This window comes from Sphingomonas sp. Leaf32, from assembly GCF_001421765.1.
GTDB lineage: Bacteria > Pseudomonadota > Alphaproteobacteria > Sphingomonadales > Sphingomonadaceae > Sphingomonas.
Genome location: NZ_LMLA01000007.1, coordinates 342,198 through 397,629 on the forward strand (window position 1 = coordinate 342,198; position 55,432 = coordinate 397,629).

The 55,432-nt window shown below is 68.5% G+C and carries 57 protein-coding genes, 1 tRNA gene and 2 pseudogenes (2 of these 60 only partly in view); 19 read left to right on the forward strand and 41 right to left on the reverse strand.

Features of this window, described 5'->3' with window-relative positions; translation table 11 throughout:
• The 9 genes from ASE83_RS09320 to ASE83_RS09355 form a co-directional block, all read right to left on the reverse strand.
• Positions 1–195 carry the 5' end (the start) of an SURF1 family protein gene (locus tag ASE83_RS09320; protein WP_055788613.1) on the reverse strand. 414 nt of this gene lie to the left of the window's left edge, so the window shows 195 of its 609 coding nt (coding positions 1–195); the start codon lies at positions 193–195; its stop codon lies beyond the left edge, outside the window.
• Positions 192–575 (reverse strand): DUF983 domain-containing protein, encoded by a 384-nt coding sequence (locus ASE83_RS09325; protein WP_055789242.1) that lies wholly within the window; start codon positions 573–575, stop codon positions 192–194. Before ASE83_RS09325 ends, ASE83_RS09320 begins: the two co-directional genes overlap by 4 nt.
• A complete protein-coding gene (locus ASE83_RS09330; protein ID WP_055789245.1) occupies positions 575–1,489 on the reverse strand; it encodes a cytochrome c oxidase subunit 3 in 915 nt (304 codons plus the stop codon). The genes ASE83_RS09325 and ASE83_RS09330 overlap by 1 nt, the downstream gene beginning before the upstream one ends.
• 53 nt (positions 1,490–1,542) lie before the next feature.
• Entirely contained in the window at positions 1,543–2,076 is a 534-nt protein-coding gene (locus ASE83_RS09335) for a cytochrome c oxidase assembly protein (RefSeq protein WP_055788616.1), read from the reverse strand.
• On the reverse strand, positions 2,073–2,207 hold the full coding sequence (locus ASE83_RS19035; RefSeq protein WP_268794971.1) for a hypothetical protein: 135 nt from the start codon (positions 2,205–2,207) through the stop codon (positions 2,073–2,075). The genes ASE83_RS09335 and ASE83_RS19035 overlap by 4 nt, the downstream gene beginning before the upstream one ends.
• The gene (locus ASE83_RS09340) at positions 2,204–3,103 is read right to left on the reverse strand and encodes a heme o synthase (protein ID WP_055788618.1); all 900 of its coding nucleotides are present in this window, start codon (positions 3,101–3,103) and stop codon (positions 2,204–2,206) included. The genes ASE83_RS19035 and ASE83_RS09340 overlap by 4 nt, the downstream gene beginning before the upstream one ends.
• Positions 3,104–3,169: 66 nt before the next feature.
• A complete protein-coding gene (locus ASE83_RS09345) occupies positions 3,170–4,681 on the reverse strand; it encodes a hypothetical protein (RefSeq protein WP_055788621.1) in 1,512 nt (503 codons plus the stop codon).
• The gene (locus tag ASE83_RS09350) at positions 4,678–6,384 is read right to left on the reverse strand and encodes an Hsp70 family protein (protein WP_055788624.1); all 1,707 of its coding nucleotides are present in this window, start codon (positions 6,382–6,384) and stop codon (positions 4,678–4,680) included. Before ASE83_RS09350 ends, ASE83_RS09345 begins: the two co-directional genes overlap by 4 nt.
• Before the next feature lie 69 nt (positions 6,385–6,453).
• The gene (locus ASE83_RS09355; protein ID WP_055788625.1) at positions 6,454–8,850 is read right to left on the reverse strand and encodes a glycoside hydrolase family 127 protein; all 2,397 of its coding nucleotides are present in this window, start codon (positions 8,848–8,850) and stop codon (positions 6,454–6,456) included.
• A 181-nt stretch (positions 8,851–9,031) separates the two neighbouring features.
• On the opposite strand from ASE83_RS09355, the gene ASE83_RS09360 reads away from it, so the two are divergent.
• From ASE83_RS09360 to ASE83_RS09370, 3 genes are read left to right on the forward strand one after another with little or no spacing between them, the layout of a single operon-like run.
• Entirely contained in the window at positions 9,032–11,770 is a 2,739-nt protein-coding gene (locus tag ASE83_RS09360; RefSeq protein ID WP_055788628.1) for a TonB-dependent receptor, read from the forward strand.
• 33 nt (positions 11,771–11,803) lie between these two features.
• The gene (locus ASE83_RS09365; RefSeq protein ID WP_055788631.1) at positions 11,804–13,621 is read left to right on the forward strand and encodes a methyl-accepting chemotaxis protein; all 1,818 of its coding nucleotides are present in this window, start codon (positions 11,804–11,806) and stop codon (positions 13,619–13,621) included.
• A 5-nt stretch (positions 13,622–13,626) separates the two neighbouring features.
• Complete coding sequence (locus ASE83_RS09370) at positions 13,627–14,637, forward strand: DUF2332 domain-containing protein (protein ID WP_082443257.1); 1,011 nt, start codon at positions 13,627–13,629, stop codon at positions 14,635–14,637.
• 35 nt (positions 14,638–14,672) lie between these two features.
• Here the strand turns inward: ASE83_RS09370 and ASE83_RS09375 are convergent.
• Positions 14,673–14,746: transfer RNA gene (locus tag ASE83_RS09375), tRNA-Gln, on the reverse strand.
• A 165-nt stretch (positions 14,747–14,911) separates the two neighbouring features.
• Between ASE83_RS09375 and ASE83_RS09380 the strand changes: the two genes are divergently transcribed.
• Both ASE83_RS09380 and ASE83_RS09385 read left to right on the forward strand, forming a co-directional pair.
• Positions 14,912–15,952 (forward strand): Ppx/GppA phosphatase family protein, encoded by a 1,041-nt coding sequence (locus ASE83_RS09380; RefSeq protein ID WP_082443258.1) that lies wholly within the window; start codon positions 14,912–14,914, stop codon positions 15,950–15,952.
• The gene (locus tag ASE83_RS09385) at positions 15,949–16,674 is read left to right on the forward strand and encodes an RlmE family RNA methyltransferase (RefSeq protein ID WP_055788636.1); all 726 of its coding nucleotides are present in this window, start codon (positions 15,949–15,951) and stop codon (positions 16,672–16,674) included. Before ASE83_RS09380 ends, ASE83_RS09385 begins: the two co-directional genes overlap by 4 nt.
• Here the strand turns inward: ASE83_RS09385 and ASE83_RS09390 are convergent.
• Positions 16,664–17,725, reverse strand: coding sequence for an SDR family oxidoreductase (locus tag ASE83_RS09390; RefSeq protein WP_055788639.1), 1,062 nt, complete (start codon positions 17,723–17,725; stop codon positions 16,664–16,666). The genes ASE83_RS09385 and ASE83_RS09390 overlap by 11 nt on opposite strands.
• A gap of 99 nt (positions 17,726–17,824) precedes the next feature.
• On the opposite strand from ASE83_RS09390, the gene ASE83_RS09395 reads away from it, so the two are divergent.
• The gene (locus ASE83_RS09395) at positions 17,825–18,205 is read left to right on the forward strand and encodes a winged helix-turn-helix transcriptional regulator (RefSeq protein ID WP_055788641.1); all 381 of its coding nucleotides are present in this window, start codon (positions 17,825–17,827) and stop codon (positions 18,203–18,205) included.
• Positions 18,206–18,422: 217 nt separating this feature from the next.
• Here ASE83_RS09395 and rpoZ read toward each other — a convergent pair whose 3' ends face one another.
• Positions 18,423–18,767, reverse strand: a complete 345-nt coding sequence (rpoZ, locus tag ASE83_RS09400; protein ID WP_055758348.1) for a DNA-directed RNA polymerase subunit omega — start codon at positions 18,765–18,767, stop codon at positions 18,423–18,425.
• A 124-nt stretch (positions 18,768–18,891) separates the two neighbouring features.
• On the opposite strand from rpoZ, the gene ASE83_RS09405 reads away from it, so the two are divergent.
• The 3 genes from ASE83_RS09405 to ASE83_RS09415 are packed head-to-tail and all read left to right on the forward strand — an operon-like array spanning position 18,892 to position 20,795.
• Positions 18,892–20,040 carry a phospholipase D-like domain-containing protein gene (locus ASE83_RS09405; RefSeq protein ID WP_055788643.1) on the forward strand — a complete coding sequence of 383 codons (1,149 nt, stop codon included), beginning with the start codon at positions 18,892–18,894 and terminating at the stop codon, positions 20,038–20,040.
• A 43-nt stretch (positions 20,041–20,083) separates the two neighbouring features.
• A complete protein-coding gene (locus ASE83_RS09410; protein WP_055788645.1) occupies positions 20,084–20,428 on the forward strand; it encodes a hypothetical protein in 345 nt (114 codons plus the stop codon).
• A 31-nt stretch (positions 20,429–20,459) separates the two neighbouring features.
• On the forward strand, positions 20,460–20,795 hold the full coding sequence (locus tag ASE83_RS09415) for a hypothetical protein (protein ID WP_055788647.1): 336 nt from the start codon (positions 20,460–20,462) through the stop codon (positions 20,793–20,795).
• A 184-nt stretch (positions 20,796–20,979) separates the two neighbouring features.
• Here ASE83_RS09415 and ASE83_RS09420 read toward each other — a convergent pair whose 3' ends face one another.
• The gene (locus ASE83_RS09420) at positions 20,980–21,573 is read right to left on the reverse strand and encodes a TlpA family protein disulfide reductase (protein WP_235513195.1); all 594 of its coding nucleotides are present in this window, start codon (positions 21,571–21,573) and stop codon (positions 20,980–20,982) included.
• A gap of 16 nt (positions 21,574–21,589) precedes the next feature.
• Between ASE83_RS09420 and argH the strand changes: the two genes are divergently transcribed.
• The 5 genes from argH to ASE83_RS09445 all read left to right on the forward strand — a co-directional run bounded on the left by argH (position 21,590) and on the right by ASE83_RS09445 (position 26,316).
• Positions 21,590–22,951, forward strand: a complete 1,362-nt coding sequence (gene argH, locus ASE83_RS09425) for an argininosuccinate lyase (protein WP_055788651.1) — start codon at positions 21,590–21,592, stop codon at positions 22,949–22,951.
• A complete protein-coding gene (gene lptM, locus ASE83_RS09430) occupies positions 22,951–23,187 on the forward strand; it encodes an LPS translocon maturation chaperone LptM (RefSeq protein ID WP_055788653.1) in 237 nt (78 codons plus the stop codon). The genes argH and lptM overlap by 1 nt, the downstream gene beginning before the upstream one ends.
• 161 nt (positions 23,188–23,348) lie before the next feature.
• Positions 23,349–24,614, forward strand: coding sequence for a diaminopimelate decarboxylase (gene lysA / locus ASE83_RS09435; RefSeq protein ID WP_055788655.1), 1,266 nt, complete (start codon positions 23,349–23,351; stop codon positions 24,612–24,614).
• Positions 24,611–25,366: a precorrin-2 dehydrogenase/sirohydrochlorin ferrochelatase family protein gene (locus tag ASE83_RS09440; protein ID WP_055788659.1), complete on the forward strand. Its 756-nt coding sequence runs from the start codon at positions 24,611–24,613 to the stop codon at positions 25,364–25,366. Before lysA ends, ASE83_RS09440 begins: the two co-directional genes overlap by 4 nt.
• Positions 25,363–26,316, forward strand: a complete 954-nt coding sequence (locus ASE83_RS09445) for a zinc transporter ZntB (RefSeq protein WP_055788662.1) — start codon at positions 25,363–25,365, stop codon at positions 26,314–26,316. Before ASE83_RS09440 ends, ASE83_RS09445 begins: the two co-directional genes overlap by 4 nt.
• 21 nt (positions 26,317–26,337) lie before the next feature.
• Here the strand turns inward: ASE83_RS09445 and ASE83_RS09450 are convergent, their stop codons facing one another.
• The 20 genes from ASE83_RS09450 to ASE83_RS09545 form a co-directional block, all read right to left on the reverse strand.
• Positions 26,338–26,685, reverse strand: a complete 348-nt coding sequence (locus ASE83_RS09450; RefSeq protein ID WP_200921873.1) for a GIY-YIG nuclease family protein — start codon at positions 26,683–26,685, stop codon at positions 26,338–26,340.
• Positions 26,686–26,890: 205 nt separating this feature from the next.
• A complete protein-coding gene (locus ASE83_RS09455) occupies positions 26,891–27,424 on the reverse strand; it encodes an NADPH-dependent FMN reductase (RefSeq protein WP_055788664.1) in 534 nt (177 codons plus the stop codon).
• Positions 27,425–27,627: 203 nt separating this feature from the next.
• On the reverse strand, positions 27,628–28,029 hold the full coding sequence (gene fliS / locus ASE83_RS09460) for a flagellar export chaperone FliS (protein WP_055788667.1): 402 nt from the start codon (positions 28,027–28,029) through the stop codon (positions 27,628–27,630).
• A complete protein-coding gene (gene fliD, locus ASE83_RS09465; protein WP_055788670.1) occupies positions 28,029–29,537 on the reverse strand; it encodes a flagellar filament capping protein FliD in 1,509 nt (502 codons plus the stop codon). The genes fliS and fliD overlap by 1 nt, the downstream gene beginning before the upstream one ends.
• 51 nt (positions 29,538–29,588) lie before the next feature.
• Positions 29,589–30,716 (reverse strand): EscU/YscU/HrcU family type III secretion system export apparatus switch protein, encoded by a 1,128-nt coding sequence (locus tag ASE83_RS09470; protein WP_055788673.1) that lies wholly within the window; start codon positions 30,714–30,716, stop codon positions 29,589–29,591.
• Entirely contained in the window at positions 30,713–31,495 is a 783-nt protein-coding gene (gene fliR / locus ASE83_RS09475; protein ID WP_200921874.1) for a flagellar biosynthetic protein FliR, read from the reverse strand. Before fliR ends, ASE83_RS09470 begins: the two co-directional genes overlap by 4 nt.
• Positions 31,496–31,758: 263 nt before the next feature.
• Complete coding sequence (fliQ, locus tag ASE83_RS09480) at positions 31,759–32,031, reverse strand: flagellar biosynthesis protein FliQ (RefSeq protein ID WP_055788675.1); 273 nt, start codon at positions 32,029–32,031, stop codon at positions 31,759–31,761.
• Between the two features lie 4 nt (positions 32,032–32,035).
• On the reverse strand, positions 32,036–32,887 hold the full coding sequence (gene fliP / locus ASE83_RS09485) for a flagellar type III secretion system pore protein FliP (RefSeq protein WP_082443277.1): 852 nt from the start codon (positions 32,885–32,887) through the stop codon (positions 32,036–32,038).
• Between the two features lie 83 nt (positions 32,888–32,970).
• The gene (locus ASE83_RS09490; RefSeq protein ID WP_055758399.1) at positions 32,971–33,225 is read right to left on the reverse strand and encodes a FliO/MopB family protein; all 255 of its coding nucleotides are present in this window, start codon (positions 33,223–33,225) and stop codon (positions 32,971–32,973) included.
• Positions 33,225–33,521: a flagellar motor switch protein FliN gene (gene fliN / locus ASE83_RS09495; protein ID WP_055758402.1), complete on the reverse strand. Its 297-nt coding sequence runs from the start codon at positions 33,519–33,521 to the stop codon at positions 33,225–33,227. The genes ASE83_RS09490 and fliN overlap by 1 nt, the downstream gene beginning before the upstream one ends.
• Positions 33,518–34,471 (reverse strand): flagellar motor switch protein FliM, encoded by a 954-nt coding sequence (locus ASE83_RS09500; protein WP_055788678.1) that lies wholly within the window; start codon positions 34,469–34,471, stop codon positions 33,518–33,520. Before ASE83_RS09500 ends, fliN begins: the two co-directional genes overlap by 4 nt.
• 6 nt (positions 34,472–34,477) lie before the next feature.
• The gene (locus ASE83_RS09505; protein ID WP_055788681.1) at positions 34,478–35,152 is read right to left on the reverse strand and encodes a flagellar basal body-associated FliL family protein; all 675 of its coding nucleotides are present in this window, start codon (positions 35,150–35,152) and stop codon (positions 34,478–34,480) included.
• Between the two features lie 11 nt (positions 35,153–35,163).
• Positions 35,164–37,785 carry a flagellar hook-length control protein FliK gene (locus tag ASE83_RS09510; RefSeq protein WP_156352977.1) on the reverse strand — a complete coding sequence of 874 codons (2,622 nt, stop codon included), beginning with the start codon at positions 37,783–37,785 and terminating at the stop codon, positions 35,164–35,166.
• Positions 37,786–37,817: 32 nt separating this feature from the next.
• Complete coding sequence (locus ASE83_RS09515; protein WP_235513196.1) at positions 37,818–38,246, reverse strand: hypothetical protein; 429 nt, start codon at positions 38,244–38,246, stop codon at positions 37,818–37,820.
• Positions 38,239–39,567, reverse strand: coding sequence for a FliI/YscN family ATPase (locus ASE83_RS09520; protein WP_055788688.1), 1,329 nt, complete (start codon positions 39,565–39,567; stop codon positions 38,239–38,241). Before ASE83_RS09520 ends, ASE83_RS09515 begins: the two co-directional genes overlap by 8 nt.
• A complete protein-coding gene (locus tag ASE83_RS09525) occupies positions 39,567–40,328 on the reverse strand; it encodes a FliH/SctL family protein (RefSeq protein ID WP_055788691.1) in 762 nt (253 codons plus the stop codon). The genes ASE83_RS09520 and ASE83_RS09525 overlap by 1 nt, the downstream gene beginning before the upstream one ends.
• Positions 40,321–41,328 (reverse strand): flagellar motor switch protein FliG, encoded by a 1,008-nt coding sequence (gene fliG, locus ASE83_RS09530; RefSeq protein WP_055788694.1) that lies wholly within the window; start codon positions 41,326–41,328, stop codon positions 40,321–40,323. Before fliG ends, ASE83_RS09525 begins: the two co-directional genes overlap by 8 nt.
• Positions 41,325–43,016 (reverse strand): flagellar basal-body MS-ring/collar protein FliF, encoded by a 1,692-nt coding sequence (fliF, locus tag ASE83_RS09535; RefSeq protein WP_055788697.1) that lies wholly within the window; start codon positions 43,014–43,016, stop codon positions 41,325–41,327. Before fliF ends, fliG begins: the two co-directional genes overlap by 4 nt.
• A gap of 1 nt (position 43,017) precedes the next feature.
• Positions 43,018–43,383 carry a flagellar hook-basal body complex protein FliE gene (gene fliE, locus ASE83_RS09540; protein ID WP_055788698.1) on the reverse strand — a complete coding sequence of 122 codons (366 nt, stop codon included), beginning with the start codon at positions 43,381–43,383 and terminating at the stop codon, positions 43,018–43,020.
• The gene (locus ASE83_RS09545) at positions 43,380–44,675 is read right to left on the reverse strand and encodes a sigma 54-interacting transcriptional regulator (protein WP_055789258.1); all 1,296 of its coding nucleotides are present in this window, start codon (positions 44,673–44,675) and stop codon (positions 43,380–43,382) included. The genes fliE and ASE83_RS09545 overlap by 4 nt, the downstream gene beginning before the upstream one ends.
• 243 nt (positions 44,676–44,918) lie before the next feature.
• Here ASE83_RS09545 and ASE83_RS18945 point away from each other — a divergent pair.
• A pseudogene (locus tag ASE83_RS18945) lies at positions 44,919–45,326 on the forward strand (flagellin N-terminal helical domain-containing protein); the annotation flags it as partial.
• Positions 45,327–46,592: 1,266 nt separating this feature from the next.
• Positions 46,593–46,901 (forward strand): annotated as a pseudogene (locus ASE83_RS18950) (flagellin); the annotation flags it as partial.
• A gap of 603 nt (positions 46,902–47,504) precedes the next feature.
• Here ASE83_RS18950 and fliA read toward each other — a convergent pair.
• From fliA to ASE83_RS09590, 8 genes are all read right to left on the reverse strand, one after another.
• Positions 47,505–48,251, reverse strand: coding sequence for an RNA polymerase sigma factor FliA (gene fliA / locus ASE83_RS09555; RefSeq protein WP_055788706.1), 747 nt, complete (start codon positions 48,249–48,251; stop codon positions 47,505–47,507).
• Positions 48,248–50,344: a flagellar biosynthesis protein FlhA gene (gene flhA, locus ASE83_RS09560; protein ID WP_055789259.1), complete on the reverse strand. Its 2,097-nt coding sequence runs from the start codon at positions 50,342–50,344 to the stop codon at positions 48,248–48,250. The genes fliA and flhA overlap by 4 nt, the downstream gene beginning before the upstream one ends.
• Positions 50,344–51,267, reverse strand: coding sequence for a hypothetical protein (locus ASE83_RS09565; protein WP_055788709.1), 924 nt, complete (start codon positions 51,265–51,267; stop codon positions 50,344–50,346). Before ASE83_RS09565 ends, flhA begins: the two co-directional genes overlap by 1 nt.
• Positions 51,268–51,527: 260 nt before the next feature.
• Entirely contained in the window at positions 51,528–51,866 is a 339-nt protein-coding gene (locus ASE83_RS09570; RefSeq protein ID WP_055788713.1) for a hypothetical protein, read from the reverse strand.
• Positions 51,853–52,161 carry a flagellar biosynthesis anti-sigma factor FlgM gene (gene flgM, locus ASE83_RS09575; protein WP_055788716.1) on the reverse strand — a complete coding sequence of 103 codons (309 nt, stop codon included), beginning with the start codon at positions 52,159–52,161 and terminating at the stop codon, positions 51,853–51,855. Before flgM ends, ASE83_RS09570 begins: the two co-directional genes overlap by 14 nt.
• Before the next feature lie 91 nt (positions 52,162–52,252).
• The gene (locus ASE83_RS09580) at positions 52,253–52,786 is read right to left on the reverse strand and encodes a flagella basal body P-ring formation protein FlgA (RefSeq protein WP_055788719.1); all 534 of its coding nucleotides are present in this window, start codon (positions 52,784–52,786) and stop codon (positions 52,253–52,255) included.
• A complete protein-coding gene (locus tag ASE83_RS09585) occupies positions 52,783–53,331 on the reverse strand; it encodes a hypothetical protein (protein ID WP_055788720.1) in 549 nt (182 codons plus the stop codon). The genes ASE83_RS09580 and ASE83_RS09585 overlap by 4 nt, the downstream gene beginning before the upstream one ends.
• Positions 53,328–53,981: a motility protein A gene (locus ASE83_RS09590; RefSeq protein ID WP_055788723.1), complete on the reverse strand. Its 654-nt coding sequence runs from the start codon at positions 53,979–53,981 to the stop codon at positions 53,328–53,330. Before ASE83_RS09590 ends, ASE83_RS09585 begins: the two co-directional genes overlap by 4 nt.
• A 191-nt stretch (positions 53,982–54,172) precedes the next feature.
• Here ASE83_RS09590 and flgB point away from each other — a divergent pair, with 191 nt between their 5' ends.
• The 3 genes in view from flgB to ASE83_RS09605 are tightly spaced (at most 16 nt apart) and all read left to right on the forward strand, a layout consistent with a single transcriptional unit that may run on beyond the window.
• The gene (flgB, locus tag ASE83_RS09595) at positions 54,173–54,523 is read left to right on the forward strand and encodes a flagellar basal body rod protein FlgB (RefSeq protein ID WP_055758458.1); all 351 of its coding nucleotides are present in this window, start codon (positions 54,173–54,175) and stop codon (positions 54,521–54,523) included.
• Positions 54,524–54,539: 16 nt separating this feature from the next.
• Positions 54,540–54,935 (forward strand): flagellar basal body rod protein FlgC, encoded by a 396-nt coding sequence (gene flgC / locus ASE83_RS09600; RefSeq protein WP_055788726.1) that lies wholly within the window; start codon positions 54,540–54,542, stop codon positions 54,933–54,935.
• Positions 54,935–55,432: the 5' portion of a flagellar hook assembly protein FlgD gene (locus ASE83_RS09605; protein ID WP_055788730.1), read on the forward strand. It continues 180 nt past the right edge of the window; 498 of the gene's 678 nt are visible here — the first part of the coding sequence; the start codon lies at positions 54,935–54,937; its stop codon lies beyond the right edge, outside the window. Before flgC ends, ASE83_RS09605 begins: the two co-directional genes overlap by 1 nt.

The following is a 55,432-nucleotide window of genomic DNA, read 5'->3' on the forward strand; positions in this document are numbered from 1 at the left end:
GGTGACGCGCGCGAACAACAGGTCGTCGGTGATCCGCACCGGTAGCGGCTCGGCCGGGCGGTCGAGATTAGCGGTGGCGCGCGCGATCAGCGCGGCCTTTTCGACGCGGCGCTGGAGCTGCCAGACGCCCAGCGCCACCATGGCGGCAACGGCGAGCAGGACGATCAGCGTGGGAAGGACGGGCAGGCGCTTCATGGTCGGGGGTCGATTTTGCCTTCACGTGCGGCGTTACGATATTCGAGCGCCAGCAACATGCCCTTGGCCACGCGCAACGATCCGACCACGCCGCCGATGGTCAGCGGCACCCAAAGCAGGACATGGACCCACCACGGTGGCCCGACCTTCAGGTCGAGCCAGATGGCGAGGACGGTGACGATCCCGCCCAGGATCAGCGTCAGGAAGGCCGCCGGCCCGTCGCCGACATTGAACGCGGTGAAATCGAGTGAGCAGGCGCTACACCGATCGGCAAAGGCGACGGGGCCACGAAACAGCGTCGTCGCCCCGCAGCGCGGGCACAGGCCGCGTACGCCGCAATCGAAGGGCGCGGGACCGCCCGCGCCCGTCTGGTCAGGCATCAGCCGCCATGGATCGGCGCGCCCCAGCCGCCCCACACATAGATGACGACGAACAGGAACAGCCACACCACGTCGACGAAGTGCCAATACCATGCCGCCGCTTCGAAGCCGAAATGCTGTTTCGGCGTGAAGTCGCCCTTGTACGCGCGGATCAGGTTGACGGCGAGGAAGATGGTGCCGACCAGCACGTGGAAGCCGTGGAACCCGGTCGCCATGTAGAAGGCCGCACCATAGTTCAGCCCCTTGAACGGCATCGGCGCGTGCATGTATTCATAGGCCTGGATGCACGAGAACAGCGCGCCGAGCAGGACGGTCAGCCACAGCCCCTTCTTGACGCCGTCATTCTCGCCCACGCCGATCGCGCCCCACAGGCCCTTCAACGCACCGCCGCGCTGGTTGTGGATCAGCGCATGGTGCGCCCAGGTGACGGTCGTGCCCGACAGCAGCAGGATGAAAGTGTTGAGCAGCGGCAGTTCGAAGGCATTGAGCACTTCGAGGCCAGCGGGCGGCCACTGGGCCTTCACCGCCGTATCGCCCGCCTCGATCAGCGACGTGCCGCCGTCATGGCTCCACTGGACCGCCGCCGGGAACAGCGAGAAGTCGAACCACGACCAGAACCAGCCGACGAAGAACATCACTTCGGACGCGATAAACAGGATCATGCCATAGCGCAGGTGCAGCTGCACCACCGGGGTATGGTCGCCCGCTTTCGCCTCGCGGATGACGTCCGCCCACCAGAAGCCCATGCAGGACAGCGTGGCGATCAGCCCCGCGCCGAACACCAGGCCGCCCAGCGCCGCCTCGTTCATCCACATGATGCCGCCCGCCGCCAGCGCGAAGGCGGCCAGCGAGCTTGCCAGCGGCCAGATGCTGGGGGGAAGGATGTGAAAATCGTGGTTCTTCGCGCCTGCCATCATCCGTCCCTAACGTTCGTCGCGCCTATGCTGGCACGTGATTGCGCCCGACCCTAGCTGGTCGTCGCGGCCGAATCCACCGGGTAAAATGTATAGGACAGCGTGATCGCGCGAATGTCCTTCGCATCCGGATCGGCCAGCATCTTCGGATCGACGAAGAAGATGACCGGCATCCGCACCTTTTCGCCGGGTTGCAGCGTCTGCTGGGTGAAGCAGAAACACTGTATCTTCGTGAAATATTTGCCCGCCTGGGATGGCGTCACGTTGAAGGTCGCGGTGCCGGTCACCGGCCTCCCCGACACGTTCTTCGCGGTGAAGAACGCCATGTCGCGCGCGCCGATGTCGACGGTTTCCGATGCGCGTTCGGGCTTGAACTCCCATCCCAGCGCCGGGTTGGTATTGGTGTCGAAGCGCACCACGACCTTGTCGCCGATGCCGCCGGGCGCTTCCTGTCCGCGCTGGGTGGTGCCGTTGAAGCCGGTCACCTGACAGAACATGCGGTAGAGCGGAACACTGGCGAACCCGACCCCGGTCATGCCGACGACAGCGGCGGCGGAGAACAAGGCGGTGCGCAGGTTCCGGGTCATGCGCCCATCCCGGCCCGAATCTTGACGATGGTGATCGCGAACATCAGCAGGACGAAGGCGCCTAGCAGCCACGCCATCACCTTTGCCCGTTCCCGCTGGCGCGCGCGGATACGATCGTCGTGTTCGCTCATGCCATTACCCACCGGTCGGCGACCAGCGCACCGAACATTGCAAAGAGATACAGGATCGAAAAGGCGAACAGCCGCTTTTCGGGCTTCATCTTGTCGTCGACGCCGGTCGTGCGCGTCGCGACCTGCACCGCCAGCACGCCGAAGGTCGCGGTCAGCAGGCAGGCGGCGATGCCATAGATCGCACCGGTCAGCCCCAGCGGCCACGGCGCGACGGCGACGGCGGCCATCGGGATGGTGTACAGCCCGATCTGCGTCCGCGTCACCCGCTCGCCCGCCACCACCGGCAGCATCGGCACGCCGGCATTGGCGTAATCGGTCTTCACGAACAGCGCCAAGGCCCAGAAATGCGGCGGCGTCCACAGGAAGACGAGGCAGAACAACAGGAACGGCAGCAGCGCGATGTCGCCGGTCGCCGCCGCCCAGCCGATCAGCGGCGGAAACGCCCCCGCCGCGCCGCCGATGACGATGTTCTGCGGCGTGCGGCGCTTCAGCCACACGGTATAGACCAGCACGTAGAACAGGATGGAGACGGTCAGGATCGCGGCGGCAGCGATGTTCACCGCCAGCCCCATCAGCACGACCGAGAAGATCGCGAGGCCGACGCCGAAATGCAGCGCCGATTCGCGGTCCATCCGCCCGGCGGGCAGCGGGCGGCCCTGCGTCCGCTTCATCTTGGCGTCCAGATCAGCCTCATACCACTGGTTCAGCGCGCCCGCCGCTCCGGCACCCAGCGCGATGCACAGCACGGCGGTAAAGCCCAGCACCGGATGGATCGGCACCGGCGCGGCCAGCATCCCGCACAGCCCGGTAAAGACGACCAGCGTCATCACCCGGGGCTTGGTCAGGGCCAGAAAGTCGCGCCAGTCGGCGGGCAGGGTGATCGTCTGCGCGGTCATCGCCGCCCTATATCGGACTGTGGCGGCGGGGGAAAGTGCGGTGCCGCCGCCGATGCCGTCGCGCCGCTATTCCCGGGCGCCTTCACCGCCGACGACCTTTGGCTGCATGTCGCGCAGCAACGTCATGCCGGCCCGGCCCTGCGCCAGCGCGGATTGCCGGATCGCGATGCCCACCCGGCACACATCCTCGTGCGACCCCTTCCCCGACAGGGCATCGCGCAGCCGCCGTTCGGGCAGACGGGTACGGCGCAGCAGGTCGTCGATGATTGAACCGGGGATCGTGAACCGATTGCCCCGGCCGAGCGACGATCCATCGGACATCAGGATGACCCGGTCGATCAACGCCCGTTGTCGCTCGCGGGTCGCCCGGAACAGCATCGGGTTGTCCGACAGGAAGGTGAAGTCCCGGCAATCGATCGGGTTGCCGGCGGCAAAGTCCTGCTTCACGTCGATTTCGAACCGGGCGATGTCCCGCAACAACCCGTCGTCCGCCCCGGCCAGTCCGTGGGAAAGTCGGGTGCGTGACAGGTCCCCGATCATCTGCCGCGCACGCGTGTCGTCGCCGTCGCGGTTGATCGCTGCGGTCGTCGATCGGATCGCGGCCGCCAGGTCGGGGTTGCGCTGCGCGACCTGCCCCAGGTCGAGGTCGGTCAGTTGGCGCGCGATCTGGTTCGGATCGGCGACATAGGCGATCCGGGGCGGTGCGGCGGGCGCGCTCGGCGTGGTGTCCGGCGTGCCGCTGCCCGACAGCGCGATCCGCAGCACGGTGACGATGGCGAAGATCACCAGCCAGGTCTGCACGCCCGCCTTCGGGTTCGGAGCGTCGACGTCCGCCACCCGCGCCGGATCGAGCCAGGATTCGACCACCGGGAACCGGTCGCGGATCAACGCCAGTACTTCGCGCCGTGGCCCCTTGGGGTTCCAGAACGGCGTGCGCCGGTCACCGCTGCGGTTGAGTTCGCGCCACGGGCGATGCAGGCGGTGCTGGGGATCGTCGAGCAACGCGACGAGGCGCGTCGCCCCGATCCGCTCGACGATCGCCTGCGCATCGGCCGACAGCGCATAATCGTTGCGCCGGTCGATCCAGCCGAACGTGGCGGCGGCGGGTTCGAGCAGCGGGTCGGATCGCGGGATGCTCGCCGCCAGCGTTTCGGCGAACCAGCGCTCGGCACCGGCGGCGAAATCGACCTGCTCCAGCCGTGGATCGGCCAGCAGCGCGCGGCCATGCCGGTCGATCTCCGCCAGCTCACCGGGCGTCGGCGGCGCGTCGTGGCCGGGAAACAACAGGGTTTCGAGCGCGTGGAAATGCGCGTTCATCGCCTCGGCTACCGCGTCGTCTTGCGGCTCCGGTTCGGCCTCGACCGGCGGCAGGGGCAGCTCGTCCGCCGCGACCGGTTCGATCGCCACCGGATCGGCGGCCCGCGCCAGCGCGGCGTCGCGGGCATCGCGCAGCGCCTCGAACCCGTCCGGGTCGGCATCGACGTCCATCGCCTTCAGCCGCGCGGCATAGGCACGGCGGATCGTCCCGCGATCCGTCGTCGGATCGCAGTCGAGGACCGCCCAGATGCCGTGCCTCACAGGAAGCGCTCGCCTTCGATCTGGTCGAGCGCCGCGCCGAACGCGGCCCGCGCCTCGGCGATCATCCGCTCGTCCTGCGTCGCCAGCGCGCTTTCGAACTGGCCGAGCATGTGGCCGATCGCCGCGCGCGTATCGCCGAGGAACGATTCATAGGCCCGCCGCGCCCGCGCCAGCAGCGCGGCGTTGGCCGCGTCGTCGCGCGGATGGACCTTCAACGCGGCCAGCGCCGTGCGGCGTCGTTCCAGCTCGGCCGGGTCGGGCGCATCCTCGTCGTCGACGATCACCAGATTGCGCGTCATGCCGGTTTCCGGCACCGAAATATCCACCTCCAGCAGCCCCGAACTGTCATAGCTGAACCGGCAGTCGATCGAGATGGTGCCGGCGGCGCGGGGCGGGACCGCGACGCTGATCTCGCCCAGCTTGACGTTGCCCGACACCTCGCGCGCCTCGCCCTGATAGATGCCGAACTGCACCTTGCGCTGCTGGTCGGCGACTGTCGAAAAGGTCGAGATCCGGCTGATCGGCACCGCCGAATTGCGTTCGATGATCGGGGAAAACAGCCCGGTGCGAAAGCCGCCGCGCCCGTCCGGCTCGCTGGTATCGACACCCAGCGTGAAGGGGCAGACGTCGGTCAGCCGGATTTCGTCCAGTCCCGCATCGCGCGCCAGCAGCCCGGCCTGTACCGCCGCGCCCATCGCGACCGCATGGTCGGGATGCACCGTGGTCGCCGGAAAGCGGCCGAACATCCGGGTGACCGCGCGGCGCACGATCGGCATCCGCGTGGCACCCCCGACTAGCACCACGTCCGACAGGGTAGCGGCGGTGATGTTGCTGTCGCGCAACGACCGCAGGACCGGCTCGCGAATCCGCTGGAGCAGGCCGGTGGCGTGATCCTCGAACGCGGCGGCGGTGACGGGCACGGTCAGCGCCGCATCGTCCACCGTCACCAATAATTCGGCCGAATCGCCCTCGCTAAGCGCGCGGCGGCACCGCTCGGCCGCCTGTGCCAGCAGCGCCGCGGCGCGATCGGGCGGCAGCTTGGCCAGCACCCCATCGGGGTCGAGCGCGGGGCGGGTCAGGTCGATCAGGCAGTCGTTGAAGTCGTCGCCGCCCAGCCGGTTGTCGCCGGCGGACGCGCGCACCTCGATCACGCCGTCGAACATCTCGACGATCGACACGTCGAACGTGCCCCCGCCCAGGTCGAACACGAGGAACGGTTCGCGGTCGCCCCGGTCGGCGATGCCGAACGCCAGCGCGGCGGCGGTCGGTTCGTTGATGAGCCGCTGGATCGGCAACCCGGCCAGTTCGCCCGCCCGCCGGGTCGCCTTGCGCTGGCGATCGTTGAAATAGGCGGGGACGGTCACGACCGCACCGGTCACGGTTTCGCCGGTGAACGCCTCCGCATCGCGCTTCAGGCTGGCGAGGACCAGTGCCGACAGCGCCTCCGCATCGAAGTCGCGCATGGCGAGCCGGGCGGTTTCGCGGGTGCCGATGCGCCGCTTGAAACTGGTGACGGTGCGGTCGGGATGCGTCGCCATCCGGTCGCGCGCGGCACGCCCGACCAGCACCGCATCGTCGTCGCCGATGCTGATGGCGGACGGGGTCAGAACCTCGCCCAGCACGTTCGGCACCATGACTGGCCCGTCGTCGCGCCAGATCGCGCAGGCGCTGTTGGTCGTTCCCAAATCGATCCCGACGATCATCTGTCCGCCTCGGTGAAATACTTGCCCCCGATGTAGCGGATGGCGGACGGCTGGCAACGCCCGTTCGGGTCAGACCGGCGTGATCGGCGTGGCATCCCCGGCGGTCAGCATCCGTACCTCGTAGACGACGCCGTCGCCCCGCGTCGGCGTCAGGCCGATCGTCGCCTGTGGCCGGCCCTGCGCGCCCGCCGAGGGGATCGGATAGTCGAGCGCGACATAGCGGTCGACTGCCGGTCCCTGGTGCGTCGCGGTGGCAAGGGGCGTGCCGTCGAGCGTGATGTCGATCGCGCGATCGACGTCGCCCCCCCATACCAGCAGCCGCAGCACCGCCGGTCCCGGCCGCCGCGCCAGCGTCAGCGTCAGGGTCTGCCCCGGCCTGATCCGCCGCGCCGAGCGTCCGGCCCAGTTGACGACCTCGCTGCCGCCGGCATCGACCGCGTGGTCGCGTTCGGGCTGCATCTCGCCCATGTACAGCGTATCGACGGTGCGCCGGGCCAGCGCCTGTGCCGCCTTCTGCGCCCGGACATAGTCGCCGCGCGCCGCCGCCCAGCGCGCGGTGGTGAAGGTCGGCAGATAGACCGCGGTCCGCCGGTCCCATTGCGCATAGAAGGGGCGGAAGGTCAGCGCCTCGCCCAGTGCGCCGGTCGCGGTGAAGCTGTCGTCCGGTCCCGGCGTCAGCCGGTCGGTGATCGCGCCGTCGGCGACCAGCGCCGGGCCGACCCCGGCAAAGGGCTGCGATTCCGGCCCCAGATCGGCGGCGAGCACCAGCGGGCCATAGGTGAAGGCGACGACCGAGGGGTCGTCGGGCGTCGGCTGCGCGGTCAGCGTCATCGGCAGGGTCAGCGCGATCGTATCGCCGCTGCGCCACGCCCGCTCCAGCACGGCATAGCCGTCGCGCACGATCGGCGTCACGGGGGCGCCGTTGATCCTAAGGGTCGGGTCGCTGGCCCAGCCGGGCAAGCGGACGGCGATCCGCTGCGCCCGGCGCGGGGCACGGCGGATGGTCAGCGTCGCCTGTCCCTTCAGCGGCATCGCGGTATCGAGATCGACCGCCAGCCCGCGCTCGTTCCAGTCGAGCCGCGACGGGATGAACAGGTTCAGGTACAGCGTGTCCGCATCCTGCCACCAGATCGAATCGGCATGCTTGGCATGGCTTTCCATGCCCGATCCGACGCAGCACCAGAAACTGTCATGCGCGCTGGAATAGGTCCGCCGCGCCCCTGCCGCCAGCGGCATGAAATAGACGAAGCGCCCGTCGCGCGGCCGCTGGTGCGCGAGCATGTGGTTGAGCTGCACCCGTTCGTAGAAATCGAACCAGTGGGCCGAAGGCTGCCAGCCATAGAGATGGCGGGTGAGCTTGAGCATATTGTAGCTGTTGCACGCCTCGCACGTCGCTTCCGACAGACGCTGCGACAGCCGGTCGGGCTGGCCGAAATGTTCGCGTTCGGAATTGCCGCCGATGACGTAGCTGTGATGCCCGGTGACGCGTTGGTGAAAGAAGCGCGCGGTGGCGGCATGGGCCGGCGCGCCGGTCAGTTCGTACAGCCGGGCGAGGCCGATGACCTTCGGAATCTGCGTATTGGCATGAAGCCCGGCCAGCTTGTCCTGCTGCGCGGTCAGCGGGTCTAGCACGGCCTTGTGCCGGATCTTCTCGGCCATGCGCAGCCAGCGGGCGTCGCCGGTCAGGGCATAGGTATCGGCATAGCTTTCGTTCAGCCCGCCATGTTCGGCGGCCAGCACGCGCTGCATCTGGTCGTCGTTCAGCGGTTCCAGCACGCCCGCCAGATAGCCCGCGACCCCCAGCAGGATCGGCATCGCGCGCGGGTTGCGCGCCAGGACATGGGCATCGACCAGCCCGGCATGGACCTTGTGCCAGGTATAGAGCGGCACCCAGCCGCCGTTCAGGTCGAACCCGCCGCTGCGGATGTCGCCCCGGCGCAGTTCCTCGAACACGATCTTGCCGTCGACGGTCCTGCCGTCCCGCTCGACCGTCGTGCCGCCCAGATAGCCGTCGCCCTGCGCCGCCTGAATCCGCGCCATCTCGGCCAGCGCATGGTCCAGCCGTGCCGCGATCGCCGCATCGCCGGTATTGGCGACCAGCAGCGCACATGCCGACAGCCAGTGGCCCAGACTGTGCCCGGCGATCCCCTGCGCCTCCCACCCGCCATAGACCGGCGCCGGCGCGGGCAGCCCGGCCGAGACATAGAAATTGTGCAGCAGCCGTTCGGGAACGAGGTCGAGCAGATAGGCCCGGTTGGCGGCAAGGGCGTCGGCAAAGGGCGACGGTGTCAGGCGGACATGGCGTGCCGGCACCGGCGCGACCCGGCGGACGGCCGGCACCGCCGCCAGCGCGGACGCCCCGAACGGCAACAGGCTGGCACCGACCAGCAACGCGCGCCGGCTGAACGCGATCGAACCGCCGCAGCGGTCGGCCGGCACGGGAACGGGCATGGGATCGATCGGCATGGTCGGCGTCCTCCCGATACGGCCGTCAGGGCGACACACCGGCACGAGCGAATTTGTCGGAGTTTTTCCCAACGGTCAACCGGTGGCGGCAGAGGTGCCGACGGCATTAACCAACTGGTATCCACCTGCGCGGTAAGACCTCACTTGCAGAATAGGACGTGGGGTCCGGGGGATAGGCGAAATGCGTAACTGGGGGTATCTGCTGGCGGCGACTGCCTGTGTGACGGTAGCGGCACCGGTATCGGCACAGGGGTTGCGCGGCGTCGTACCGACCGCCGGGGACAAGGCGGACGCCAAGCCTGCCGAGGAACAATCCGCCAACACCGCCGACATCGTCGTGACCGCGACTCGCCGATCGCAGCGCCTGTCGAACGTACCGATCGCGGTCAGCGCCTACAGCACCGCCGCGCTCCAGAATTCGGGCGCGACCGACATTCGCCAGATGGCGCAGCTCTCGCCATCGTTGATTGTGTCTTCGACGGGATCGGAAGCGAACGCGACCGCCCGCCTGCGCGGCATCGGCACGGTCGGTGACAATCCCGGCCTCGAAAGCTCGGTCGCGGTGTTCATCGACGGGGTGTATCGCAGCCGCACCGGTTCGGGCCTGAACGACCTGGGCGAGGTCGAACGGATCGAGGTGCTGCGCGGGCCGCAGGGCACGTTGTCGGGCCGCAATTCGTCGGCCGGCGCGATCAGCATCTACACCAAATATCCCTCGTTCGACTTCGGTGGCTATGGCGAGGCGACCTACGGCAATTTCAACGCCGTCCGCTTGGCCGGCGCGCTGACCGGGCCGATCGTCAAGGATAAGCTGGCGTTCCGCGTCGACGGCGTGTTCGGCAAGCGCGACGGCTTTTACCGCGATGTCGTCAACAACACCGATTACAACGACCGCAACCGCACTTTCGTGCGCGGGCAGCTCTTCTTCAAACCGGTCGACAATTTCTCGGTCCGCCTGATCGGCGACTATACCTATCGCGACGAGAAATGCTGCGGCGCGGTCTATCTCAATACGCAGGAAAAGCTCGACCCGACGCCGGGCGTTCCGGGCGATTACGTTCCCGCCGCGCAAAACCGCATCGTCACCATCCTGCGCAGCCTGGGCGGCGTATTGCCCAGCGACGGCGACCCGTACAACCGCCGGATCGCGAACACGCGCGGCCGCGCCTATGCGAACGTCACCAAGGATTATGGCGGTTCGGCCCGCATTGGCTGGACCTTTTCGAACCTGCAGCTGATCTCGATCAGCGCGTATCGCGAATATAAGGCGGGCGGCGCGGCCGATGTCGATTACGGCAATGTCGATATCGCCTATCGCCCCGACGACGGCAACGCCTATCGCCAGTTCCGCACCTTTACCCAGGAAACGCGGCTGAGCGGCGGGCTGTTCGGCAACCGGCTCGACTGGATGGTCGGCGGCTATTACGCCCATGAAAAGTTGGAGGTTGCCGACAATCTCCGCTTCGGCACCGATTTCGGCGCGTTCGCCGCCTGCCGCGCCGTCGCAACGATCAACCCGCTCGAAGCGCTGCGCAGCCCCCGTGCCGCAGGCTGCCTCAGCGCCGCCGGGCGCGCCGCGCTGACCCCGGCGGTGGGACCCACGGTCATCGCCGGGATCGATCGCCTGTCGACGCTGAACGATCTGGGCAGCATCCGCGACCTGTATGACCAGACCAGCAGCAACTATGCGTTCTTCACCCACAATATCTTCAAGCTGACCGATAATCTGAGCATCACCGGCGGTCTGCGCTATACTCATGAAGCCAAGCGGCTGAACGCCAGCTTCGTCAACAACAACACGGTCTGCCCGGCGCAGCAGGCGGCACTCGGCCCGCTGCTCGGCAGCAGCAACGCGACGCTCCGGTCGCTGGCGGCGGGCATCATCACGCTGACCTGCACCGGCAATTCGACCGCGGCGCTGACCGGCGTGCCGATCCGCGATTCGCTGACCGAGGGGCAGGTGACCGGCACGACCGTGCTGTCGTGGAAGCCGGTGCCGAGCACGCTGCTCTATGCGTCCTATGCGCGCGGATACAAGGCGGGCGGCTATAATCTCGACCGGTCGGACCTGTCGGCGACCGTCTTCGCCACGCCGACCGCTGCCAGCGCAGCCAACCTGCGCTTCGACCCGGAAACGGTGCAGGCGTTCGAAATCGGCGTGAAGTACAGCTCGGCCAAATTCACCGCGAACCTCGCCGCGTTCCGTTCGGCGTTCCGCAATTTCCAGCTGAATACGTTCAACGGCACCAACTTCATCGTGCAGAACATCAGTTCCTGCGCGGACTCGCTGGGCGGCGCGGACCGCGACAATGATACGGGCACCGGCCGCTGCACCGGAAAGGTCGGCGCGGGCGTCGTGACGCAGGGGTTCGAACTGGAGGCCGGCGCCTATCCCGCGCCCGACCTCGCCTTCAACCTGGGCTATACCTATGCCCATACCCAGTATCGCCGGAACCTGGTCGGCAGCGAAGCGGGCGAGCCGCTCAACGCCGCGCTGTTCCTGCTGCCGAACAACCAGATGTCGAACGCGCCGCGCCACACCATCACCAATTCGGCGGTGTGGACGCCGGCGGTGGGCCGCAACCTGACCGCGCTGTTCTACGTCGATAGCCGGCTGTCGAGCGACTATAACACCGGTTCCGACCTGTTCGCCGAAAAGCGGATGGACGGCTTGTTCCTGATGAACGCCCGTATCGGCCTGCGCGGTCCCGAACAGCGCTGGGCGATCGAGTTCTGGGGACAGAATATCCTCGACACCGACTATCAGCAGGTCGCGTTCTCCGCGCCGTTCCAGGGTGCCGGCAGCGTGTCGCAGGTCACGCGTTTCGGCGCTCCGGCCTTCGCCGTCGGCAACGCGATCACCTCCTCCTACCTCGCCGAACCGCGCACGTACGGCATCACGCTGCGCTCGCGGTTTTGATATGTTGGCACTGTTTCAAACGGACCGCTTCCGATGAAGATTCCCCGCAAGCTCGGGCTGTCGTTCCTGACGATCAACGCCTCTGCGGCCGTGGTGATGCTGGTGTTCCTCGCCAGCATCCTGATGATCGCGCGCACGACCGAGCGGAACAACCACAGCCAGGACGTCTATGCGAAGGCATTGACGCTGGAGACCGCGATCCTGCGCCAGAACAGCCAGTTTCGCGGGTTCCTGGTGACCGGCGACCTCAGCTACCTCAAATCCTATGAGGAAGCGCGCGTCGAGTTCGACGCGACGGCGGTCGAGCTGGGGGCGCTCATCACGGTCGCCTCCGAACAGGCGCAGCTGGCCGAGGCGCGGCGCGAGACGCTGGCATGGCGGCGCAACTGGAGCGACCGGCTGATCGCGCAGGTCAAGGCCGGCGACCGCGACGGCGCGCAGGAGGAAGTGCGCGGCGCGGGGCAGAAGGTGCTGGTCAGCAAGATCGCACTGCCGCTGCGGGCGCTGCGCGCGACCGAAACCGACGCGATGGCGGCCCATGCCGAGGATCAGGCGTCGGCCATCCGCATGGCGCTCATCGCGCTGGCCGTCGGTGGCATCGCGCTGATCGCGATCGCGGTCACGCTGGCACGGGTGCTCAGCCGGCAGATCGCCCGACCGATCACCACCCTGACGCAGGCGATGGCGGACCTCGCCAATGGTCGGCACGATATCGATGTCGATGCGGCGGGGCGTACCGACGAGCTGGGCGACATGGCGCGCGCGGTGCTGGTGTTCCGCGATACCGCCACGGCCAAGCTCGCCGACGATCGCGACCGCGAAGCGGCGATGACCGCGATTGGCGGTGGCCTGCGCAGCCTGTCGCAGGCGGACCTGACCGCGCGTCTGGCCGATGTGCCGGCGGCGTTCCGCGCGCTGTCCGACGATTTCAACCTCGCCACCGCCAGTCTCAGCCAGGTGCTGGGCGATGTCCGGGGCAGCGTCGATTCGATCAAGCTCAACTCGGGCGAGATCGCGCAGGCCGCCACCGACCTGGCGGAACGTACCGAGCGCGAGGCGGCGGCACTGCAGGAATCCTCCTCCGCGCTGGATGAGGTCACGCGCTCGATCCGCGAAGGCGCGGTCGCGGCAATCGACGCCAGCGGCGCGATGGCCGACACGCGGGGCGAAGCCGAACGTGGCGACGCGGTCGTGCGACAGGCGATCGCCGCGATGCACGGCATCGAACAGGCGAGCGACGAGATCGCGCAGATCATCACCCTGATCGACGGTATCGCGTTCCAGACGAACCTGCTGGCGCTGAATGCCGGGATCGAGGCGGCACGGGCGGGCGAGGCGGGCAAGGGCTTTGCCGTCGTCGCGTCCGAAGTACGCGCGCTGGCGCAGCGCTCGGCCGATGCCGCGACCGAGGTAAAGGCGAAGGTCAAGGCCGCATCGACCCATGTCGGCGCGGGTGTCGAACTGGTCCAGCAGACCGGCGAAGCGCTGGCCAAGATCATCGAGCGGGTGGCCGGCGTCGGCATCTCGATCGACGCGATCGCGCGTCAGTCGGATCATCAGGCGACCAGCCTGGGCCAGATCAACGTCGCCATCGCCGAAATGGACGCGATGACGCAGCAGAATGCGGCGATGGTCGAACAGACCTCCGCCGCCTCGCGCCAGCTGGTCGAGGAGGCCGAGGCGCTGGCCGTGTCCGTCGCGGCCTTTGCGATCGATGCGCCGGCTGCCGCTGCGTCGCGTGGCCCGAGCAATGTGACGCCGCTGCAGCCCAAGCGCTCGCCGCGCCGCTGGCTGACCCCGCCGGAACCCGCTCCGCTCAAGGTCGCGAACGACGACTGGGATGCGTTCTGATCGTCATGACAGGTTCGTTTGCCCGGCAGGCACAGGTCGTTCGCGCCCTGGGCTCCGCCTTCGTCGCTGCGGTCCTTGAGGCTGGCGAGCGGCAGTTGTACCGCGCGCCGCTGACCGCGCGGCTGATCGACGACTGGCCGGGCGATCCGGCGGCGGATGCCCTGGCGATGCGCTTCAACGGCGCGCTGCACGCGCTGGCGCGGCGGGGCGACGACGTAGCGCTGTCGGCGCTGTATGCCCGGCGCGGGGGTGATTTCGATGCGGTGATCGGTGGCGCGATGGCGGACGCGGACGGCTTCATCGCCGACTGGATGCGCGAACCGCCCCAGACCAACGAGGTTGCCCGCAGCGCCGCGATCATGGCCGCGCTGATGACGCTGCGGGCGGAGGTCGACCGGCCGGTCGAACTGCTCGAACTGGGTGCCAGCGCCGGGCTGAACCTCAATCTCGGTCGTTATGCGTTCGATCTGGGCGGCGTACGCGTCGGGCAGGCCGATTCCCCGGTACGGATCGCGCCCGAATGGCGTGGGCACCCGCCGCTTGCCCGTCCGGTCGAGATCGTCGGCGCGCGCGGCGTCGATCTGCGCCCGTTGTCGGTCGGTGACCCGGCGGCGCGGGAACGGCTGATGGCCTATGTCTGGGCCGACCAGCCCGAACGGGCCGACCGGTTGCACCATGCGCTCGCCATCGCCCGCGCGCATCCCCCGCTGCTGACCCGGGGCGACATCACCGACTGGCTGCCGCTCGAACTGTCGCGACCCGCCGGGGCAGGCGTGTGTCGCGTCGTCGTCCACGCCATGTCGCTGCAATATTGCAGCCCGGCGACCCATGCGGCGGTGGCGACGGCACTCGCCACCGCGGACACGCCGATCGCCCGCATCGGGTTCGAATGGACCGAGGCACGCGATGCCGTGCATCTGACGCTGACCACCTATCCCGATGGCCGGGCGCGGCATCTGGCGACGTGCCATGCCTATGGCCACTGGATCGACTGGCACGGCCCGGCCGCTGCCTGAAGGCGCGGTTTTCAACGATATTGGGAGGTCGTCGCTGGATGCCCCGTGAGGATTCGAACCTCAATTAACGGAGTCAGAGTCCGTAGTCTTACCTTTAGACGACAGGGCAGCACCACAGCGAGGGCGGTCCGATAGGCCGGCTGTTTTGCCATGTCAACGCCGAATCGCTCGCTTCGTCGCAATGCCTTGTGGCGGGCCGCCGTCTTCGTTAGGCTGGTCCCCAAGCACCGAGCGGCGTTCGGCCGTGACGGATAGAACATAAGTGAGTGACGGCATGGGGGATCTCTCCGCCCGGTTGCCGCACCGGGGGGCGCGTGGCGCTCCTCGAACGGGAGCCTCTTCGCCGGCGCGGCCGCGCTGGCCGGGCGCGCGTCATTACGCCGCGCTCGACCTTGGCACCAACAACTGCCGGCTGCTGATCGCCCGGCCGCAGGGCGACGGCTTTGCCGTGGTCGATGCCTTTTCCCGCATCGTGCGACTGGGCGAAGGGCTGGCCGCGACCGGCCGCCTGTCCGACGCGGCGATGGACCGCACCGTCGCCGCGCTGAAGATCTGCGCCGAAAAGCTCAAGCGTCGCGACGTGACTCTCGCTCGCTCGGTCGCGACCGAGGCGTGCCGCCGCGCCAGCAACGGCCCGGCCTTCGTCGAACGGGTGCTGGAGGAAACCGGCATCCACCTCGACATCATCACGGCGGAGGAAGAGGCGCGCCTCGCCGTGCTGGGCTGCCACGCGCTGCTCGAACCCGGCGACGGGCCGGCATTGGTGTTCGACATCGGCGGCGGGTCGACCGAACTGGTGCTGCTCGACGCATCGGGACCGGTGCCGCGCGTGCTCGACTGGCATTCGGCGCCATGGGGTGTGGTGTCGCTAACCGAGAGCCTGGGCGCGGGCAAGGAAGCGCCGATGGCGTCGGGCGCCTATGCCCGGATGCGCGCCTGCGTGACGGAGAGCTTCGCCCCCTTCGCCAAGCGCCTGCCCACCACCACCGAGCCGCGCCGGCTGCTCGGCACCAGCGGGACGGTGACCACGCTCGCCAGCGTGCATCTGGGGCTGGCCTCCTATGACCGGTCGCAGATCGACGGGCTGATCGTGCCGGCCGATTCGATGCTGGCGGTCAGCCAGCGCTTGGCCGGCATGAGCATTGCCGAACGCGGCACCGTGCCGTGCATCGGCAGCGAACGCGCCGATCTGGTCGTCGCGGGCTGCGCGATCCTCGAAACGATTCTGGCGCTCTGGCCCGCCGAACGGCTAGGGGTCGCCGACCGTGGGATTCGCGAAGGAATCCTGCGCCGATTGATGGCAGGAACCCGATGACCCGCGGAAGCCCCCCCGGACGCCAACGTGTACGCACCGCGCGCGCACGCTCGGCCCAGTCGACGCGCTGGCTCGAACGCCAGCTCAACGACCCCTATGTGAAGAAGGCGCGCGCGGAGGGCTATCGCAGCCGCGCGGCGTACAAGCTGATCGAGCTGGACGAACGGTTCAAGCTGTTGCGCGGCGTCAAGCGCGTCGTCGATCTCGGCATCGCGCCGGGCGGCTGGACACAGGTCGTGCGTAAGGTACGCCCCGACTGCACCGTGGTCGGCATCGACCTGTTGCCGGTCGACCCGATCGACGGCGTGACGATCCTGCAGATGGACTTCCTGGTCGACCACGCGCCCGAGCGGCTGCGCGAGGAACTGGGCGGGGAGGCGGACCTGGTGCTGTCCGACATGGCGGCCAACACCGTCGGCCATCCGCAGACCGATCACCTGCGCACCATGGCGCTGGTCGAGGCGGCGGTGATGTTCGCCTGCGAGATCCTGCGCCCGGGCGGTGATTTCGTGGCGAAGGTGCTGGCGGGCGGTGCGGACAACGAACTGGTCGCCGAACTGAAGCGCAATTTCCAGGCGGTGAAGCACGCCAAGCCGCCGGCCAGCCGCAAGGATTCGTCCGAATGGTACGTCATCGCGACGAACTTCAAGGGCCGTCGCGACGTGGCGCCGGCGGCTGGTCCGGGGACGGACGAACCGTCCCCGGAACCGCTCACGGAATGATCCGGTCGGCGCGCAGCCGATCGAACAGCGCGAAGAAAGCGTCGTCGGTCGCGCGATAGCCGGTAAAGCCCAACCGCCGGCTTTTCGACATGTCGGTCACGACCTCGATCGGGCGGCCGAGATCGGCATCGGTGTGCCACGGCGATGCCAGCCGGGTGAGGTCGCCCTCGACCAGTCCGTGTGCCGCCGCGATCTCCGCCCAGCGCGGGGCATCGTCGGCCATCTGCCGTTCCAGCGGGCGGGGCGTCCCGTCGAACGGCGCCGGCTCGATGCCGAACCACTCCGCGATGCGCCGCCACATCCATTGCCAGCGAAAGACGTCGCCATTGACGACGTTGAACGCCTCGTCCTCTGCCGCCGGGGTTTCCGCCGCCCATAGCAGATGCTCGGCCAGCTGTCCGGCATCGGTCATGTCGGTCAGCCCGTTCCACTGCGCCGCCGATCCCGGAAAGGCGAAGGGGCGGCCGGTTGCGCGGCAGAGCGTCGCATAGACGGCCAGCGTCGTGCCCATGTTCATCGCATTGCCGACCGCCTTGCCGATCACGGTATGCGGGCGGTGGACGCTCCACGTCGATCCGTCACGCGCGGCGGCGGCGAACAGCTCGTCCTCCTGCGCGTAATAGAAGTTATCCACCGGCAGCCGCCCCTGTTCCTCGCGGAACGGCGTCTGCGGCAGGCTGCCCTGGCCATATGCCTCGAACGGGCCGAGATAATGTTTGAGGCCGGTGACCAGTGCGACATGCCGCTTGGCCGTCGGGGCGGGCAGGGCGGCCAGCAGGTTGCGGACCATCGCCGCGTTGACGCGAATATTCTCCGCCTCGCTGTCCTGTCGCAGCCAGGTGGTGATGAACACCGCATCGGCCTGCACCCCGGCCAGCGCCGCCTTCGTCGCTTGCGGATCGAGCAGGTCGGCGGAAAGCGGCCGTACCCCGTCCTGCGCCACCGGCCGGCGGGCGAGGCCGTGCACGGTCCAGCCCTGCCTGACCAGCAGCTCCGCCGTCGCGCTGCCGATGATGCCGCTTGCCCCCGCCACGATTGCCGTCTTCGCCATCACGTGCGTTCCTTTCCTTTGTCGAAACCGGCAGTTAGGAACCGGAGTACGGCGCCGAAAGACGGCACCCCCTGCAACCCCAGGCACCGGAAGGTACCCATGCGACCCGGATCGGACGAGGCGGAATGGCGGGAGGATTGCGCGCCGCGTCGCATCCTGTCGCTGTTCGCGACCAAATGGACCAGCATGGTGCTGCACACGCTGCACGCCCGCCATGGCGGCACGGCGCGCACCGGCGTGCTGCTGCGCAGCCTGCCGGGCATTTCGAAGAAGATGCTGACCCAGACCCTCCGCGAGATGGAGGAGATCGGCCTGATCGCCCGCGACGTGCTGGCGGTGATGCCGCCGGCGGTCGAATATCGCCTGACGCCGCTGGGGTCCCGGTTCGTCGAGCCGGTGAACCTGCTCTACGACTGGGGGCGGGCCAATGCCGATGCGCTGGACGCGCTGGGCAGCCGGCCGGGCGCGCGGCGGGACTGAACCTTCCATTCAGAAGAAGCCGTTCGTCCTTAGTAGCCACTGAGCTCGTCGAAGGGGCGTATCGAAGGATCCTATCCACAGGTGCTTCGATATGGGCCTTCGACTTCGCTCAGCCCCTACTCAGCACGGACGGTCCGGCATGGGCGGGTGGCCCGCCCAAACGAAAAGGGCGGCCCCGCAGGACCGCCCCCTTCACATCGCGAAAACCCGAACGGCCTCAGCCGTCGTAATCGCCGCCGACATTCTGGTTGCGCGGCGGCGCGGCGGCGGTGAGGCGCAGCGCCTCCGCCGATGCGGCCAGCGAACCCAGTTCGTCCGGCGCTTCCTCGTCGTCGATCTGCACCTTCTGCATCGACGTGATGACCGATTCGCGCAGATGGTCGGGGGTGATGTTCTCCTCCGCGATCTCGCGGAGCGCGACGACCGGATTCTTGTCGCGGTCGCGATCGAGTGTGAGTTCGGCACCGCCCGAAATCTGGCGGGCGCGCTGGGCAGCCATCAACACCAGGTCGAAACGGTTGGGGATCTTGTCGACGCAATCCTCGACGGTGACGCGCGCCATGAAACGCCTTCCTTGCAAAACGGAGGGTATCGGAAAGCACGCTGCCTACGCACGCATGGGTGGAAAGTCAATGAAACTCGGGTCCGGCCCAGCCGTTACGCAACGGGAATGGATGGGAGCGGGCATGAACGACGGCACGGAGCCGACCTTCGACGTCGCCGGAAACCGGTTGACGCTGTTGACGGAGGGGCCGGAACGGCTGTCGGCGCTGCTGGCGCTGATCGAGGGCGCGCGCCATTCGCTGCGGTTCCTGTTCTATATCTGGGAAGAGGATGCCGCCGGCACGCGGGTCCGCGATGCGCTGGTGGATGCCGCCCGGCGCGGGGTACGGGTGTCGCTGATCGTCGATGGCCTGGGCGCGGAAGCGGCGGCCAGCCGCCGCTTCTTCGAACCGCTGCGCGCGGCGGGTGGCGATGTCTGCGTCTTCGTCCCGCGCATCGGGCGGCGGTATCTGCTGCGCAACCATCAGAAACTGGCGCTGGCCGACGATGCCCGCGTGATCGCCGGCGGCTTCAATATCGAGGATGCCTATTTCGGCACCGTCGCGGAGCAGGCGTGGCGCGACCTGGGGTTGATCGTCGAAGGTCCCGCTGCCGGGCGGCTGGCGGGCTATTTCGATGCGCTGAAGGCGTGGACGGCGCTGCCCGGTGCGCCCTTGCGCAAATTGTCGCGGATGCTGCACGACTGGAGCGAGGATAGCGGGCCGATCCGCTGGCTGCTGGGCGGGCCGTCACGGCGGCTGTCGCCGTGGGCGCGAATGGTGAAGCACGAAATCCGCACCAGCGAGCGGATCGACATGATCGCCGCCTATTTCGCGCCCGGCCCGCTGATGACCCGGCGGCTGGACCATGCCGCCCGGCGGACCCGGCTGCGCATCGTGGTGCCGGCCAGGACCGACCACGCCATCGCCCTGCTGGCGGCACGCTTCACCTATCGCGGGCTGTTGCGCCACGGTGCGGAACTGTACGAATATCGCCCGACCAAGCTGCACACCAAATTGTTCATCGCCGACGATGCGGTGCATATCGGGTCGGCCAATTTCGACGTGCGGTCGATGTTCCTGAACATGGAACTGATGCTGCGGGTGGAGGACACCGCCTTCGCCGCGCATCTGCGCGCCTATATGGACCGCGAGGTCGCCGATTCGCAGCGGGTGACCCGCGACCTGAACCGCGCTCGATCGGGCTGGTGGACGCGGATGAAGCAGGCGGGTGCCTATTTCGTGATGGCGGTGCTCGACCCGGAAATCACCGTCTGGCTCAACCGCGACTGAAACGCGCTTGAGGTCCGCGCGGTGCTGGTCCATCGCGTAGGCCATGGATATTCCCGCCCTCTACGCCCAGTTCATTCAGGCCATTGGTGACGGCACCGGCATGGCCGACAGCCTGCTGCACGTTCATGCCGGCATGGCGGTGCTGCTGGTCACGCGGGTGGTGACAGGTCGCCGCCTGTCGACGCCGATCCCGCTGGCGGTGGTGGCGCTGGCCGAACTGGCCAACGAAGTGCTCGACCGGCTGCATTACGGGTCGTGGCGCTGGGACGATACGCTGCTCGACATCGTCAACACGATGTTCTGGCCGACGATGCTGTTCATCGGCCTGCGCCTGCGCAACCGGTTCGAGCCGGGCGAAGCGCCTGTGGCGGAACAGCCTTCGATCTGAAAGGGTTGATGCGGGAAAGGAGCATCGCCCCATGACCGATACCCCCGCGCATCCCAAGGTCGATCCGCAGCGGACCGAACCGCACAACGCGTTCGACAACCCGACCGGCTATTCGGGCCAGGAATATGATCGCGACCGGCAGGCGCGACAGGCCGCTGCCGAGGCACGTCCCGCCGGCGTCGTCCGCGCCGACGACGCCCGCGAAATCCCGCCCGAGGCCGGCCATCGCGCGTCGATCGGCCCCAATGGCGAGGTGCATGGAAGCGGCGCCAATGCCGGCGGCGGTGGACAGGGCGAGAATTTCGACGACGATGCCTCGGGCGAGGGGGCAGGGGTGCCGCCGTCGGACCGCGCGCCGGATCGGTGAGCACCTTGATGACCGGGTCCGCCAGACCCGCATGAATACGTCACCCCGGACTTGTTCCGGGGTCCACGGTGCAGCGATCGGTGGAGCCAGCTTTTCTCAGGACAGCGTGAGCGGCGAAGTGGACCCCGGAACAAGTCCGGGGTGACGATAGGCCGGTGGATGTCGATCGGCTCTGAATCCGGCCTTACCCCTTCGCTTCCCCTATCAACTTCGCCGCATCCGCCCCGGCCCAGTCCATGCCGCCGGTCACCCGCCACACTTCCTTGCCCGACGCATCGTACAGGATCGTCGTCGGCAGGCTGACCCCCATGCCGGTCGAGAATCGCAGGTCGGGATCGCGATAGGCCTGCAGGTTCACCAGCTTTCGTTCCGTCAGGAACGGCTGGACCTTCGCCGGCTCCATGTCCTGCGACACGGTCAGCACGTGCAGCGTCGCGCCGTCGCGGGCGGCCAGCGCGTCCAGCGTCGGCATCTCGCGCACGCACGGCGCGCACCATGTCGCCCACAGGTTCAGCAGCACCGGCTTGCCCCGGAAATCGGCCAGCGTGACCGGCTTGCCTGCACCGTCCTGAAACTGGAACGCCGGCACGCCCTCGCCCTTGTGGGTCCGGTCGACCTTTGCGGCCGCTTCGGGCGCGGCGGCGGCGTTGGCGGGGGCATCGATGTCGGGCACGGTGCCGTCATCGGTCGCGGCGGCTTGCTCCGGCGCGGCGGCTCGCTTATCGCAAGCGCCGACGAACAGGCTCAGTCCAAGGAGAAGCGCGATTACCGGGCGCATGGAAGGCTCCAACAGCATGTGGGGCGGGCGCTTCGCCGAAGGCCCGTCGGCGGTGATGCGTGAGATAAACGCCTCGATCCCCTTCGACAAGCGGATGTGGCGACAGGATATCGCCGGGTCCAAAGCGCACGCAACGATGCTGGGCGCGCAGGGCATCGTCGATGCTGCCGATGTCGCGAAGATCCTCGACGGGCTGGAGGCGGTCGCGGCGGACTATGCCGAACATGGCGTCCCCGACGACCTGACGCTCGAGGACATCCACATGCTGACCGAGGCGCGGCTGGCCGAAAAGATCGGGCCGGTCGCCGGACGGCTGCACACCGCGCGGTCGCGCAACGACCAGGTCGCGACCGATTTCCGCCTGTGGACCCGCGACGCGATCGACGCGGTCGACGCCGCGCTCGGCCAGTTACAGGCGGCGTTGCTGGTGCGTGCGGAGGAACATGCCGCGACCGTCATGCCCGGCTTCACCCATTTGCAGGTCGCGCAGCCGGTGACATTGGGCCACCACCTGATGGCGTATCACACCATGGTCGCGCGTGATCGCGGGCGCTTCGCCGATGCCCGCGCGCGGTTGAACTACAACCCGCTGGGGTCGGCCGCGCTGGCTGGCACCGGCTTTTCGCTCGACCGCCATGCGACCGCCGCGGCGCTGGGCTTTGCCGGGCCGACCGTGAACTCGCTTGATTCGGTGTCCGACCGCGACTTCGCGATCGAATATCTGACCGCCGCCGTGCAATGTTCGCTGCACCTGTCGCGGCTGGCCGAAGAGTTCGTGATCTGGGCATCGCAGATGTTCGGGTTCGTCAGCCTGAGTGACCAATGGTCGACCGGCAGCTCGATCATGCCACAAAAGCGCAACCCCGACGCCGCCGAACTGGTGCGCGGGCATAGCGGGCGGATCATGGGATGCATGACGTCGCTGATGGTGACGATGAAGGGCCTGCCGCTCGCCTATTCCAAGGATATGCAGGACGACAAGCCGCCGGTGTTCGAGGCGACCGACCTGCTCGCGCTGTCGATCGCGGCGATGACCGGCATGGTCGAAAGCGCGACCTTCCGGCCCGACCGGATGCGCGCGGCGGCCGAGACCGGCTTTTCGACCGCGACCGACCTCGCCGACTGGCTGGTGCGCGAAGCGGGCGTGCCGTTCCGCGAGGCGCACCACATCACCGGCCGCGCGGTCAAGCTGGCCGAGGGCAAGGGCTGCCGCCTCGACGCCTTGACGCTCGACGACCTGACCGCCATCGACGACCGCATCCATGGCGGTATCTTCGACGTGCTGAGCGTCGACGCCTCGGTCGCCAGCCGCAGGAGCTTCGGCGGCACCGCGCCCGAACGGGTGCGCGAAGCCATCGCCACCGCGCGGGGGCAGTGATGCGGGCGCTCGCGCTCCTCGCCGTCGCCCTCGCGCTCGCCGGGTGCGGTCAGCGCCGCGACCTGCGCCCGCAGGAAAATGCGTCGCTGCCGCCCGCACCTTACGGCGCGACCGCGACGCCGACATCGGCCGAACTGCTCGACCCGACGACGCAGCAACGCCCGTCGCGCAGCGACGAACTGCTGACCGAATCGAAGGCGCGGGGCGACGATCCCTTCGCCCTGCCGCCGCGCTGACCCTACCCATGCAACCCATCCGTTCGTGCTGAGTAGGGGCTGAGCGCAGTCGAAGACCCGTATCGAAGCACCCGTGGCGGTCCTTCGATACGCCATTTCGACAAGCTCAATGGCTACTCAGGACGAACGGAAATACGCTACTCTCGGACCAAGGCTCGCCCATGGACAATTTCACCCTCCGCGACGGCACGCTCCATGCCGAGGACGTCAGCCTGCCGGCCATCGCCGATGCGGTCGGTACGCCGGTCTATGTCTATTCGACCGCGACGCTGGAACGCCATGTGCAGGTGTTCCGCGACGCCGTGGCGGGACTGGGCAAGGGGGAGCCGCTGGTCGCCTTCGCGGTAAAGGCCAATCCGAACAAGGCGGTGCTGGCGACGCTCGCCCGCGCCGGCATGGGGGCCGACGTGGTATCGGGCGGTGAGCTGTACCGCGCGCTCGACGCCGGCATGGACCCGGACAAGATCGTGTTTTCGGGCGTCGGCAAGACCGCGGAGGAAATGGCGCAGGGGCTGACCGCCGGCATCGGCCAGTTCAACATCGAATCCGAACCCGAACTCGACATGCTCTCCGCCGTGGCGAGCGCGATGAGCAAGGTCGCGCAGATCGCCATCCGCGTGAACCCCGACGTGGTCGCCGGCACCCATGCGAAGATTTCGACCGGGGGCAAGGAGAACAAGTTCGGCATCGACTATCACGCCGCGCCTGCCGCCTATGCCCATGCTGCGTCGCTGCCGGGGATCAAGGTGCGCGGCGTCGCGGTGCATATCGGCAGCCAGCTGACCGACCTCGTGCCGCTGGAGGCCGCGTTCGGCCGGGTCGGCGCGCTGATCGCCGAGCTGCGCGCGGCCGGCCATGACATCACTCATGCCGATCTTGGCGGTGGCCTGGGCGTCCCCTACGACCCGGCCAGGCCCCTGCCGCCGTCGCCCGCAGCGTACGGCGCGATGGTCGCGCGGGCGACCGCCGGCTGGGACGCGCGGCTGATGTTCGAACCCGGCCGGCTGATCGTCGCCAATGCCGGGGTGCTGGTGTCGCGCGTCATCCGGGTGAAGCAGGGCGCGACCGCGCCGTTCGTCGTCGTCGACGCGGCGATGAACGACCTGCTGCGCCCCAGCCTCTACGACGCCTATCACGACATCCGCGCGGTTTCCCCGACCGGCGAGCGCGCGGTGACCAACATCGTCGGTCCGGTGTGCGAGACCGGCGACACCTTCGCGCTGGGCCGCGACATGGACGTGGTTGCCGCCGACGATCTGGTCGCGTTCATGACCGCCGGCGCGTATGGCGCGACCATGGCCTCCACCTACAACTCGCGCGCGCTGGTGCCCGAGGTGCTGGTGACGGGCGACCAATTCGCGGTGGTGCGCGAACGCCCCCCGATCGAGGCGCTGGCACAGGCCGACCGCCTGCCGCCCTGGCTGTGAACGGGCTGCCGATCCTGCTGCGCACCGCCGGGCGGCGCGTGATCCTGGTCGGGGAGGGTGAGGCGGCCGATGCCAAGCGCCGCCTGCTCGAACGCAGCGGGCTGACCGTCGTCGCCGATGCCGACGACGCGCGCATCGCGGTGGTCGCTATCGAGGATGACGGCGACGCCCGCGTCGTCATCGATGCGCTGAAGGCGCGCGGCATCCTCGTCAACGCGGTCGATCGCCCGGCCGATTGCGACTTCACCCTGCCGGCGATCGTCGACCGTTCGCCGATCCTGATCGCGATCTCGACCGGCGGCGTGTCGGCGGGGCTGGCGGCGGCGATCCGCCAGCGGCTGGAGGCGATCCTCCCCGCCGGCGTCGGGCGACTGGCCGAAGGACTAGGTGCCGCCCGCGCCGCGCTTCGCAGCCGCTTCCCCGAAGGCGGCGACCGACGCCGCGCGATCGGTGCGGCGATCGCGGCCGGTGGCCCGCTGGACCCGCTGGTGCCCCACGCCGACGATGCCGTCGCGCGCTGGCTGGCCGACGTCGCCCCGGTCGCGAGCAGGGTCGAGACGATCCGCCTGCGCTCCGCCGATCCCGATGACCTGACCCTGCGTGAAGCCCGCTGGCTGGGACAGGCCGACCGCATCCATCATGCGCCGCACGTGCCCGCCGCGATCCTCGACCGCGCCCGTGCCGACGCGGTGCGGATCATCGCACCGGTCCCCGCCGCTCCGCTCCCCGGCCTGACGATCGACCTCGCATGACCTGCCGCGCCTGGCATATCGAGGGGGGCAAGGCGACGCCGGTCGATCCGCTGGCGGCGGTCGACACGACCGGCGGCTTCACCTGGATTCACCTGCATGGCGAGGGGGAGGTGGTTGCACAGTGGCTGCGCGACCATGCCCATCTGCCCGACTATGTCATCGACCCGCTGACGGCGGTCGAGACGCGCCCGCGCTGCGACGCGATCGGCAAGGGGGCCTTCGTCAACCTGCGCGGCCTGTCCGACGACGTGCTGAGCAGCGCTGATCCGCTCGCCTCGGTCCGCCTCTATGCCAGCGCCGGGCGGGTCCATTCGGTCACCCGGCGCAAGCTCACCGCATTCCACATCGTCGTCGACCGGGTGGAGGCGGGGGAGGTGGCCGATCCCGGCGACCTGATCGTCGCCTTCGCCAGCGCGATCACCGAACAGCTCGATCCGTTGATCGCCGATCTGGGCGATACGCTGGACGAATGCGAAGAGGCGCTCGACCCGGCGCGCATCTTCGAACAGCGCCGCGCGGTAACCCACACCCGCGTCCGCGCGATCGGCTATCGCCGCTTCCTTGTGCCGCAGCGCTCGGCGCTCGAAAAGCTCGGGCAACTGCCCGGCGACTGGTTGCAACAGGACGATCGGCTCCACCTCGCCGCCGCGGCCGATCGCGCCGCGCGCATGGCGGAGGAGGTCGATTCGATCCGCGAACGCGCCGCGCTGGTCCACGAAACCCTGACCGACCTGCGTGCCGAACAGCTCGACCAGCGCTCGCTCCAGATCGCGATCGTCGCGATGGTCTTCCTGCCGCTGACCTTCGTCACCGGGCTGCTCGGCATGAACGTGAAGGGGATCCCCTTTGCCGAGGAACCCTGGGCCTTTGCCGGGGTGGTGGCGCTGTGCGTCGCGATGAGCGTCGGCATCGTGGCGTGGTTCGTCCGCAAGCACTGGATCGGACGGTAGCCAACCCCTGAAAAAAATCCGTCACCCCGGACTTGTTCCGGGGTCCACCGTCCCGCTGGACGATGGCAGGGGTTCAAAGCCCAATCCGATCGCCAAGTCGTTCCAGTTCGGATTGTCCCGTTCGATCAGGTTGCGCTTCCAGTCGCGCCGCCATCGCTTGATTGCCTTTTCGCGCGTGATGGCCGCCTCCATCGTGGCGGCCATTTCCCAATAGACCAGCCGCTTGATGTTCTTCTCGGCAGTAAACCCGCCAAATATCCCCGCGCGATGTTGCGCTACCCGTCGCACCAGATCGGACGTCACGCCGACATACAGCGTGCCATTGCAGGCTGTGGCGAGGATGTAGACGCAAGGCTGACGCTCTATCATCAGCTGCATCTTGTGCCGGCCGGTGGACCCCGGAACAAGTCCGGGGTGACGGGGGGGCAAGGACCGGGGCGGAACCCCCTTTCCTACACGCCGCGACCCTGCCACGCTCCGATCGGCTCTTTCAAACCGTCGTTTTTACCGCCCTCCGCAACCGGCGCGCGAAAGCGTTGCAAGTGTGAACTTCGTGAACTTTGGCCCGCGCGTCCTACCGCGCGACGAAGTCGATCATCTGTTCGACCATCAGCCGCAGCTGCCCGTCGGCTTTGTCGATCGCGCCGTCCTCGACCGTGTTGATCGCGACGCCGACCGGCGTCGGCCAGCCGCGCAGGGCGTGGGCCACGGTGCGCAGCGTCGTCATCGTCGCCACCGCCGCCTGCCATCCGGCCGCCGTCGCGACGATGCCGATCGGCATCCCGTCGAAATAGACCCGGTCGTCGCGGCGCAGCAGCTCGACATGGTCCAGCGCGTTCTTGACCAGCCCCGACAGGGTGCCGTGATAGCCTGGCGACCCGATGATGATCCCGTCGGCATCGCGCAGCGCGCGCAGGAACGACTGGATGCGGGCATTGCCGCCCGCGGCCTCGGGTTCGTAATTCGGAAAGTCGATCGCCGGCCCGGTCAGCAGCGTCGTGCGTGCGCCGAGCATCGCGGCATGGCCCAACGCCCGCTCCAGCGCGGCGGCGGTTCCCGAAGTCGGGCGCAGCGTGCCCCCCAGCGCGACGATATGCGGTTGCTTCATGCGCGCACCGCTAGCGGATCACGGCACGCGATGCCACCGTTGAGAAGGGGGTGGCGAACACCGGGCGGCACCCGCCATTCGCTATATCCGTCACCCCACGACATCCCTCAACCCGCCACGATCGGGCAGCGATGGCGCTGCAACCGATCCGCATTCCCCCGACACCACCCCGGACTTGATCTGGGATGACGAGAGAAGGCGAACTATCGCGGCCGGACCGCTTCCCACGCCTCGGCGATATCGGTCAGCGACGCGGCGGCGTTCAGGAACGGCTGTGCATCATGGCCGATGCTGGCGTTGACGATCTGGTCGCGCAGGCCCGTGTACAGTCGCGACAGCGTCTGCGACAGGTCGCCGCCCTTCTCATAATCCAGTCCCGCCTCCAGCGCGAAGAGGATGGCGGTCGCGCGGGTGACGCGTTCGCCCTTCATCGCATATTGGCGGTTGTTGGTGGCCCACGCGGCGGAACGCAGCGCGCGGATCGCCTCCTCGTACAACAGCGAGACCAGCGCGTGCGGGTCCGCGCCGCCGGTGCGGGCGGCAAGGTCGACCGAGCGATAGGTCTGGGCGGGATCGCCTGCCAGGGCGGTGGCATAGCGGGTCATTATTCGCTCTTCGACCACATCTTGATCTGGTTTTCCATGAAGGTCTGTTGTGCCTTGTACGCGGCGACCCGCGCTTCGGACGCCGCGAATTGCTGCGTCATGCGGTTGGAGGTCACGTCGGTCTGCTCGGCGACCTTGGCCTGTTCCTTGGCCAGGTTTGCCTGCGCATCGGCATAGCGCTTGTCGCTGGCGCCCAGGCCCAGCGTCGTGCTCTTGGCCGCCACCGAAATCCGGTTGAGCGCGGCGGGCAGGCTGGTTCCGGTCGTGCCGTCGGTCCCGGTGGCGGCGGCGAACATCGCCTCGACCGCGTCGGGATTCTTGGCCAGCGACGATGCCAGCAGGTCCTTGTCGACCCGCAACGTGCCGTCATTGTTGGTCGCGACGCCGATCGACGATAGGGTGGTCGGGCTGCCATCGGTCTTGCCGGTCAGGTTGGTGATGGTCAGCTTCTGCAGCGACCGCTTCATCGCCAACGCCGCCGGATCGGCGCGCAGGTCGCCGGTGATCGGGTCGGTCGCCTTGTTCAGCGACGCCAGCATCTCGTTATAGGCGGCGACGACGTTGTTGACCGCTTCCTTCAACGCGTCGGTCGGCGTCGAGGAACTGAGCGTTACCGGGCCGTCGGTCGTCACCGCCTTCAGCTCCAGCACCACGCCGTCGGCGCCGGTGAGCTTGTTCGATGCGCTGACCATCGGCACGCCGTCGACGCTGAGCACCGCATTGCCCGCACGGGTCACGACCTCGGCACCATCGGTGGTGGTGTCGTCGAAATCGACGTTCAGCCGCTCCAGCCCGGTGCTGCCGGAATCGGGCGTCGCGGTGAGCGTGAACGCCTGCGCCGCGCCCTCGGTACTGCGCAGTACGAGGCGCTGGCCGTTGGCGTCGGTCACGACGCTGGCGGTTACCCCGGCCTTGGCGGCGGTGATCTTCTCGGCGACTTTCTGCAGCGAGGTGGCATCGCCGGATGTGATCGTGATCGGCGGGATCGTCGTGCCGTTCGCGGTGAACCGTCCGTCCGACCCGACACTGCCCAGTTGCAGCTGGATCGTGCCGGAGCCGACCGAACCGGTGGTGCTGAACGATTGCTTGGTTACCGCGACCTGCGGCGTGGCGAGGCGCGCGACCGTCACGCTGGCGTTCAGGCTCGCCACCTTCGCGCCGCTGGCCGCCGACACCTTCACCGCCGAACTGCTGCTGCTCAACTGCGTGGTCAGCCCGCCGGTTTCGGCCAGCGTGGTCAGCGCGCCGGCAAAGCCGGTGATCCCCGATTTCAACTCGGACACCGCCGATACCTGTGCGGTGAGCGTTTCGGCCTGTCGGGTCAGCCGGGCGTTCTTGCCGGCGAACTGCGCGTCGACCAGGCTCTTGACCAGCGCGGTGGTATCGACGCCCGATCCCGCACCCAATGCGGTGGCGAGGTTGGTCGTCGTCGCCTTGGTCGATGTCGTGGTCGCGGTGGTCTTGGCCGTCGTGGCGGTTGCCGTCGCACTGGTCGTCGTGATCGCCATCGTGGGTCCCCGGTCCGTCTCCCTCATCGAACGGCGGGCGTGGCCAAATCTTTAGGGGTTTTTTACCGCAAGATTGCCGTTCTCGTCATAGCGCGCCTCGGGCGGCACGGTCACCGGCGGCTGGATGCCGCCCGCCTGCCGGTTGACGCCCATGACGAACGCCAGGACGGTGGCGATGGCGAGGTACAGGTCGTCGCGGATCTCCTGCCCCTGTCGGCTGGTGTAGTAGACGGCGCGGGCGAGCTGCGGATATTCGAGCATCGGCACCTTCGCCTCCGCCGCCAGTTCGCGAATGGCGAGCGCGGTGGCGCCGCGGCCCTTGGCCACCACCACCGGCACCTGGTCGCGGCCATGATCGTAGCGCAGCGCGACGGCGAAGTGCGTCGGGTTGGTCAACACGACCTGCGCCTCGCCCACCGCCTGTCGGAAGCCGCCCTTCAAAATCTCGTGCCGCCGCTGGCGGATCTGCGCCTTCACATGCGGATCGCCGTCGCTTTCCTTGTGTTCGTCGCGCACTTCCTGCTTCGACATCTGCAACCGCTGCATCCGCTGGAAGATCGCCAGCGGCACGTCGAGGCCGGCGATCAGCACCAGCCCGCCCGCCATCACGAACAACAGCGTCAGGAACGTGCCGCCCAGATCGCCGACCGCCTGGTCGACGTTCGACGATACCAGCCCGACCGAGCTGACCGCCGCCTTCTTGAGCATCACATAGCCGATCGCGCCGAGCAGGATGACCTTCAGCAGCGACTTGCCGAGTTCGATCCAGCCCTGCGTGCCGAAGATGCGCTTCATCCCCGACGCCGGGTTGATCCGCGACCCCTTGGGCGCCAGCGCGCCGCCGTTGAAGCGGATCCCGGTCAGCCCCGCCTGTGCGAGGATGCTGGCCGATACCGCGAGTGCGAGGATGCCGCCCAGCGACGGCAGCAGCTTCCACCCCGCCTCGATCAACGGGCGCCAGGGCTGGAAATCCTCGACGTCCGCCCGGCCGAAGCTGAAGCTGGCGGTCATGATCGCCTTGCACGCCCCGACCAGCGAGGGGCCGAGCAGCGCCAGCCAGGCACAGCCGGCCAGGATCACCAGCGCCGCGCCCAGTTCCTTGGACTTGAGGATGTCGCCATCTTCGCGCGCCTTGTCGAGGCGCTTCTGGGTTGGGCTTTCGGTTTTGTCCTCGCTCATCCGACCCCTCCCAGCACCAGCGTGTTGGCGGCCTCCATCGCCTCCTGCACGATGACCAGCATATAATCGGTCATTGCCGGCAGCGCGACGAACAAGGCGACGACGCCGACGAACAGGCTTGCCGGAAGCCCGACCGCGAACAGGTTGAGCGCCGGGGCCGAGCGCGACAACATCCCCATGACGAGGTTGAGGCACAGCAGCAGGAACCCGACCGGCAGCGCGAGGAGCAGCCCCGACAGGAACGCATAGCCGCCGAAGATTGCGATATTCTCCAGCTTGGCCGGGGACAGCCACGCCGCGCCCGGCGGCAGCAGTTCATAGGACCTGACGATCAGGTCGATCAGCAGCAGATGGCCGTCGAGCGAGAGGAACAGCAGCGTCAGCAGCACCGACAGGAAGGTGCCGAGCGCCGGACTCTGCGCCCCGTTCTGCGGATCGACCATTGCCGCGAAGCCGATGCCCATCGAAATGCCGATGACCTCGGCCGCGATCAGCGGCGCGGCGAAGGCGATCTGCAACACGAAGCCGATGGCAAGGCCGACCAGCCCCTCGGCGGCGATGCTGAGGATGGTGGTGAGCGAAAAGATTTCGGTCGGGATGGCGAAGGGCTGGGCTTTCAGCACCAGCACCGCGATCGCGCCGGACAGCAGCACGCGCACCTGCACCGGCATCGCCACCGCGCCGAACACCGGCGCGACGATGAACGCGGCACCGATGCGGACCATGGTGAAGAGCAGCGCCCACATCTGCGGCTCGACCGCGAGGCCGAGGCCTAGCATAACCCCGCGTCCACCGCACCTACCCGTACCCCCGCGCAGGCGGGGGTCCAGAGCCACGAACGCCGCCGCCTGTAACCCTGGACCCCCGCCGGCGCGGGGGGACGGCGTGAGGGGAGATGGGCATCAGCCACACGAACGTCGTCATTCCGGCTAAGGCCGGAATCCATTGTGTCGGATGTTGTCGAAGGCGCGCAACCGTCCCCCCGTCCATGGATTCCGGCCTTCGCCGGAATGACGAAGGATGTGACCGTGGTGCTTGTCACTTACCGCACCAGATCCGGGATCCGCTCGAAGATGCTCGTCGTGAAATCGCTCAGCAGCCCGAGGATCATGCCGCCGAACACCGCGAGGCTGATGCCGACCACCGCCAGCTTCGGCACGAACGACAGCGTCTGTTCGTTGATCGACGTCGCCGCCTGAATCATGCCCAGGATCAGGCCCGACAACAGCGCCGGAATGAGAATGGGTGCCGCGACCAGCGCCAGCACCCACATCGCCTCGCGCGCGACGGTCATGAAATAGCCTGCGTCGACCATGGCGTTACGTCCCGAATGATGCGGCAAGGCTGCCCATCGTCAGTGCCCAGCCATCGACCAGCACGAACAGCAGCAATTTGAACGGCAGCGAGATGATCGTCGGCGACAGCATCATCATGCCCAGCGACATGAGGACCGTCGCGACCACCAGATCGATGACGATGAACGGCAGGAAGATCAGGAACGCGATCTGGAACGCGGTCTTCAGCTCGCTGGTGACGAAGGCGGGCAGCAGGATCGTGAACGGCGTGTCGGCGGGCGTCGCGATCGGGCCGATCTTGGCCATCTGCGCGAACATCGTCACGTCCTTGGTCCGGGTTTGCTTCAGCATGAACGAATGGAGCGGCAGGCTGGCCGCCTCGATCATCTGGGTCGAACTGATCTGCCCGGCGGCATAGGGCTTGATCGCCGTCTCGTTGATGCGGCCGATCACCGGCGACATCACGAACAGCGACAGGAACAGCGACAGGCCGACCAGCACCTGGTTCGGCGGCGTCTGTTGCAGGCCCAGCGCCTGGCGCAGCACCGACAACACGATCAGGATCCGGGTGAAACTGGTCATCATCAGCAGGATGCCGGGCAGGACCGACAACAGCCCCATGATGATGAGGATCTGCAGCGACAGCGCCATCGGCGCGTCGTTCTTGCCGCCCAGCTGCCCCAGCGCACGGTCGAGCGCGTCGGCGGCCCCCGGAGTCGGCGCAGGCGCGGCGGGAACCCCCTGCGCCATCGCCGGCACGGCGAGGAACAGCATCAGCGCGATGCCGATCACCGCCAGCACCACCTCCAGCCGCCAGTGCGGCAGCGTGCGCGACGGGCGGCGGACCTTCACCGTCTGCGCCGGTACGGTCGCCATCGTCCGCCGGCGCGCGGCCGCGATCGGCGACGGGCGATACCGTATCCGCGCCAGCACCGGCTTCAGCTTCCCCCCCGCGAAATTCACTTGTCGCCCCGGTCCAGCAACGTCACCCCGTTACGGCTGACCGATACCAGCAGCAGCCGGTCGTCGAATTCCAGCACGGCCAGCTTGGTGCCGGTCGACACCATCATCGTCTCGCGCACTTTCACCAGCCGTTCGCCCTGATTGCCCGGCATCCGCGCTTCGAGCCGACGCCACAGATACAGGCAGCCGATCATCAGCCCGCACACCAGCGGCAGCAGGATGACCAGCTTCAGGATGTACGACCACATCATCAGCGGCTGACCCGCTTGTCCGGGCTGACCAGCTCGGTCATGCGCACGCCGAAGCGGTCGCCCACCGTCACCACCTCGCCCCGCCCGATCAGCGTGCCGTTGACGAACACGTCGAGCAGTTCGTTGGCGGCGCGGTCCAGCTCGATCACGCTCGATTCGCTCAGCGCCAGCAGCTCGCGCAACGTCAGCTGCGTCGACCCGATCTCGACGGTCAGGCGGACGTCGACATCCTGCAACAGCTTGAAATTGGCGGCGAGCGACGCTTCGGCGGGGAAGCCACCGGTCATCTCGTTCATTGGAATTCCTCTTCGAAACCGGGGTCGATGGTGTTGAGCTTGATCGCGGCCTGTCCGTTGGCGGTGCCGACCGTGCCGGTGCCCAGCCGCCGGTTGGCGACCCATACCGGCACCTGCGGGCCGAAGCTGATCGGGATGACGTCACCCTCCTTCAGTTCCAGCAGCATGGCGAGCGAGACGACCGGTTCGGCCAGGACCGAGCGCACCGGCAGCTTCACGCTCATGACCGCGCGGGTCAGGCCCGACAGCCATTTCGGATCGGGCGCGCTCTTGCCGTGCACCTTGGTCGACAGCTGCGGCGCATGGGGTTTGAGCGCCGCCACGGGGTACAGGATGTCGATGAAGGTCGGGTCGGCGTCGCCTGCCGCGATGCCGAAGCGGGTCGCGATCACCGCGTCCTCGCCATCGATCGCGCCCATCATCGCCGGGTTCGATTCGGGGATGCCGGGTTCGAATCCGATGCCGGCCAGCGGTCCCCACGCTTCGCTCAGCGGTTGCGCGATCGCCCCGGCCAGCCGCCGCAGCATCGCCTCGGCCGCCGGCGAAAACTCGATCGGCAGCGGGGAGGGCGCCTCGCCGAACCCGCCGAAGAAAATGTCGAGCACTTCGAGCAGGAAGGCACCGTCGAACACGATGATCGCCGGGCTTCCCCCGGTCGACAGTGTCATCGGCACCCACCCGGTCAGCTTGTCCGCGCGCCGGGCGGCGACATAGCCCGCGAATCGGTCGACCTCGACCGGTTCGGCCCAGCTGCGCACGCCCCGGCGCAGCAGCGGTTCGAACACCTGCCGCAGCGACCGGGCCATCCGCGCCGACAGATGCTCCAGCGCATGGAGGTCGCCGAACGGATTGAGGTTCGCCACGCCCAGGCTCGACACGTGCGACGCCGGGGCAGTCCGGCGGGTCCGTTCGCGGCGCTCGGGCGCAGAAGTGGACGGGGCGTTAACCATGCACGTTTACTGAACGACAAATTGGGTAAAATAAACGTTACCGATGCCGCCAAAGCCCTCTTTCTGCTCGAGTGTGTCGTTGATGGCCTTTTTGATGCGCAGCGACAGCTGTTTCTTCCCCTCGGCGGTGAATACCTGATCCTCGGTCGTCTCGCCCAGCGCCAGCAGGATCGCCGAGCGGATCGCGATTTCATGGGTCTTCAGGTTGTCGAGCACCTTGTGGTCGTAGGATGTCGAGATGGCGATGCCGACCTGGATGAAGTGCGTGCTGTCGGTGAGGTTGGAGGTGAACTCCTTCTCCATCGGATAATAGCTCGACGCATAGCGGTCGCCGCCTTCCATCTCCGGTGTCGGGCGTCCGCCCTCGCCGTTGTTGGCCGCGGCCTCGCCGCCGCCTTCGCCGCCACCTTCACCACCGCCTTCGCCGCCGCCTTCACCGCCGGCGGCGCTGGCCTTCACTTCCTCGGACTTGGGGACCAGCTTGGGCAGGTCCTTCTTGACCTCCTCATGCTCTCCTTCCTTGGCATGGCCGCCGCCGATCAGCCCGGCCGAACTGGCATAGAGGCCGGCGCCGACGCCACCGCCCAGCAGGACGAGGACGCCCACCGCCATGACGATGATCTTTCCCAGCTTGCCCTTCTTCTTGGCCGGTTTTTCCTCCGGCGCTTCCTTGTCGCTCATGTCGTGGTTCCTCAGGCGATACGATCATCGGATCGGGTGGATTGCGTGGTCGTGCGGGTCGTGGCGGATCGCGGCGCGCGGGGGGCAGGGTTGCCCTGATCCTGCGCCTGCCGCTGCGATTGTTGCGGCTGCTGCTGCGTGCCGACATCGACCTGCATCCCGCCCAGCTTCAGCCCGCGCGCCTCGGCCATCTGGACCAGTCGTGGCTGCGCCTCGGCCAGCAGACGTCCGGCATCGGCATTGTCGCTGTTGAAGTGGACGTGGAGCTTGCCGTCGTCACCGGTGCGGATCGAAACCTGCACATCGCCCAGCGCGTCGGGCGACAGGCGGATGCGGGTCTCGCCATTGCCGGTGGTTCCGCTCGCCTCGCGCAGCGTCGTGATCCGGTCGATCATCCCCTCCACCCATTGCGGCTGGCGGGTGTCGAGCGTCGGCTGCGCGGCTTGGCCGGTCGGTGCGACCGGGCGCAGCACCGCGGCGTCGGGAGCGGCAAGGGGGCCGCTGCCGGCGATCGACGCATCGTCGTCACGCCGGGCGCGGGCGGGGAGCGTGTCGGTATCGCGCACCGCCGCCTCGACCACCGGCACCGCGTCCGGCACCGGAACATCGGCTAGGCGCTTCACCGGGGGCGCTGCGGGGGCGATCGCCGGTGCGCCGACCGCCTGTCGGACGGTCGGGGCGACGATGGCCGCGCTACCCTCGACGACCGGCGCGGCATCGGGGAGCGGGACCGGCGCGATGCGCGTCACCGGCGCGGCAGCGATCGAACCCTGCGGTGCCGGGGCCGCGACCGGCACGACCGGCGCGGCGGCTTCCCCGGTCATCGGCGCGCGCTCGGCGGCGATGGGGCGAACGGTCGGTGCCATGGCGTCGGGTTCAGCCGTGCCCACAGCGACGGCCGGCGCGGCGTCGCGCAGCGGAGCGGACGCGCTGCGGCCGACCGGAGCGGCCGGCTGCGATGCGGCGGCGGCAAGCGGGACGATCGGCGCGGTATCGGTTGGCAGACTGGCGGGTGCCATCGGACGCGATCCCGCGAGAGCGTCGGCTGTTGCGGCAGGCGTCCCGGTGTTCGTTGCCGTCGCGGCGGCGGGTCGGAATCCGGTCGGGGCTGCTTCGACGATTTCCGACAGGATCGGCCCCGATGCCGCGACGCGCGCCGGTTCGTCGGCACGGGCCGGCTCGATCACGATACCGGAGGGAACAGTCGGAGCCAACGGATCGACCGCAACGGTCGATACGGCTGGCAGGATGGCGGAGGGAACCGTCGGGGCGACTACGGGTGCCATGGGCAAGACCGGCGAGGCTTCGGCCGCAGTCGCCGGCCCGGCACCGATGAAAGAGTTGTCCGGAGCCGCTCGCAGGTCGACGGACGCCGCCGCCGAAGCGGCCGGCATGATGCCGGGATCGGGCATGGCCATGGGCGCATCGCGCACGACCGCAGGCGGCACGACGCCGGCAAGCGATGGTGCGATCGGTACGGCCGCGCCTTGACGGAGATTGGCGGGCGATGCCGCCGAAGCCACCGGCGTGATGCCTGGAACGGCCATGGGCGCATTGCGCATGACCGCAGGCGGCGCGACGCCGGCAACCGACGGTGCGGTCACGCCCTGGCGCAGGGCGGCGGACGGCGCACCAGGCGTCACGACGGCAGATGCGATCGGGCGGGCGGGCACCATCCCGACATCGTCCGCCACGGGCGGCACGACGACATGCACCGGCACCACGCGGTCGGTGTCGAGCGGCGTCACGACCCCGATCGCCGGTTCGACAGGCTTGGCGGTCGCGTTGCGCTTCGGTTCGGCAACCGACGCTTGAGGAAGCGTCGAGGTCGGCAGGCCATCACCCGCCCGCTTCGCCATCCGCATCGGTTGCGCCTTTGCCGGCATCGCGTCGCGCGAAACGACCTGCCCCGCTTCGATCAGGATCGATGCGGCGGGCTGCGCGCGTTCATCGGGGGAGGCCGGCGGATCGATCGGCGGCGGCGCGGCCTGTACGACGATCGCTTCGGCCGGTTGCGGTACGACCAGCGGCGCGGCCACGATCGGCATCGCGGCTTCCGCTGTCGGCAGGGCGGGCAGGGCAAGATCGCCCTCCCCCTCCGCCGCCGCCTGCGGCGCGGTATCGGGCGTCGGGGTTTCGGCCCGCTTCACGCGCGGCTGGGGAGCGGCAAAGCGGGTCGGCACCGGCATCGGCAAGGTGCGCAGCGCGACATCGTCGGCGCGCGGCGGAGCCTCGACCGGTTCCTTTTCGGGCAGCACGCTCGCCAGCACACCGATCGCCACCAGCACCGGTGCCGCCTGCGTTACCATCGGTTTGGCGACGGGGGCATCGGCCGTTTGCGGCAGCATCAACACCGCCTCGGTCGCCGACACCGGCAGCGGCGGCGCGATCGCGGGAACCGCATCGGCTGGTGCCTCCGCCAGCGCGACCGGCGCGGCAATCGCCACCGGCAAGCCGTTGCCGGCCGGGGCAGCCACCTGCCGCTCGACCGGCATGGCGGTTTCAGCAGCATCCCCGGCCGGCACCATCCCCGCGATCAACGCGGCAAAGTCGCCCGCTCCCGGTGCGACAAGCGGCATCGCCTGCATCGCAAGCGGGGAGGTGGTGCTGGAAAGGGCCGAAAGCAGGTGCATGGGTCGATCCGTCGAAGCGTTCGACCGGTCGATCAGCAAGGATCGTGCCGATTGAGGCGGCGGACCGGCGGCGCGTTTTCCAGCGCGCGGAGTTCGCGCAGCGCCCGGGCGGCATGGGCGCGCTCCAGCAGCTTTTCGACCGCGCTCTGGTCGCGCTTGGCCGCCATCGTCGCCGATTTGGCGCGGGTCAGCCCGTCATCGGCCTGTAGCACGCGGTGTTCGACGACCCGTGCGGTTGCATGGAGCTTCTCACGATAATGGGCTGCCGCGCCCAGCGTCTGGGCGCTGGCGCTCGGCGTCGGCACCGGCGACACCGCTTGCGCCAGGTTGAGGATACGGTCGCGCAGCGCGATCTCCTCCGCCACGCGGGCGGCGGCGCGCACTTCCTCGGCTTGCGTGAGGTTCAACTGCATGGTGCGCACCCGCAGCACGCGGGCAAGGCGCTTGGCCTTGTCAGACACCGAACACCCCCACCAGCTCGGCGACCGCATCGTCCAGCGACACGACCTCGTCCGAATCCTGCTTCACATATTCCATCACGGCGGGATGCGCGGCCAGCGCACCGTCGATCGCCGCGTCGGTGCCGGGGCGATAGGCCCCCATCAGCACCAGATCGCGATTTTCCTCGTACGTCGCCAGATGCCGGCGCAGCACGCGGGCGGCGGCCAGATGCGGCTTGTCGGCGATGTCGGTCATCACGCGGCTGACCGACGGCCCCAGATCGATCGCGGGATAGACCCCGCGCTCGGCCAGTTGCCGGCTCAGCACGATATGCCCGTCAAGGATCGATCGCGCCGAATCGACCACCGGGTCGCTATTGTCGTCGCCATCGGCCAGCACGGTGTAGATGGCGGTGATCGACCCGCCGGTGCGCACGCACGTGCCCGCCCGTTCGATCAGGCCCGGCAGCATCGCGATGGCGCTGGGCGGGTACCCTCGCGCGGAAGCCGGCTCGCCCAGCGCCAGGCCGATCTCACGCCCGGCATGGGCGACGCGGGTCAGCGAATCGATGATGAGCAGGACCTTCTTGCCCTGTTCGCGGAATGCCTCGGCGATCGCCGTCGCCCGCAGCGCGCCGCGAATGCGCAGCACCGGCGAATGGTTCGCCGGAACGGCGACCACGACCGACCGCGCCCGCGCATCGCCCTTCAGCTTCGTTTCGAGGAAGTCGGACACTTCGCGGCTGCGCTCGCCGATCAGCCCGACGACGATCACATCGGCCTTGGCGGCGCGGACCATCATGCCCAGCAGCACCGACTTGCCGACGCCCGAACCCGCCATGATACCGACGCGCTGGCCCTGGCCGATGGTCAGCAGCCCGTTGATCGCGCGCACGCCGACATCCATCGGTTCGAGCACGCGGCCCCGGTCCAGCGGCGACTGGATGCGCCCGGCCAGCGGCCAGCGTCCCGCGCCCCGGATCGGCCCCTTGCCGTCGATCGGCTTGCCCGCGCCGTCGACCACCCGGCCCAGCATCGCCTCGCCGACCTCGGCCTCGCCCGGCTTGTCGCCCGGCCGCACCAGTGCCCCTGGAAGGAGCGGGGCGGGACCGCCGAGGTTCATCATCAGCGTGCGCCCGTTGCGAAAGCCGATCGCCTCCGCCTCGACGAAGCTCCCGTCGCCGGTGCCGACCTGGCACACGGTCCCGACCGGCAGCGACAGCCCGACCGCCTCCATCAGCAGCCCGTCATAGCTGGCGAGCTTGCCGGCCACGCGCGCGCGCGGGCGGAAATCGGTGGGGGCCAGCGCACCCAGATAGTCATCGGCGAAACGGTTGAGCATCAGCGGGGCACCTGCACGGTTTCGATCGCGGCACCCAGCTGTTCCAGCCACAGCGACGGGCCGTCCTCGACCACGGTCGAAGCGGATTCGAGGATGAAGCCGCCGCGTTCGACATGGGCGTCGACGACCGCGAACACCGCCTTGGGCAGCTTGCCCTCGACCAGCGGCATGTCGGCTTCGTGCATTCGCAGGATCGCCGATTCGGCACCATCGGCCAGCAGGTCGGCGGCGGCGTCGATCCGTTCGATCAGGTGGTTGGCCGACACGCCGACCTCGCCCACAATCTGGCGCACCAGCGTCAGCACCGTCTGGCGCAGCCGTTCGGCCATCGCCTCGCGGTCGATATGGGTCGCGGTGCCCAGCGCCTCGGCCAGCTTTGCCAGCAGCGCATGGTCGCGCGCCGCGTCGGACTGGCTGGCGGCGGCAGCGGCGGCCAGCCCCTCGGCATAGCCCGCCGCATGGGCCTCGGCGACCGGGTCCAGCGCATGGACGCTGTCGTCGACCACCGTGGAGAACGGGTCCCAGCCCTCGGTCGGGTTGGCGTCCGGATCGGCCGGGCGGAAATGCTTCGGACCCGAAGCCTGCGCGGTACCGGCGGCGGCGCCGAAATCCGCCGGGCGCACCGGCACCACGCCGGTCGCCGCGAACGGATCGGGCGCGCCGAATGCACGGGCGAGGATGTCGGCCGCCGCGACATGGCGACTGGCGAAGCCCGCGACGAAACCGTTCGCGGATGCGGGGGCTGCGGCGCTCTCAAACATAATCGTCGTCGCCGCCGCCCATCATGATCGTGCCGTCCTTGCCCAGCTGGCGCGCGACGGTGATGACGCCCTTCTGCGCGTCGAGCACCTCGGCCAGCTTCATCGGCCCGCGGGCTTCCATCTCGTCGCGGATGCCGTCGGCGGCACGCGCCGACATGCAGCCCAGGAACCGGTTGCGCGCATTCTCGTCGACGCCCTTCAGGGCGCGGACCAGCAGGTCGCTGTCGACGTTGCGGATCAGCACGCCCAGATTCTTGTCGTCCATCTCCAGCAAATTGTCGAAGACGAACAGCTGGTCCTCGATCTGGCGGGCGATGTCGCGGTCGATCTTGGCCAGCTTCGGCATGACCCGCGTCTCAGTCGCCTTGCGGCCCGACGACAGGATCTTGGCGGCATCCTTGGCCCCACCCAGCTGCACGCCGGTGCCGCTGGTGCGACCGGTCGACCGGCGCGACAGCATCGACTTCAGCGTGTCGATCGCCTCGGGCGTGATCGGTCCCAGCTTGGCGATGCGGTGCAGGATCTGCGGCTGCGATGCCTCGGGCAGCCCTTCCAGCACCTGCGCGGCGACGGCGGGTTCGAGGTTGGCGAGCAGGACGGCGGCGATCTGCGGATGCTCGTCCTTGATGAGGCTGACGATCTCGGCCGGGTCCATCCAGTCGAGCAGCTCGATCTGGCACGCGGTCTCGACCGGCGTGATCTTGGCCAGCACGCTCTCCGCCTTGTCGGCCCCCAGCGCGCGGTTCATCACCTGTTCGATATGCGGGCGCGGGTCGAAGCCGACCGTGGTGCGCTCGCGGGCCTTTTCGACGAAATCGTCGAGGACCACCGACACCTCGTCCTCGCTGACATCGGCGACGCTGAACATCGCCTTGCCCAGCTGCTGGACCTCTTCGGGTTCCAGCTTCTGCAGGATGGCGGCGGCTTCCTCCTCGCCGACCAGCATCATCAGGACGGCGGCGCGCTCGACGCCGGTCTGGATACGGACGGGGGCGTTCACTGCTTGCCGTCCGACTGGATCATGTCGCGGATGGCCAGGGCGGCGCGCGTCGGATTGTCGCGGGTGAAGCCGCGGACCAGCCCGACCCGGTCGTCATAGTTCTGCGCGGTTTCGAGCATCGCCATGCTGACCGGCTCCGGCCCGGTGGGGGCGGTCAGCGCGGCCTGCGCGGCGGCCTGGGCGGCGGCGGCGCGGGCGGTTTCGGCGGTGGCGTCGGCCTTGCGCTTCTCGTTGATCGCCTTGACCATCGGGCGGACCCCCATGAACAGCACCAGCAGCGCGATGACGAGCGCGGTGCCGTTGCGGGCGGCCAGCGGCACCCAGTCGGCATCGTACCACGGGCGGGCCACATCGGTGGCGACCGCATCGGGCGAGAATTTCCGGCTGATGACCGTCACCGTGTCCTGGCGCTGCTGGTTATAGCCGACCGCCGCCTTCACCAGGTCGTTGATCTGCTGGATTTCGGCCGGGGTGCGGGGCTTGCCCCCTTCGGCTTCGCGCAGCAGCACGGCGACCGACAGGCGGCGGATCGATCCGGGCGCGGCGCGGGTGACCGATACTTCCTTGCCCAGATCATAGGCGCGGTTGAAGTTCTCGCTGGTCTTGACCGGCGGAGTGGCACCCGGCGCGGTTCCGGGCTGGACCGTGGCGCCGGCGGGGCCGGGGGTCGCGGTCGCCAGCGTCGATGCGGCGGGCGGGGTGTTCGACAGCGCGCCGGGGACGCCGCCGGGGGTGGTTTCGCCGGGCGTATTGCCCTGCCACGTCCCCTGTTCGGCGCGGACGACACCCTGCTTGTCATAGCTTTCGCGCGTCGCCTGGCTCTGGTCCAGATCGACATCCGCCTGGATTTCGGCCGAGAAATTGCCGGCGCCCAGCAGCGGGGTCAGCAGCGTGTTGAGCTGCGCGCGGTACTTGTCCTCGATCCGGCGCTGGTAATCGATCCGTTCGTCGCTGAGCGTCGATCCTTCGCTGCCATCGGTCGGCTTGCTCAGCAGCGCGCCCATCTGGTCGATGATCGTCACCTGATCGGCCTTCATCCCCGGCACCGAGGAGGCGACGAGGTTGACGATCGAGCGGACCTGCGCCTGCGTGAGGCTCCGGCCGGGTTCGAGGCGGACGATGACCGATGCGGAGGGCTGCGCATTGTCGCGCACGAAGACCGAGCTTTCGGGCATCGCCAGGTGGACGCGGGCGTCCGCCACCGATTCGATCTCGCCGATCGACTTGGCCAGTTCGGTCTCGCGCGCCTGGCGCAGCCGTTCGCCCTCGACCGCGCGGCTGACGCCCATCGGCAGCTGGTCGAGGATCGCATACCCGCCCGGCGCGGCCTTGGGCAGCCCTTGCCCCGCCAGCAGGATGCGCGCGCGGTGGTAATCGTCCTCGGCGACGGTGATCCCGCCGCTATCGTCCACGCTGCTGGCGATCTTCGCGGCGCCCAGCGCGTCGACGACGGCCTGCTTGTCGCTGTCGGGCAGCTGCGGGAACAGCGTGCGCTGCGGCGGGGTGGCCAGCGCCATCCACGCCATCGCCGCCGCCAGGACCAGCCCGACGATGAAGATCAACGGCAGGCTGCGCTTGACGGCCGGCTGCTTCATCAGCCCGCCGATCTGGGTCAGCGGGTTGGCGAAGCGGGCGGGGGCTGCGGCGGCGGCGGGAACGCCGCCGGTGGTGGCGAGAGCGTTTTCCATATTACACCGGCATACTCATGATGTCCTTGTAGGCGGACAAGAGCTTGTTCCTGACCTGCATCGTGGCTTCGAAGCCGACCGATGCCTGCTGGCGCGCCATCATCACCTTGGCGATGTCCACGGTCTCGCCGCGTTCGTACATCGCCGACAATTCGCTCGCCTTGTTCTGCTGCGCGTTCACGCCCTTCAGCGCGTCGCCCATCGCATCGGCGAAGCTGGTGGGCTTCGCCGGTTCGGCCGGCACCGGGGCGGTCGCGACCTGCGCGTTCGCCTTGGACAGCGCCTGGTTGCGCTCGAGGATCTGGGCGCGCAGCGCCATCACCCGGTCGACGCCCATTGCGCCGCCGACTCCGCCGACGCCGCTCATGCCGATGCCGCCATCGAAGCGGGCAGCGACTGGGGTGCCGCCAGCACTTCGCCGGCCTCACGCGCCTTGGCGAGGCGGTAGCGGAGCGTACGCTCCGAAATGCCCAGCCGCCGGGCGGTTTCGATCCGGTTGCCGCCGCATTCCTCCAGCGTGCGGCGGATCGCCGCGAACTCGTGGATCTGGACGATGTTGGTCAGCGTGCTCGCCACCGGCTCGACCGCGCGGGGTGCGCAGATCGCGGTCGCGGCGGGAACGCTCGCCCGGTCGAACACGATGTCGTGCGCCTCGATCCGGTCGCCCATCCCCAGCAGCAGCGCGCGCTGGATCACATTCTCCAGCTCGCGGGCATTGCCCGGCCAGTCGTGGCGGCCGAGCATCGCCAGCGCCTCGTCCGAAATCCACGGCAGGGTGGCGCGCATCCCGGCATGGCGCACCACCATCGCGGCGGCGAGCGCCGCGACATCGCCCGGCCGGTCGGCCAGCGCGCGGGTGCTCAACGGAAAGACGCTCAGCCGGTAATAGAGATCGGCGCGGAAGCGGCCGGCGGCGACTTCGTCCTGCAAATCGCGGTTGGCGCAGGCGACGACGCGGACATCGATCGCCTCGGCCTGGGTCGCGCCGATCGGCACGACCTCGCGCTCCTGCAGCACGCGCAGCAGCTTGGCCTGGAGCGGCAGCGGCAGCTCGGCGATCTCGTCCAGCAGCAGCGTGCCGCCATGCGCCGCGCGGAAAAAGCCTTCGCCCGCCGCACCCGCGCCGGTGAACGCGCCCTTCACATGGCCGAACAGCATCGCCTCCAGCATGGTTTCGGGCAGGGCGGCGCAGTTGATCGCGATGAACGGACCGTCGGCGCGGGCGCTTTCGGCGTGGATGGTGCGAGCCAGCACTTCCTTGCCGGTGCCGGTCGGGCCGTTGACCAGCACGGTGATGTCGGCGGCGGCGACGCGGCGGGCCAGCGCCTGCAGCGCCAGGCTTTCCGGATCGGCGGCGACCGCCTCGTGCCGGCCGCACAGCAGCGCCGCGGCAAAGGCATGGGCCAGTTCGGTGTCGGCATGGGAATAGGACAGGCGGGCGGGACGACCATCGGCGAACGGCGTCGCCGATGCCGGACCATCGGCCAGCACCAGCGTGCGCGCCGCGATCGGCGGCACTTCGCCTTCCATGATGAGGAACACGTCGGTCGGCCCCGGCTTCTGCCCGGCATTGGCAAGGGCGAAGCCCTGCGCGCGCAGCGACGAGACCAGCGTGAACTTCGACGCGAGCACGGCAGCGGATGGATAGATCGAGCGCATGGTCTTGGACATTCCCCCTGAACGGCACCCTTTTGCCGGCAAATGGTTAACGCCCGGTAAAATGACCCCCGATTCGGCTCTGTACTCCGCGTACGTACCCTCGCGCGCGCGAGGCCCCCGAAAATCCGGAACTTTTTTCCTTAACCCGGTCCGCCGCGTGCCGTTTCTCCGGGCAGCAGCTTCGATCCCGATCGCTTCAAGGGGGGACGCGGGGCGCTGGAAGTCAGACTGGAGGACACACCAATGACCGTTATCGGATCCAACATCGGATCGCTCCGCGCCGCCAACGCCTCGTCCGCTGCCAACGACGCGCTGAAGGCGTCGATGGAGCGCCTGTCGACCGGCAAGCGCATCAATTCGGCCAAGGACGACGCCGCCGGCCTCGCCATCGCCAGCCGCATGACCAGCCAGATCAAGACGATGGCAGTCGCTGCGCGCAACGCGAACGACGGCATCTCGATGGCGCAGACCGCCGAAGGCGCGCTGGGCGAAGTCACCAACATGCTGCAGCGCATGAAGGAACTCGCCGGCCAGGCCGCCAACGGCACGCTGGGCGCCTCGGAGCGCAAGTCGCTCCAGTCGGAAGTCGGCCAGCTGACCGCGCAGATCAACGACATCTCGACCAAGACCAACTTCAACGGCATCAACCTGCTCGACGGCACGGTGAAGTCGGTGAACCTGCAGACCGGTGCTCAGTCGGGCCAGACCACCTCGGTGGCACTCGCCAACACCTCGGCCACCGCGCTCGGCCTGAACGGCTATCGCGTCGAAGGCCAGGCGACCACCGGCCGCATCAGTTCGGCGACCGTCGCCGTCACTGACATCCAGCTGAACGGCAAGAACGCACTCGGCACGGCACTGACCACCGCCACCGCCGAAACCGCCGCCGCCAGCATCAATGCGAACACCGGCCAGACCGGCGTGTCGGCGACCGCCTACAACACCCTGTCGGGCGGCCCGATCGCTTCGGGCGGCGTGACCAGCGCGACCGGCTTCTCGATCGCGGTCGGTGGCGGCACCGCCGTCAACATCACCGGCGCCAACGGCCAGGAACTGGTCGACAAGATCAACCGCGACGTGGGCGGCATCAGCGCGCAGCTCGACAGCGAAGGCAAGATCGTCCTGTCGAACGACACCGGCAAGACCATCGTCATCGCCGGTGCCGATGCGGGCAAGGCGGGCTTCACCGCCGGCACCTATGGCGGCTTCGTCGCGCTCAACAGCTCGAACGGCCAGCCGATCGACATCAAGCGCGGCACGACCGGCGACGCAACCGACCTCGCCGGACTCGGCCTGAACGAAACCACGAGCAACAACTCGATCAAGGGGTCCTCGGCGGGTGCCGGCGCGCTCACCACGTCGGACGACGTGAAGATCAACGGCGTCGCCGTGGGCGTGTCGAACGATGCCTCTGCGGCATCGAAGGCTGCGGCGATCAATGCGACCAGCGGACAGAGCGGCGTCACCGCGACCGCGACGACGAAGGCGACCGTGAAGCTCGACGCCGCGCTGCTGGTGGCCGGCAACGACCTCTCGATCAACGGTGCGGTCGTCGCCCTGTCCGACTCGGACGGCACGACCGGCATGTCGATGTCGGACGTGGTCAAGAACATCAATTCGGCGGGCATCAGCGGCCTGGTCGCATCGAGCGACGCGGACGGCAACCTGATCCTGACGTCGTCGACCGGCAACGACATCACGCTGAAGGACGGCCCGACGGCCGCCGGCGCCGGCATGGTGCTGAGCATGCAGGGTGACGACGGCGGCGCCTCGACCGGCACCATCGCCGCCGGCCTGACGCTGCGCGGTCGTGTCGAACTGAAGTCGGACACCGGTGCGGAAGTCCGCGTCGAAGGGTCGGCGGCTTCGCTGCTCAAGGTCGGTCTGGCCGCACAGGGCGGCGCCAAGGACATGATCGGCGGCGCGCTGAACGTCTCGACCCAGGCGAACGCTTCGGTGGCGATGACCGCCATCGACAAGGCGCTCGACAAGGTCTCGTCGATCCGCGGCGATCTGGGTGCGGTGCAGAACCGTCTGCAGGTCACCGTCAACAACCTGACCACCACCTCGTCGAACCTGCAGGAAGCCCGCAGCCGCATCGAAGATACCGACTTCTCGTCGGAATCGACGGCGCTCGCCAAGGCGCAGATCCTCGGCCAGGCCTCGACCGCGATGCTGGCCCAGGCCAACCAGTCGCAGCAGGGCGTGCTGAAGCTGCTCGGCTAATCCCGGCTCCGCCGCCGCCGTTCCCCCTTGATGAAGGCGGTGGCGGCGGAACTCCCGGCGACGGGACCAACCCCCGGCGACCCTCGTGGTCTCCGGGGGTTTCGGCGTTCAGGGACGCGAGAACGGACTCTATATATATAAGGTATCACGCACATCCTCCCCTGCACGGGGAGGGGGACCATGCGCAGCATGGTGGAGGGGGGGCGTCGGTGAACGCTACGCCGGCAACTGGCCGCTCGCGTCGGTTCTGCCCCGATCGTATCCCCGCGAAGGCGGGGATCCAGCGTCCCAAACGCAACGTCGGCATTCAATAACCCTGGACCCCCGCCTGCGCGGAGGTACGGACGTGAGCCGCGATCTTTTGCCACCTCGTACCCCGGCGAAGGCCGGGCAGGGCGGCGACCCTCCGCTTTCCTACAACCGCCTGCCCGCGTTACCATCCGCCTCCCGCTCTTTCTCATCGCCGACCCCACCCGCAACCGACGCGTCGCCACACCCATCGCGCAAACCGCGCACGAGTGTGAACTTCGTGAACTTTGGACGCAAAAACGGGGCCGGACGTTCCGTCCGACCCCGCTCAAATCCTTGAAAACGCGACCGAAGCTACCCGGTGGCCCGTTTCAGCGCCTTTTTCAGCTTCTCATGCGCCGTCTTCTTGATCTGGCAGATGCGCGCCGCGCCGACGCCCAGCACCTGCCCGATCTCCTCGAGGTTCAGTTCCTCGACATAATAAAGCTGGATCACCTGCGCCTCACGTTCGGGCAGCGCGGCGATCGCGGCGATCAACGCCTCGCGCAGCTCGCCTTCGGCCAGCGCCTCGAACGCATCGGGGCCGTCATCCATGAACCACGGCGCCTCGTCGGTATAGACATCGTCGATCGAATCGAACTGCACCGACTGGACATCGGCATAGTCGACGCGCAACCGCCCCAGCGGCACGCCCAGCCGGTCGGCGATCTCGGCCGGCACCGGCGCACGGCCCAGCTCGACCGTCAGGCCCGACACGGCCTTCGCATAGTCGCGCCGCCGCTTCATCGCGCCGCGGCTGATCGTCGCCTGTCGCCGTAGTTCGTCGATCATCGCCCCGCGCAACCGGGTGCTCAGATATTGTTCGAAGGTGACGGTGCCGCGATCCTCGAACATCGGCACCGCCTCGACCAGTGCGACCAGTCCCACCTGCACGAGGTCCTCGACATCGACCATCGTGCTCATATGGCCATGGACGTGCCACGCGATGCGGCGGACCAGCGGCAGGTGGCGGCGGACGATTGCGTCGCCGTCGTTCGGCCGGGCGTGCCGGGTATAGACCGGCGTGCTCAGCTCGGGCTGGGGAAAGAAGGGGGCGTTCATGCTGCGATGGCCTCCGGGGCGCCGATGACGGCGACGACTTCGACTGCCTTGTCCTCGGGAACTTCGAAGAAGCTCATGACCGGGGTGTCGGGCAGGTAGGTTCTGATAAGCTTGCGGATCGCGACGCGGATCGATGGCTGCACGACCAGCGCGAACGGCTTGGCCTCGGCCATCAGCGGCTGCGCGGCATGGGTCAGCGCGTCGACGATGCGCCGGCCGAGATCAGGCTCGATCGCATGGCGGCGCGACGGATCGTTGCGCATCGCCTGCCCCAGCAGCGCCTCCAGCTGGCCCTCCAGCGTCATCACGCGCAGCGGCTCGCGCACCCCGCACAGCTTCTGGATGATGAGCGCGCCCAGCTCCGGCCGGATCAGCTCGACGATCTCGTCGGCATCCTGCGTCCGCTGGGCGACCACGACGATCGCGGCGGCGATGCGGCGGAATTCCTTGAGCGTGATATTCTCGGCCAGCAGCGCGCGCAGCACCTGCGTCAGCGTGGTGAGCGACAGCGGGGCGGGGCACAGCGCGGCGACCAGATTGGCGGCGCGGTCCTTGAGGCCGTCGAGCAGCGACTGCACCTCGTCCGGACCCAGCAGCTCGGTCGCGTTGACGGTCAGCACATGGTTCAGGTGGGTGGCGATGACGGTCCCGGCATCGACCACCAGATAGCCCGCACCGGTCGCCGCATCGGCGTCGCCCGGCTGGATCCAAACGGCGTCGAGGCCGAAGGTCGGGTCCTTCGCGGTCTTGCCCAACAGCCCGCCCACCGCCTGGCCGGTGTCGAGCGCCAGCATTTCGGTCGCCGACGCCATGTCCTCGCCGACGACCACGCCGCCGATCGAGATGCGATAGGTATAGGGGGCCAGGTTGATGTCGTCGCGCACCTTCACCTGCGGCACGACGAAGCCCAGTTCCTTGGACAACTGGCGGCGGACCCCGGTGATCCGGCTCATCAACGGCGCGCCCTTGCGCTCGTCGACCAGCGGGACCAGGCCGTAGCCGATGTCCAGCATGATGTGGCAGGTGTCGGCCACTTCCTCCCAGCCGATCTTGGACAGGTCGGCGGCCTCGGGCAGTGCTTCGACCGGCGGCGGGGGCGCAGGCGCGCTCTTCTGCTTGGCGAGCTTCCACGAGGCGAAACCGGCGATGCCGGCGGCGGGCGCCAGCACCAGGAACGGCATCCCCGGCAGCATCGCCAGCAGGCCGAGGATGCCGGCGACCGGCGCCCAGGTGCGGTGCGACGCGAACTGCGATCCGATCTGCCCGGCGAGGTCCTGTTGCGAGGTCGAGGTGACGCGGGTGACGATGGCGGCGGCGGCGATCGACAGCAGCAGCGAAGGCACCTGCGCGACCAGCGCGTCGCCGATGGCGAGCAGGACATAGGTCTGCGCGGCTTCGCCGACCGCCATCTGGTGGCTGACGACGCCCAGGATCAGGCCACCGACGATGTTGATCGCAAGGATCAGCAGGCCGGCGACCGCGTCGCCCTTCACGAACTTCGACGAACCGTCCATCGCGCCGTAGAAATCGGCCTCGGCGCCGGTCTCGATCCGCTTGTTGCGGGCTTCGTCGGGGGTGATGAGGCCGGCGTTCAGGTCGGCGTCGATCGCCATCTGCTTGCCGGGCAGCGCGTCGAGGGTGAAGCGCGCCGACACTTCGGACACGCGGCCCGCGCCCTTGGTCACCACGATCATGTTGATGATGATGAGGATCGAGAAGACGAAGAGGCCGACGACATAGTCGCCGCCGATCAGGAAGGTGCCGAACGCCTCGATGACATGGCCCGCCGCCGCTTCGCCTTCATGCCCGTGCACCAGCACGACGCGAGTCGACGCGACGTTCAGGCCGAGGCGGAACAGCGTCGCGAACAGCAGGACCGTCGGAAAGGCGGAGAAGTCGAGCGGCTTCTGCGCATTGAGCGCGACCATTAACACCGCGATCGAGATCATGATGTTCATGACGAAGAAGATGTCGAGCATGAACGCCGGGATCGGCACGACCATCAGCAGCACGAGCAGCAGGATCGCGCCCGGCAGCGCCGACTGGCGCAGCGCGGGCAGGATGGTCTTCGGATTGCTCAGGATCGCCTGCATCATGCGTTCCCCAGATTGGCGAGGATCGAATAGGCGAGCCGCGCCGATTCAGGGGTCGGGCGATAGAGCGAGGCCATCTGCATCGGGTTCGCGGTCGCATCGCCGCCGCTGCGGCTGCGCACGACGTTCAGATTGGCCAGCGTCGTCGTCAGCCAAGCCTCGTCGCCGCCCTGGGCCTCGTTGCCCATGATGACGTCGCCGTCGAAGCCGTTCATCATCACCGCCGGCTGCATCCGGTTGACCGGAAAGCCCCCGAGCACGCCGTTCAGCGTATCGCCCATGTCGACGCCGCTGCCGCCGCCGGCCTTCGCGCCGCGGTCCAGCTTGGTCGCCATCTTGTCGTAGATTTCGGCGAGCGAGCGCGGCTGGCCGCCGGCATCGTAGAAGATCGAGCGGTTGGCGCGGGCGGCGGCGGGGAACATGGCGGCGGCCGAGCGGTCCGGGTTGCTCTGCATCGTCGTCAGGAAATGGCGCGCACCGCCCAGCCCCAGGAAATGCGCCATGTACAGGTCGGTGCCGGTCGCGCTGCGGCCCAGCGCATTTTCCAGCGCGCCCTTGTTGTCGGCGGCGTGTTCGGCGGCCATCAGCGACGACGCCTGCGGGTCGTTGCGCAGTTGCAGGATGGCGCGACGCGTGGCCGGGTCGGCGACATAATAGCGGCCGTTGCCGCCCTGGCGGATGCTGTCGGCGGCCCATTGCATACCGTGTTCGGCGCCGTGCGCCTTCACCACGCCCAGCCAGCTCTGTTCGACGAACTGGTAGAGGCCGGTTGCCGACGACGTGCCGGCGCGGGCGTTGGTCTGCAGGCCGCTTTCGACTTGTGCCTGGCCCAGCAGGTAATTGAAATCGACACCGGTCCTGGCGCTCGCCTTCGCGATCGCGCTGTGGACATAGGATCGGGCTTCTACCGGAACGACACTCATCGGGCTGTACTTCGCTTCCCCTGTTCAGGAGGGAGTACAGCAAGCAGCGTGCCAGTTTTGGTTTCGGGAACGGCGAATATCCCGCACCGTTCGTGCTGCGTAGGGGCTGAGCCCTTCGATTGCCTGCGGCAGGCGCTCAGGACAGGCTTCGGTGCTGTGCACCGAAGTCGAAGACCCGTATCGAAGTACCTGCCCCAAACGGTCCTTCGATACGCCATTTCGACAAGCTCAATGGCTACTCAGGACGAACGGGGAGGGAGTTACCGATACGCCGCCGCAGCCATGCGCTGCGGGGTGGCGGCAATGCCTGGCCGGTATGCCGGCAATCCCCCGCCGGCCAGCTGGTCGATCCGCCGGCGGACATTGGCCGCCATCAGATTGACGTAGATGCGGGCGGTTTCGTTCAGCCGCTGCGCCTCGCGCGCCAGCGTTTCCAGTTCGGCGTCCAGCGGCAGGTCGTCATTGGCGGCGATCGCCTCGATCCCCTGCAGCTTCATCGCGGTGGCGGTTTCCAGCGCGGTCACATCGTTGGTCTGCAACGCCGCGATCTCGGCGTGCAGGCTGTCGATGATCTGGATCAGCGCATCACGCCGGTTCATTGCTGTTCCAATCGAGTTTCAGGGCGATGAGCCGGTCGGCAATGGTCGCGGGGGACAAAGGGAAGCGTCCTTCGGAAATCGCCTTGCGGATCGTCGCGACGCGGTCGGTATCGACCGGCGGCGACGACGCCATCGCCTGTGCGGTGGTCCCGCCCGACAGCAAGGCGACGCCGCTCTTGGGTGCGCCCGTGTCCTGCGGGGCCGATGCCGTTTCGGCGCGTGTCTGCCCCTCGGTCCGCGCGACACCGCGCCCACCGATCGACGTAACCAGCCTTGATCCGACAGAATCCACCATGTCCCCGTCCTTCGCGAACTGCTGACATCAGGAGAAACGGCGGCACCGGCGACTTCTTTAGCAAAAATTACTGAGGGGTTATTTTTTTGATTCAGCCGGTGAAGCCGGGCAGGGCGGCCCGACCCGATTCCAATGCGATTGCCTGGATCGGTGGCTTGGCCGGATCGACCTTCACCATCAGACGCCCGCCGACCGGGGCGTCGCCCATCGCCACGCCGTCACGGGTGATCGAGAAACCGGGCGCGCCGGCCTCCACCATGATCGGGTCGCCTCGCCGGATGACCGGTTCGGCCTTGACCGGTGCCACGGCGGCGACCGGTGCGGGGGCAGGGCGTTCGGGCTGGACGCGGGTCAGGCGGCGGACCGGGACATAGACTTTCCATGTCGGCGCCATGCAGCTGATGACGACCGCGTCCTGCCGGTCGGACAGCCAGCCGAACTGCGGCATCGGGCAGCGCGCCAGCTTCAGCCGGGGATCGACCGGCATCTGCGCGCCGCCGTCCATGCCGATGCTGGCGCCGGTGAACTGCACCACCGCCTCGTCGAGCTGGGCGGTCGATTGAAAGCTCTGCGCGGCGGCGGGGACCGCGACCAGCAGCGCGGCGAGCAAGGGATAGCGGATCATTTCTCTGCTCCATCGGCAGGGGCGGCAAGCGGGGCTTGCCGGTCGGCAACGGCTTGCCGCTCACCGGCAAAGCCCAGGTCGATAAAGACGCCGCGCCCACCGGTTCCCGGCGGGGCGAAGGCGATCTGTGCGGGGGTCGCGGCCCCTTCGCGCACCAGCAGGGCGGCGACGGCGCGGGCGCGATCGGTGGCAAGGATCGCGGCGCTGCCGGTCGCGGGATCGACGTCACCCTGCGTCCCGCCGGTCAGCGTGACGGCGATGCGCCGGTCGGCGGCGGCGCCACGCACGAATTCGACGCTGTTGCTCGTGCCGGCGGGCAGGGCGGCGGACCCCGGCGCAAAGCCGTCGATCACCGCCCGGTCGACCGTCATCGGGATCGGTTCGGCATCGAAGCCGGCGCGGATGCCGGCGGTCAGCGCGCGCCGGTCGACGGCCTGCGCCGCCTGCAGGAACACGAAGAACCCGACCAGCAACAGGGACAGGTCGGCAAGGGTGGTCAGCCATAGCGGGCGACCGGGGGCGGTGTCGAAACGTCGGATTCTCATTCTGCGGCCTCCCGGAATTGTGGACGTTCGCGCCGTGCGAGCGCGACCAAAGGTGCCTCGAAACGGGCACGTTCGAATGCTTCGGCACGCGCCAGTCGACGCAGCCGCCCGGCGATCGGCATCCCGACCAGCGCGGCCAGCACCGCGCCGTACAATGTCGACAGCAATGCGATCGCCATCGCCTGTCCGATCGCGGTCGGATCGGTCATCGCCATGAACATCCGCACCAGTCCGACCAGCGTGCCGATCATGCCCAGCGCCGGGGCAAGCTCGGCGAGCGCGGTCCACAGGTCGGCGGCGGCCAGATGGCGTTCGGCGCGGGCTTCGTTGCGATGGCGCAGCGTCGCGGCCACGCCGTCCGGCCCGGTCCCGTCGACGATCGCGGCGATCGCATCGGCGATGTCGGGATCGGCGATCCGCGACCGGTCGAGCGTCATCACGCCGTGCCGTTTGGCGATACGCCCCAGCTTGGCGATCTGGTCCAGCCCGTCCTCGGCCGAAAAGGGTCGGCGGGCGAGCGTACCGAGCGCACGGATCGCACGGGCGAGGTCGCCCGGCGGGGTGCGGATCAGCAACGCGAACGCGGTGCCGCCGACCACGAAGGCGGCGGCGACCGGGTCGGCATAGGGGGCGAGCACGGCAGCATCCATGCCCGCTTCCCTGCAAACACGGTGCCAGTTTCACGGCGGCAATCCCTTGCCGGACGCGGTTGCCGATTGCCGGTGGGCGGCGGCAATCGGCGGGTTTTGCATATTGGCGACGGGTTTTGGCGAAACTGGCACGCCCTTTGCTGTGATCCTGCGTGACGCGCATCCGGCGCGCCGACCTTGGGAACCGTCCGATGGCCGACAATGCTCTGTTCGGGATACACGGCACCGCGCTGCAGGTGCGGGCGCAGCGCATGGGGATGCTCGCATCGAACATCGCCAATGCCTCGACGCCCGGCTTCAAGGCGAAGGACGTCGACTTCCGCGCGGCGCTGGCCGGCGTGGAGCAGGGCGGCAATGTCGATCGCTCGATCGACAGCAACACGCTCTATCGCCGTCCGCTGCAACCCTCGCTCGACGGCAACACCGTCGAACTGGTCACCGAACAGACCGCCTTTGCCGAGAATGCCGTGGCGTATCAGACGACGCTGGCGTTCCTGAACGGGCGCATCTCCACCATCACCCGCGCGCTGAAGGGGGAATAAGCCCGTGCCCGCACCCATGAGCATCTTCGAAGTATCCGGCCGCGCCATGTCTGCGCAGCTGATCCGGATGAACACCACCGCGTCGAACCTCGCCAATGCCGGCGCGGTGTCGACGACCGAGGCGGGCGCCTATCGCACGATGAAGCCGGTGTTCCGCACCAGCTTCGACGCGGCCAGCGGCCTGGCCACGGTCGACGCGGCACAGGTGGTGACGGCGGGCGAGGCTCCGTCCAAGCGGCACGACCCCGGCAACCCGCTGGCCGACGCCGAAGGGAATGTGTGGGACGCCGCCGTCGATGAACCGCGCGAGCTGGTCGACATGCTCGATGCCGCCCGCACCTATCAGAACAATGTCGAAGTGATGTCGACCGCCAAGTCGCTCATCACCGAAACCCTCCGCCTGGGACGCTGATGATGGCCACGACCGCAGTACAGAATATTCCGACGGTAAAGGCCGCCAACGACGCCGCGGCCAAGGCGAAGCTCGGCCAGCGCTCGCTGGGGCAGGATGATTTCCTGCGCCTGATGACCGCGCAGCTGCAATATCAGGACCCGTTCAACCCGACCGACAACGGCCAGATGGTCGCGCAGATGGCGCAGATGTCGTCGCTGTCGGGCATCACCGAAATGAGCTCGACGCTAAAGACGCTGTCCGCCCGCCTGGCCGGCAGCGGGACGAGCGATGCGGTGTCGTGGATCGGCAAGGCGGTGCTGACCGACAGCGCGACCGCGACCGCCGACAGCAAGGGCAACGTCACCGGCGCGGTCGAACTCGACAAGGACGCCGCGCAGGTGAAGGTCGAGATCCGCGATGCCAACGGCAACCTCGCCCGCGCCGTCTCGCTTGGGAGCCAGCCCGCCGGCATGGTCGATTACCAGTGGGACGGAAAGACCGACGCGGGCACCGCC

Coding starts and splice junctions, on each gene's coding strand:
- ASE83_RS09410 (WP_055788645.1), top strand. CDS start 20,084: ATGGATATTCCCGCCCTCTACGCCCAGTTCATTCAGGCCATTGGTGAC.
- lysA (WP_055788655.1), top strand. CDS start 23,349: ATGGACAATTTCACCCTCCGCGACGGCACGCTCCATGCCGAGGACGTC.
- ASE83_RS09570 (WP_055788713.1), bottom strand. CDS start 51,866: ATGAACCGGCGTGATGCGCTGATCCAGATCATCGACAGCCTGCACGCC.
- ASE83_RS09565 (WP_055788709.1), bottom strand. CDS start 51,267: ATGAGTGTCGTTCCGGTAGAAGCCCGATCCTATGTCCACAGCGCGATC.
- fliS (WP_055788667.1), bottom strand. CDS start 28,029: ATGACCCGCTATGCCACCGCCCTGGCAGGCGATCCCGCCCAGACCTAT.
- ASE83_RS09325 (WP_055789242.1), bottom strand. CDS start 575: ATGCCTGACCAGACGGGCGCGGGCGGTCCCGCGCCCTTCGATTGCGGC.
- ASE83_RS09545 (WP_055789258.1), bottom strand. CDS start 44,675: ATGCGCTCGATCTATCCATCCGCTGCCGTGCTCGCGTCGAAGTTCACG.
- fliN (WP_055758402.1), bottom strand. CDS start 33,521: ATGAACGAGATGACCGGTGGCTTCCCCGCCGAAGCGTCGCTCGCCGCC.
- ASE83_RS09510 (WP_156352977.1), bottom strand. CDS start 37,785: ATGCACCTGCTTTCGGCCCTTTCCAGCACCACCTCCCCGCTTGCGATG.
- ASE83_RS09520 (WP_055788688.1), bottom strand. CDS start 39,567: ATGCTCAACCGTTTCGCCGATGACTATCTGGGTGCGCTGGCCCCCACC.
- ASE83_RS09500 (WP_055788678.1), bottom strand. CDS start 34,471: ATGGTTAACGCCCCGTCCACTTCTGCGCCCGAGCGCCGCGAACGGACC.
- flgC (WP_055788726.1), top strand. CDS start 54,540: ATGAGCATCTTCGAAGTATCCGGCCGCGCCATGTCTGCGCAGCTGATC.
- flhA (WP_055789259.1), bottom strand. CDS start 50,344: ATGCAGGCGATCCTGAGCAATCCGAAGACCATCCTGCCCGCGCTGCGC.
- ASE83_RS09360 (WP_055788628.1), top strand. CDS start 9,032: ATGCGTAACTGGGGGTATCTGCTGGCGGCGACTGCCTGTGTGACGGTA.
- ASE83_RS09335 (WP_055788616.1), bottom strand. CDS start 2,076: ATGACCCGGAACCTGCGCACCGCCTTGTTCTCCGCCGCCGCTGTCGTC.
- ASE83_RS19035 (WP_268794971.1), bottom strand. CDS start 2,207: ATGAGCGAACACGACGATCGTATCCGCGCGCGCCAGCGGGAACGGGCA.
- ASE83_RS09580 (WP_055788719.1), bottom strand. CDS start 52,786: ATGATCCGCTATCCCTTGCTCGCCGCGCTGCTGGTCGCGGTCCCCGCC.
- ASE83_RS09450 (WP_200921873.1), bottom strand. CDS start 26,685: ATGATAGAGCGTCAGCCTTGCGTCTACATCCTCGCCACAGCCTGCAAT.
- ASE83_RS09585 (WP_055788720.1), bottom strand. CDS start 53,331: ATGAGAATCCGACGTTTCGACACCGCCCCCGGTCGCCCGCTATGGCTG.
- ASE83_RS09505 (WP_055788681.1), bottom strand. CDS start 35,152: ATGAGCGACAAGGAAGCGCCGGAGGAAAAACCGGCCAAGAAGAAGGGC.
- ASE83_RS09365 (WP_055788631.1), top strand. CDS start 11,804: ATGAAGATTCCCCGCAAGCTCGGGCTGTCGTTCCTGACGATCAACGCC.
- ASE83_RS09390 (WP_055788639.1), bottom strand. CDS start 17,725: ATGGCGAAGACGGCAATCGTGGCGGGGGCAAGCGGCATCATCGGCAGC.
- ASE83_RS09455 (WP_055788664.1), bottom strand. CDS start 27,424: ATGAAGCAACCGCATATCGTCGCGCTGGGGGGCACGCTGCGCCCGACT.
- ASE83_RS09350 (WP_055788624.1), bottom strand. CDS start 6,384: ATGATCGTCGGGATCGATTTGGGAACGACCAACAGCGCCTGCGCGATC.
- ASE83_RS09355 (WP_055788625.1), bottom strand. CDS start 8,850: ATGCCGATCGATCCCATGCCCGTTCCCGTGCCGGCCGACCGCTGCGGC.
- ASE83_RS09415 (WP_055788647.1), top strand. CDS start 20,460: ATGACCGATACCCCCGCGCATCCCAAGGTCGATCCGCAGCGGACCGAA.
- ASE83_RS09370 (WP_082443257.1), top strand. CDS start 13,627: ATGACAGGTTCGTTTGCCCGGCAGGCACAGGTCGTTCGCGCCCTGGGC.
- argH (WP_055788651.1), top strand. CDS start 21,590: ATGTGGGGCGGGCGCTTCGCCGAAGGCCCGTCGGCGGTGATGCGTGAG.
- ASE83_RS09330 (WP_055789245.1), bottom strand. CDS start 1,489: ATGGCAGGCGCGAAGAACCACGATTTTCACATCCTTCCCCCCAGCATC.
- ASE83_RS09420 (WP_235513195.1), bottom strand. CDS start 21,573: ATGCGCCCGGTAATCGCGCTTCTCCTTGGACTGAGCCTGTTCGTCGGC.
- ASE83_RS09445 (WP_055788662.1), top strand. CDS start 25,363: ATGACCTGCCGCGCCTGGCATATCGAGGGGGGCAAGGCGACGCCGGTC.
- ASE83_RS09490 (WP_055758399.1), bottom strand. CDS start 33,225: ATGATGTGGTCGTACATCCTGAAGCTGGTCATCCTGCTGCCGCTGGTG.
- flgB (WP_055758458.1), top strand. CDS start 54,173: ATGGCCGACAATGCTCTGTTCGGGATACACGGCACCGCGCTGCAGGTG.
- ASE83_RS09395 (WP_055788641.1), top strand. CDS start 17,825: ATGCGACCCGGATCGGACGAGGCGGAATGGCGGGAGGATTGCGCGCCG.
- fliE (WP_055788698.1), bottom strand. CDS start 43,383: ATGAGCGGCGTCGGCGGAGTCGGCGGCGCAATGGGCGTCGACCGGGTG.
- fliD (WP_055788670.1), bottom strand. CDS start 29,537: ATGGCGATCACGACGACCAGTGCGACGGCAACCGCCACGACGGCCAAG.
- ASE83_RS09470 (WP_055788673.1), bottom strand. CDS start 30,716: ATGAGCGAGGACAAAACCGAAAGCCCAACCCAGAAGCGCCTCGACAAG.
- ASE83_RS09525 (WP_055788691.1), bottom strand. CDS start 40,328: ATGTTTGAGAGCGCCGCAGCCCCCGCATCCGCGAACGGTTTCGTCGCG.
- ASE83_RS09385 (WP_055788636.1), top strand. CDS start 15,949: ATGACCCGCGGAAGCCCCCCCGGACGCCAACGTGTACGCACCGCGCGC.
- fliP (WP_082443277.1), bottom strand. CDS start 32,887: ATGGCGACCGTACCGGCGCAGACGGTGAAGGTCCGCCGCCCGTCGCGC.
- lptM (WP_055788653.1), top strand. CDS start 22,951: ATGCGGGCGCTCGCGCTCCTCGCCGTCGCCCTCGCGCTCGCCGGGTGC.
- ASE83_RS09590 (WP_055788723.1), bottom strand. CDS start 53,981: ATGGATGCTGCCGTGCTCGCCCCCTATGCCGACCCGGTCGCCGCCGCC.
- ASE83_RS09340 (WP_055788618.1), bottom strand. CDS start 3,103: ATGACCGCGCAGACGATCACCCTGCCCGCCGACTGGCGCGACTTTCTG.
- fliA (WP_055788706.1), bottom strand. CDS start 48,251: ATGAACGCCCCCTTCTTTCCCCAGCCCGAGCTGAGCACGCCGGTCTAT.
- fliF (WP_055788697.1), bottom strand. CDS start 43,016: ATGGAAAACGCTCTCGCCACCACCGGCGGCGTTCCCGCCGCCGCCGCA.
- ASE83_RS09380 (WP_082443258.1), top strand. CDS start 14,912: ATGGGGGATCTCTCCGCCCGGTTGCCGCACCGGGGGGCGCGTGGCGCT.
- flgM (WP_055788716.1), bottom strand. CDS start 52,161: ATGGTGGATTCTGTCGGATCAAGGCTGGTTACGTCGATCGGTGGGCGC.
- fliR (WP_200921874.1), bottom strand. CDS start 31,495: ATGCTAGGCCTCGGCCTCGCGGTCGAGCCGCAGATGTGGGCGCTGCTC.
- fliQ (WP_055788675.1), bottom strand. CDS start 32,031: ATGGTCGACGCAGGCTATTTCATGACCGTCGCGCGCGAGGCGATGTGG.
- ASE83_RS09405 (WP_055788643.1), top strand. CDS start 18,892: ATGAACGACGGCACGGAGCCGACCTTCGACGTCGCCGGAAACCGGTTG.
- rpoZ (WP_055758348.1), bottom strand. CDS start 18,767: ATGGCGCGCGTCACCGTCGAGGATTGCGTCGACAAGATCCCCAACCGT.